General features: G+C 65.0%; 47 protein-coding genes and 1 pseudogene. 41 read left to right on the plus strand and 7 right to left on the minus strand.

Features of this window, described 5'->3' with window-relative positions:
* Nucleotides 1-49: 49 nt before the first annotated feature.
* The 6 genes from serC (at nucleotide 50) to rpsA (ending at nucleotide 8176) form a co-directional block, all read left to right on the plus strand.
* Entirely contained in the window at nucleotides 50-1135 is a 1086-nt protein-coding gene (gene serC / locus BVH06_RS16990) for a 3-phosphoserine/phosphohydroxythreonine transaminase (protein WP_075934863.1), read from the plus strand.
* Nucleotides 1135-2244 carry a prephenate dehydratase gene (gene pheA / locus BVH06_RS16995; RefSeq protein WP_075930561.1) on the plus strand — a complete coding sequence of 370 codons (1110 nt, stop codon included), beginning with the start codon at nucleotides 1135-1137 and terminating at the stop codon, nucleotides 2242-2244. Before serC ends, pheA begins: the two co-directional genes overlap by 1 nt.
* 81 nt (nucleotides 2245-2325) lie before the next feature.
* Nucleotides 2326-3435 carry a histidinol-phosphate transaminase gene (gene hisC / locus BVH06_RS17000; RefSeq protein WP_075934864.1) on the plus strand — a complete coding sequence of 370 codons (1110 nt, stop codon included), beginning with the start codon at nucleotides 2326-2328 and terminating at the stop codon, nucleotides 3433-3435.
* Nucleotides 3432-5672, plus strand: coding sequence for a bifunctional prephenate dehydrogenase/3-phosphoshikimate 1-carboxyvinyltransferase (locus tag BVH06_RS17005; RefSeq protein WP_075934865.1), 2241 nt, complete (start codon nucleotides 3432-3434; stop codon nucleotides 5670-5672). The genes hisC and BVH06_RS17005 overlap by 4 nt, the downstream gene beginning before the upstream one ends.
* On the plus strand, nucleotides 5669-6358 hold the full coding sequence (cmk, locus tag BVH06_RS17010; RefSeq protein WP_027905158.1) for a (d)CMP kinase: 690 nt from the start codon (nucleotides 5669-5671) through the stop codon (nucleotides 6356-6358). Before BVH06_RS17005 ends, cmk begins: the two co-directional genes overlap by 4 nt.
* A gap of 138 nt (nucleotides 6359-6496) precedes the next feature.
* Nucleotides 6497-8176, plus strand: a complete 1680-nt coding sequence (rpsA, locus tag BVH06_RS17015) for a 30S ribosomal protein S1 (RefSeq protein ID WP_013791124.1) — start codon at nucleotides 6497-6499, stop codon at nucleotides 8174-8176.
* Nucleotides 8177-8492: 316 nt separating this feature from the next.
* On the opposite strand, the gene BVH06_RS17020 is transcribed toward rpsA, so the two are convergent.
* Complete coding sequence (locus tag BVH06_RS17020) at nucleotides 8493-9368, minus strand: LysR family transcriptional regulator (RefSeq protein WP_075934866.1); 876 nt, start codon at nucleotides 9366-9368, stop codon at nucleotides 8493-8495.
* Between the two features lie 224 nt (nucleotides 9369-9592).
* Between BVH06_RS17020 and BVH06_RS17025 the strand changes: the two genes are divergently transcribed.
* The 11 genes from BVH06_RS17025 to pcaC all read left to right on the plus strand — a co-directional run bounded on the left by BVH06_RS17025 (nucleotide 9593) and on the right by pcaC (nucleotide 20708).
* Nucleotides 9593-10714, plus strand: a complete 1122-nt coding sequence (locus BVH06_RS17025) for a muconate cycloisomerase family protein (protein ID WP_075934867.1) — start codon at nucleotides 9593-9595, stop codon at nucleotides 10712-10714.
* A gap of 23 nt (nucleotides 10715-10737) precedes the next feature.
* Complete coding sequence (gene catC / locus BVH06_RS17030; protein ID WP_075930555.1) at nucleotides 10738-11028, plus strand: muconolactone Delta-isomerase; 291 nt, start codon at nucleotides 10738-10740, stop codon at nucleotides 11026-11028.
* 58 nt (nucleotides 11029-11086) lie between these two features.
* The gene (gene catA, locus BVH06_RS17035) at nucleotides 11087-12016 is read left to right on the plus strand and encodes a catechol 1,2-dioxygenase (RefSeq protein ID WP_075934868.1); all 930 of its coding nucleotides are present in this window, start codon (nucleotides 11087-11089) and stop codon (nucleotides 12014-12016) included.
* Nucleotides 12017-12262: 246 nt separating this feature from the next.
* Nucleotides 12263-13219, plus strand: a complete 957-nt coding sequence (locus BVH06_RS17040) for an AraC family transcriptional regulator (RefSeq protein ID WP_075934979.1) — start codon at nucleotides 12263-12265, stop codon at nucleotides 13217-13219.
* A gap of 295 nt (nucleotides 13220-13514) precedes the next feature.
* The gene (locus tag BVH06_RS17045) at nucleotides 13515-14366 is read left to right on the plus strand and encodes a CoA transferase subunit A (RefSeq protein WP_075934869.1); all 852 of its coding nucleotides are present in this window, start codon (nucleotides 13515-13517) and stop codon (nucleotides 14364-14366) included.
* On the plus strand, nucleotides 14366-15148 hold the full coding sequence (locus BVH06_RS17050) for a CoA-transferase subunit beta (protein ID WP_075930552.1): 783 nt from the start codon (nucleotides 14366-14368) through the stop codon (nucleotides 15146-15148). The genes BVH06_RS17045 and BVH06_RS17050 overlap by 1 nt, the downstream gene beginning before the upstream one ends.
* Complete coding sequence (pcaF, locus tag BVH06_RS17055) at nucleotides 15145-16350, plus strand: 3-oxoadipyl-CoA thiolase (RefSeq protein ID WP_075934870.1); 1206 nt, start codon at nucleotides 15145-15147, stop codon at nucleotides 16348-16350. Before BVH06_RS17050 ends, pcaF begins: the two co-directional genes overlap by 4 nt.
* Before the next feature lie 387 nt (nucleotides 16351-16737).
* On the plus strand, nucleotides 16738-18051 hold the full coding sequence (locus BVH06_RS17060; protein WP_075934980.1) for an MFS family transporter: 1314 nt from the start codon (nucleotides 16738-16740) through the stop codon (nucleotides 18049-18051).
* An 18-nt stretch (nucleotides 18052-18069) separates the two neighbouring features.
* Nucleotides 18070-19434, plus strand: a complete 1365-nt coding sequence (locus tag BVH06_RS17065) for a 3-carboxy-cis,cis-muconate cycloisomerase (RefSeq protein WP_075934871.1) — start codon at nucleotides 18070-18072, stop codon at nucleotides 19432-19434.
* Nucleotides 19435-19459: 25 nt separating this feature from the next.
* Nucleotides 19460-20251 carry a 3-oxoadipate enol-lactonase gene (gene pcaD / locus BVH06_RS17070; RefSeq protein ID WP_075934872.1) on the plus strand — a complete coding sequence of 264 codons (792 nt, stop codon included), beginning with the start codon at nucleotides 19460-19462 and terminating at the stop codon, nucleotides 20249-20251.
* Between the two features lie 58 nt (nucleotides 20252-20309).
* Nucleotides 20310-20708, plus strand: a complete 399-nt coding sequence (pcaC, locus tag BVH06_RS17075; RefSeq protein WP_027910639.1) for a 4-carboxymuconolactone decarboxylase — start codon at nucleotides 20310-20312, stop codon at nucleotides 20706-20708.
* Nucleotides 20709-20762: 54 nt separating this feature from the next.
* Here the strand turns inward: pcaC and BVH06_RS17080 are convergent, their stop codons facing one another.
* Nucleotides 20763-22484, minus strand: a complete 1722-nt coding sequence (locus BVH06_RS17080) for an FAD-dependent oxidoreductase (protein ID WP_075934873.1) — start codon at nucleotides 22482-22484, stop codon at nucleotides 20763-20765.
* 158 nt (nucleotides 22485-22642) lie between these two features.
* On the opposite strand from BVH06_RS17080, the gene BVH06_RS17085 reads away from it, so the two are divergent.
* Nucleotides 22643-24409, plus strand: a complete 1767-nt coding sequence (locus BVH06_RS17085; RefSeq protein ID WP_075934874.1) for an ABC transporter transmembrane domain-containing protein — start codon at nucleotides 22643-22645, stop codon at nucleotides 24407-24409.
* A 274-nt stretch (nucleotides 24410-24683) separates the two neighbouring features.
* Here BVH06_RS17085 and folE read toward each other — a convergent pair whose 3' ends face one another.
* The gene (gene folE, locus BVH06_RS17090) at nucleotides 24684-25247 is read right to left on the minus strand and encodes a GTP cyclohydrolase I FolE (RefSeq protein ID WP_075930546.1); all 564 of its coding nucleotides are present in this window, start codon (nucleotides 25245-25247) and stop codon (nucleotides 24684-24686) included.
* Between the two features lie 334 nt (nucleotides 25248-25581).
* Nucleotides 25582-26583 (minus strand): type I glyceraldehyde-3-phosphate dehydrogenase, encoded by a 1002-nt coding sequence (gene gap, locus BVH06_RS17095; RefSeq protein ID WP_075934875.1) that lies wholly within the window; start codon nucleotides 26581-26583, stop codon nucleotides 25582-25584.
* A 131-nt stretch (nucleotides 26584-26714) separates the two neighbouring features.
* Here gap and edd point away from each other — a divergent pair, with 131 nt between their 5' ends.
* From edd to BVH06_RS17145, 10 genes are all read left to right on the plus strand, one after another.
* Entirely contained in the window at nucleotides 26715-28544 is a 1830-nt protein-coding gene (edd, locus tag BVH06_RS17100; RefSeq protein WP_075934876.1) for a phosphogluconate dehydratase, read from the plus strand.
* The gene (locus BVH06_RS17105) at nucleotides 28541-29527 is read left to right on the plus strand and encodes a glucokinase (RefSeq protein ID WP_075934877.1); all 987 of its coding nucleotides are present in this window, start codon (nucleotides 28541-28543) and stop codon (nucleotides 29525-29527) included. Before edd ends, BVH06_RS17105 begins: the two co-directional genes overlap by 4 nt.
* A gap of 29 nt (nucleotides 29528-29556) precedes the next feature.
* Nucleotides 29557-30291 carry a response regulator gene (locus BVH06_RS17110; RefSeq protein ID WP_075934878.1) on the plus strand — a complete coding sequence of 245 codons (735 nt, stop codon included), beginning with the start codon at nucleotides 29557-29559 and terminating at the stop codon, nucleotides 30289-30291.
* Nucleotides 30281-31738: an ATP-binding protein gene (locus BVH06_RS17115; RefSeq protein WP_075934879.1), complete on the plus strand. Its 1458-nt coding sequence runs from the start codon at nucleotides 30281-30283 to the stop codon at nucleotides 31736-31738. Before BVH06_RS17110 ends, BVH06_RS17115 begins: the two co-directional genes overlap by 11 nt.
* Before the next feature lie 232 nt (nucleotides 31739-31970).
* Nucleotides 31971-33206 (plus strand): AGE family epimerase/isomerase, encoded by a 1236-nt coding sequence (locus tag BVH06_RS17120; RefSeq protein ID WP_075934880.1) that lies wholly within the window; start codon nucleotides 31971-31973, stop codon nucleotides 33204-33206.
* A 113-nt stretch (nucleotides 33207-33319) separates the two neighbouring features.
* Nucleotides 33320-34588, plus strand: a complete 1269-nt coding sequence (locus BVH06_RS17125) for an ABC transporter substrate-binding protein (RefSeq protein ID WP_075934881.1) — start codon at nucleotides 33320-33322, stop codon at nucleotides 34586-34588.
* Between the two features lie 116 nt (nucleotides 34589-34704).
* A complete protein-coding gene (locus tag BVH06_RS17130) occupies nucleotides 34705-35613 on the plus strand; it encodes a carbohydrate ABC transporter permease (RefSeq protein WP_075930538.1) in 909 nt (302 codons plus the stop codon).
* Nucleotides 35606-36436, plus strand: a complete 831-nt coding sequence (locus tag BVH06_RS17135) for a carbohydrate ABC transporter permease (protein WP_075930537.1) — start codon at nucleotides 35606-35608, stop codon at nucleotides 36434-36436. The genes BVH06_RS17130 and BVH06_RS17135 overlap by 8 nt, the downstream gene beginning before the upstream one ends.
* Before the next feature lie 46 nt (nucleotides 36437-36482).
* Nucleotides 36483-37631: an ABC transporter ATP-binding protein gene (locus BVH06_RS17140; protein ID WP_075930536.1), complete on the plus strand. Its 1149-nt coding sequence runs from the start codon at nucleotides 36483-36485 to the stop codon at nucleotides 37629-37631.
* Nucleotides 37632-37734: 103 nt separating this feature from the next.
* Nucleotides 37735-38937: a maltoporin gene (locus tag BVH06_RS17145; RefSeq protein ID WP_371915301.1), complete on the plus strand. Its 1203-nt coding sequence runs from the start codon at nucleotides 37735-37737 to the stop codon at nucleotides 38935-38937.
* 211 nt (nucleotides 38938-39148) lie between these two features.
* On the opposite strand, the gene BVH06_RS17150 is transcribed toward BVH06_RS17145, so the two are convergent.
* On the minus strand, nucleotides 39149-40009 hold the full coding sequence (locus tag BVH06_RS17150) for a MurR/RpiR family transcriptional regulator (RefSeq protein WP_177344614.1): 861 nt from the start codon (nucleotides 40007-40009) through the stop codon (nucleotides 39149-39151).
* A gap of 177 nt (nucleotides 40010-40186) precedes the next feature.
* Here BVH06_RS17150 and zwf point away from each other — a divergent pair, with 177 nt between their 5' ends.
* The 11 genes and pseudogenes from zwf (at nucleotide 40187) to BVH06_RS26345 (ending at nucleotide 53007) form a co-directional block, all read left to right on the plus strand.
* Complete coding sequence (gene zwf / locus BVH06_RS17155) at nucleotides 40187-41656, plus strand: glucose-6-phosphate dehydrogenase (RefSeq protein ID WP_075934883.1); 1470 nt, start codon at nucleotides 40187-40189, stop codon at nucleotides 41654-41656.
* On the plus strand, nucleotides 41643-42356 hold the full coding sequence (gene pgl / locus BVH06_RS17160) for a 6-phosphogluconolactonase (RefSeq protein ID WP_075930532.1): 714 nt from the start codon (nucleotides 41643-41645) through the stop codon (nucleotides 42354-42356). The genes zwf and pgl overlap by 14 nt, the downstream gene beginning before the upstream one ends.
* 19 nt (nucleotides 42357-42375) lie before the next feature.
* Complete coding sequence (locus tag BVH06_RS17165; RefSeq protein ID WP_075934884.1) at nucleotides 42376-43035, plus strand: bifunctional 4-hydroxy-2-oxoglutarate aldolase/2-dehydro-3-deoxy-phosphogluconate aldolase; 660 nt, start codon at nucleotides 42376-42378, stop codon at nucleotides 43033-43035.
* 94 nt (nucleotides 43036-43129) lie between these two features.
* Nucleotides 43130-43948, plus strand: a complete 819-nt coding sequence (locus tag BVH06_RS17170) for a shikimate 5-dehydrogenase (protein ID WP_075934885.1) — start codon at nucleotides 43130-43132, stop codon at nucleotides 43946-43948.
* Between the two features lie 617 nt (nucleotides 43949-44565).
* Nucleotides 44566-44724, plus strand: a complete 159-nt coding sequence (locus BVH06_RS17175; RefSeq protein ID WP_004373322.1) for a DUF3309 family protein — start codon at nucleotides 44566-44568, stop codon at nucleotides 44722-44724.
* Between the two features lie 107 nt (nucleotides 44725-44831).
* A complete protein-coding gene (locus tag BVH06_RS17180) occupies nucleotides 44832-45845 on the plus strand; it encodes a ligase-associated DNA damage response exonuclease (RefSeq protein ID WP_075934886.1) in 1014 nt (337 codons plus the stop codon).
* Complete coding sequence (locus BVH06_RS17185; RefSeq protein WP_075934887.1) at nucleotides 45842-47581, plus strand: ATP-dependent DNA ligase; 1740 nt, start codon at nucleotides 45842-45844, stop codon at nucleotides 47579-47581. Before BVH06_RS17180 ends, BVH06_RS17185 begins: the two co-directional genes overlap by 4 nt.
* The gene (locus BVH06_RS17190; RefSeq protein ID WP_075934888.1) at nucleotides 47578-50157 is read left to right on the plus strand and encodes a ligase-associated DNA damage response DEXH box helicase; all 2580 of its coding nucleotides are present in this window, start codon (nucleotides 47578-47580) and stop codon (nucleotides 50155-50157) included. Before BVH06_RS17185 ends, BVH06_RS17190 begins: the two co-directional genes overlap by 4 nt.
* Nucleotides 50154-50813 (plus strand): ligase-associated DNA damage response endonuclease PdeM, encoded by a 660-nt coding sequence (pdeM, locus tag BVH06_RS17195; protein ID WP_075934889.1) that lies wholly within the window; start codon nucleotides 50154-50156, stop codon nucleotides 50811-50813. Before BVH06_RS17190 ends, pdeM begins: the two co-directional genes overlap by 4 nt.
* A 376-nt stretch (nucleotides 50814-51189) precedes the next feature.
* Nucleotides 51190-52104, plus strand: a pseudogene (locus tag BVH06_RS26340) (methyl-accepting chemotaxis protein); the annotation flags it as partial.
* Nucleotides 52105-52302: 198 nt separating this feature from the next.
* Entirely contained in the window at nucleotides 52303-53007 is a 705-nt protein-coding gene (locus BVH06_RS26345; RefSeq protein ID WP_371257935.1) for a methyl-accepting chemotaxis protein, read from the plus strand.
* Nucleotides 53008-53311: 304 nt separating this feature from the next.
* Here BVH06_RS26345 and BVH06_RS17205 read toward each other — a convergent pair whose 3' ends face one another.
* Together BVH06_RS17205 and BVH06_RS17210 are read right to left on the minus strand one after the other, a co-directional pair.
* Nucleotides 53312-54094: a hypothetical protein gene (locus BVH06_RS17205; RefSeq protein ID WP_075934890.1), complete on the minus strand. Its 783-nt coding sequence runs from the start codon at nucleotides 54092-54094 to the stop codon at nucleotides 53312-53314.
* Between the two features lie 105 nt (nucleotides 54095-54199).
* Nucleotides 54200-55180 (minus strand): alpha/beta hydrolase, encoded by a 981-nt coding sequence (locus tag BVH06_RS17210; RefSeq protein WP_083652091.1) that lies wholly within the window; start codon nucleotides 55178-55180, stop codon nucleotides 54200-54202.
* 164 nt (nucleotides 55181-55344) lie between these two features.
* On the opposite strand from BVH06_RS17210, the gene aroC reads away from it, so the two are divergent.
* Nucleotides 55345-56436, plus strand: a complete 1092-nt coding sequence (gene aroC, locus BVH06_RS17215; protein ID WP_075930523.1) for a chorismate synthase — start codon at nucleotides 55345-55347, stop codon at nucleotides 56434-56436.
* 68 nt (nucleotides 56437-56504) lie between these two features.
* Nucleotides 56505-57650, plus strand: coding sequence for an MFS transporter (locus BVH06_RS17220; RefSeq protein ID WP_075930522.1), 1146 nt, complete (start codon nucleotides 56505-56507; stop codon nucleotides 57648-57650).
* Nucleotides 57651-57671: the final 21 nt, after the last annotated feature.

Here is a 57671-nt window from a genome sequence, read left to right on the forward strand (position 1 = left end):
GCAGCATTTCGCCAGATAGATGTAGAAGACAGTCAAGCGAGAGTGAATTGTGAGCAAGCGAGCCTTTAACTTCTGCGCCGGCCCGGCCGCGCTTCCCGAAGCCGTTCTGCAGCGTGCCCAGGCCGAGTTGCTCGACTGGCAGGGCAAGGGCCTTTCCGTCATGGAAATGAGCCATCGCAGCGACGACTACGTGGCCATCGCCGAAAAGGCCGAGCAGGATCTGCGCGACCTGCTGAGCATTCCCTCCGACTACAAGGTGCTGTTCCTGCAGGGCGGGGCGAGTCAGCAGTTCGCCGAGATTCCGCTCAACCTGCTGCCCGAAGACGGCACCGCCGACTACGTCGACACCGGCATCTGGTCGAAGAAGAGCATCGAAGAGGCGCGCCGCTACGGCAACGTCAACGTCGCCGCCAGCGCCAAGCCCTACGATTACTTCGCCATTCCGGGGCAGAACGAGTGGCAGCTGTCCAAGAACGCCGCCTACCTGCACTACGCCAGCAACGAAACCATCGGCGGCCTGCAGTTCGACTGGATCCCCGAGACCGGCGACGTACCGCTGGTGGTCGACATGTCCTCGGACATCCTGTCCCGTGAAGTGGACATCTCCAAGTTCGGCCTGATCTACGCTGGCGCGCAGAAGAACATCGGCCCCAGCGGCCTGGTGGTGGCGATCATTCGTGAAGACCTGCTCGGTCGTGCGCGTAGCAGTTGCCCAACCATGCTCAATTACAAGATCGCCGCCGATAACGGTTCGATGTACAACACCCCGGCGACCTTCAGCTGGTACCTGTCCGGCCTGGTCTTCGAGTGGCTGAAGGAGCAGGGCGGGGTTGCCGCCATGGAGCAGCGCAACAAGGCCAAGAAGGATCTGCTGTACAAGGCCATCGACGCCAGCGAGTTCTACAGCAACCCGATCGCCAAGAACGCCCGCTCGTGGATGAACGTGCCGTTCCGCCTGGCTGACGAACGCCTCGACAAGCCGTTCCTGGCTGGCGCCGATGCCCGCGGCCTGCTCAACCTCAAGGGCCACCGTTCGGTTGGCGGCATGCGCGCCTCCATCTATAACGCCGTGGGCCTGGATGCGGTCGAGGCGCTGGTCGCCTATATGGCGGAGTTCGAGAAGGAGCACGCCTGATGAGCAGCGACGCCAACACCGACCAGGCGCTGCAGGCCCTGCGCCTGCGCATCGACAGCCTGGACGAGAAGATTCTCGAGCTGATCAGCGACCGTGCGCGCTGCGCCGAAGAAGTGGCGCGGGTGAAGATGGCGACTCTGGCCGAAGGCGAGGTGCCGGTGTTCTACCGTCCCGAGCGTGAGGCGCAGGTGCTCAAGCGGGTGATGGAGCGCAACCGCGGGCCGTTGGGCAATGAGGACATGGCGCGGCTGTTCCGCGAGATCATGTCGTCCTGCCTGGCGCTGGAGAACCCCCTCAAGGTCGCCTATCTGGGCCCGGAAGGCACCTTCTCCCAGGCGGCGGCAATGAAGCATTTCGGGCACGCGGTGATCAGCCAGCCCATGGCGGCGATCGACGAAGTGTTTCGCGAGGTGGTGGCCGGCGCCGTCAACTTCGGCGTGGTGCCGGTGGAGAACTCTACTGAGGGTGCGGTCAACCACACCCTGGACAGCTTCCTCGAGCACGATCTGGTGATCTGCGGCGAAGTGGAGCTGCGCATCCACCATCACCTGCTGGTCGGTGATGCCACCAAGACCGACCGCATCACCCGTATCTATTCCCATGCCCAGTCCCTGGCCCAGTGCCGCAAGTGGCTGGACGCCCATTACCCGAACGTCGAGCGCGTGGCGGTTTCCAGCAACGCCGACGCGGCGCGCCGGGTGAAGAGCGAGTGGAACTCGGCGGCGATTGCCGGCGACATGGCGGCCAACCTGTACGACCTGACCCGCCTGGCCGAGAAGATCGAGGATCGCCCGGACAACTCCACGCGCTTTCTGATCATCGGCAACCAGGAAGTGCCGCCCACCGGCGACGACAAGACCTCGGTGATCGTCTCGATGCGCAACAAGCCCGGTGCCCTGCACGAGCTGCTGGTGCCGTTCCACCAGAACGGCATCGACCTGACCCGCATCGAAACGCGCCCGTCGCGCAGCGGCAAGTGGACCTACGCCTTCTTCATCGACTTCGTCGGCCACCACCGCGACCCGCTGATCAAGGACGTGCTGGAAAAAATCAATCAGGAAGCCGTGGCGCTCAAGGTGCTGGGTTCCTACCCCAAGGCAGTACTTTAACTGCGGCTCCAGGCCGCGGGTTGCGGGCGACAGGCAACAGGCTTGTGCTCGCTGCCCGGGCCTGCAGCCCGAGGCCTGACTATGAGTTGTGATTTCATCGCCCTGGCCCAGCCAGGCGTACAGAAACTGTCCCCCTACGTGCCAGGCAAGCCGGTCGACGAGTTGGCTCGTGAGCTGGACATGGATCCGGCCAGCATCGTCAAACTGGCCAGCAACGAAAACCCGCTGGGCCCGAGCCCCATGGCGTTGGCCGCGATCCGCGCCGAGCTGGACGAGCTGACTCGCTACCCGGACGGCAATGGCTTCGCCCTGAAGACCCTGCTGGCCGAGCGCTGCGGCGTGACCACTGCCCAGGTCACCCTGGGCAACGGCTCCAACGACATCCTCGAGCTGGTCGCCCGCGCTTACCTGGCGCCTGGCCTGAACGCCGTATTCAGCGCACACGCGTTTGCCGTCTACCCGATCGCCACCCAGGCCGTCGGCGCCCAGGCCAAGGTCGTCCCAGCCGTCAACTTCGGCCATGACCTGCCGGCCATGCTGGCGGCCATCGATGCCAATACCCGCGTGGTGTTCATCGCCAACCCCAACAACCCGACCGGCACCTGGTTCGGCAAGCAGGCACTGGGCGATTTCCTCGCCGCCGTGCCGGAAAACGTGCTGGTGGTGCTGGACGAGGCCTACATCGAATACGCCGACGGCGACGAGTTGCCGGACGGCCTGGATTACCTGGCCGATCACCCCAACCTGCTGGTATCGCGTACCTTCTCCAAGGCCTACGGCCTGGCCTCGCTGCGCGTCGGCTACGGCCTGAGCCGGCCGGACGTGGCCGACGTGCTGAACCGCGTCCGCCAGCCGTTCAACGTCAACAGTTTCGCCCTGGCGGCGGCCTGCGCGGCGTTCGACGATACCGAGTACCTGGCGCGCAGCCGCGAGATCAACACCGCCGGCATGCTGCAGTTGCAGGAAGGCTGCCGCGAACTGGGCCTGAGCTGGATTCCGTCGAAAGCCAACTTCCTGGCCATCGACTTCGGCCGTGATACCGCTGCGATCAACCAGGGCCTGCTGCGCGAAGGCGTGATCGTGCGTCCGGTCGCCGGCTACGGCATGCCCAACCACCTGCGCGTTTCCATTGGCCTGCCGGCCGAGAACGCCCGCTTCCTAGAAGCGCTGCGCAAGGTGCTGAACGCGTGATCGAACGCCATGCACCCGTGAAGCCGCTGGTCGAGCGTCTGGTCGTTGTCGGTCTCGGGTTGATCGGCGGTTCCTTCGCCAAGGGCCTGCGCGCCCGCGGCGTGTGCCGTGAAGTGGTGGGCGTCGACCTGGATGCGCAGTCGCGGCGCCTGGCCGTCGAGCTTGGCGTCGTCGACCGCTGCGAAGAGGCACTGGCCACCGCCTGTCAGGGCGCCGACGTGATCATGCTGGCCGTCCCTATCCTGGCCATGGAGCGCGTACTCGGCGAATTGGCCAAGCTGGATCTGGGCGATGCCATCCTGACCGATGCCGGCAGCGCCAAGGGCAACGTGGTGCGCGCTGCCGATGCGGTGTTCGGCGGCGTGCCGGCGCGGTTCGTACCGGGCCACCCGATCGCCGGCTCCGAGCAGAGCGGGGTAGAGGCGGCCAATGGCGAGCTGTTCAAACGCCACAAGGTGATCCTCACGCCGCTGGCGCAGACCGACGCCCTGGCCCTGCAGCGCGTCGACCAGTTGTGGCGCGAGTTGGGTGCCGATGTAGAGCACATGCAGGTCGAGCACCACGACCAGGTGCTCGCGGCCACCAGCCACTTGCCCCATCTGCTGGCCTTCGGCCTGGTCGACTCGCTGGCCAAACGCAACGAAAACCTGGAGATTTTCCGCTACGCCGCCGGCGGCTTCCGCGATTTCACGAGAATCGCCGGCAGCGACCCGGTCATGTGGCACGACATCTTTCTCGCCAACCGCGAGGCCGTGCTGCGCACCTTGGATGTATTTCGCGACGACCTCGACGCCTTGCGCGACGCGGTCGACGCAGGGGACGGGCATCATCTGCTGGGCGTATTCACCCGCGCCCGCGTGGCCCGCGAACATTTCAGCAAAATACTGGCCCGCCGGGCCTATGTGGACGCTATGCACTCGAACGATTTGATTTTCCTGGCAAATCCTGGCGGCAAGGTCGCCGGTCGCATCCGCGTACCGGGCGACAAGTCCATCTCGCACCGCTCGATCATGCTCGGCTCGCTGGCCGAGGGCACCACCGAGGTCGAAGGTTTCCTGGAGGGCGAAGACGCCCTGGCGACCCTGCAGGCCTTTCGCGACATGGGCGTGGTCATCGAAGGCCCGCACCATGGCCGCGTGACCATCCATGGCGTGGGCCTGCATGGCTTGAAGCCGCCACCCGGCCCGATCTACGTCGGTAACTCCGGCACCTCGATGCGCCTGCTCTCTGGCCTGCTGGCTGGCCAGCCGTTCGACGTGACCATGACGGGCGACGCCTCGCTGTCCAAGCGGCCGATGAACCGCGTGGCCAACCCGCTGCGGGAAATGGGCGCCGTGGTCGAGACCGGCCCGGACGGCCGTCCGCCGCTGACCATCCGTGGCGGCAGCAAGCTCAAGGCGCTGACCTACACCCTGCCGATGGCCAGCGCCCAGGTGAAATCCTGCCTGCTGTTGGCCGGCCTGTACGCCGAAGGCGTCACCACCGTGACCGAGCCGGCGCCGACCCGCGACCACACCGAGCGCATGCTGCGCGGCTTCGGCTACGCGGTTCAGTCCAACGGCCCGGTGGCCTCCCTGCAGGCCGGCGGCAAGCTGACCGCCACCCGCATCGAAGTGCCGGCGGACATTTCTTCGGCTGCTTTCTTCCTGGTCGCGGCGTCCATCGCCGAGGGTTCCGATCTGCTGCTCGAGCACGTCGGCATCAACCCGACCCGTATCGGCGTGATCGAGATCCTGCGCCTGATGGGCGGCGACATCACCCTGGAAAACCAGCGTGAAGTCGGCGGTGAGCCGGTGGCCGACCTGCGCGTGCGCGGTGCCAAGCTCAAGGGCATCGAGATCCCCGAAGAGCTGGTGCCGCTGGCCATCGACGAGTTCCCGGTGCTGTTCGTCGCCGCGGTCTGTGCCGAAGGGCGTACCGTGCTGCGCGGCGCCGAAGAATTGCGGGTCAAGGAGTCCGACCGCATTCAGGTCATGGCTGACGGCCTCACCAGCCTGGGCGTAAAAGTCGAGCCAACTGCTGATGGCATCATCATCGACGGCGGCCAAAGCATCGGCGGCGGCGAAGTGTACAGCCACGGTGATCACCGCATCGCCATGGCCTTCAGCGTCGCCTCGCTGCGCGCCACCGCGCCGATCCGCATCCACGACTGCGCCAACGTCGCCACCTCGTTCCCCAACTTCCTGGCCCTGGCCGAGCAGGTGGGTATTCGTGTCGCCGTGGAGGGCAAGCAATGAGCCTGAATGCACCGGTCATCACCATCGACGGGCCAAGCGGCTCGGGCAAGGGCACCGTTGCCGGCCTGTTGGCCAAGCAGCTGGGCTGGAACCTGCTGGACTCCGGTGCGCTGTACCGTCTGCTGGCGTTCTGCGCCGGCAACCACGGTGTCGATCTGGCCAACGAGGAGTCGCTGAAGCTTCTGGCTGCGCATCTAGATGTGCAGTTCCTCGCCGCTGGTGACGGCAAGCCGCAGCGCATCATCCTCGAAGGCGAGGAGGTGACCGATGCCATCCGCAACGAGCAGGTCGGCGCCGGGGCGTCCCAGGTCGCCGCACTGCCGGCGGTGCGTGAAGCCCTGCTGCAGCGCCAGCGTGCGTTCCGCGAGGCGCCGGGCCTGGTGGCCGATGGCCGCGACATGGGCACGGTGGTGTTCAGCGATGCGCCGCTCAAGGTTTTCCTGACCGCCAGCGCCGAGGAACGGGCCAATCGACGCTACCTGCAGTTGAAGGCCAAGGGCGATGATGTTAATCTCGCGAGTCTTCTCGATGAGATTCGGGCGCGCGATGAGCGCGATACCCAGCGCGCAGTGGCTCCGCTCAAGCCGGCAGCCGATGCGATTCAGCTGGATTCCACCGAGTTGTCCATCGAGCAGGTGCTGGAAAGAATCCTGAGCGAAGTCGCCAATCGCGACCTTGCCGGTTGAAAAGAGCCAGTTTCGGCTCGCAAGGGAGGCATACGGGAGACCAGTCCCAGTCCCGTAGGCCTCTTTTTACATGAATAAACCCGCATAGTCTGGAATGCGGAGCAGGGCGAATCCCCGCCCGACCCAACAGGAATCAACATGAGCGAAAGCTTTGCAGAACTTTTTGAAGAAAGCCTGAAGTCCCTCGACATGCAGCCGGGTGCCATCATCACCGGCATCGTGGTCGACATCGACGGCGACTGGGTTACCGTTCACGCTGGCCTGAAGTCCGAGGGCGTCATCCCTCTGGAGCAGTTCTTCAACGAACAAGGCGAGCTGACCATCAAGGTCGGTGACGAAGTACACGTAGCGCTGGACGCGGTCGAAGACGGCTTCGGTGAAACCAAGCTGTCCCGCGAAAAAGCCAAGCGCGCCGAGTGCTGGATCGTTCTGGAAGCAGCTTTCGCCGCTGAGGAAGTGGTCAAGGGCGTTATCAACGGTAAGGTTAAAGGCGGCTTCACTGTCGACGTTAACGGCATCCGTGCGTTCCTGCCAGGTTCCTTGGTCGATGTCCGTCCGGTGCGTGATACCACTCACCTGGAAGGCAAAGAGCTGGAATTCAAGGTCATCAAGCTCGACCAGAAGCGCAACAACGTTGTCGTTTCCCGTCGCAGCGTCCTGGAAGCCGAAAACAGTGCCGAGCGCGAAGCGCTGCTGGAATCGCTGCAGGAAGGCCAACAGGTCAAGGGTATCGTCAAGAACCTCACCGACTACGGCGCATTCGTGGATCTGGGTGGCGTCGACGGCCTGCTGCACATCACCGACATGGCCTGGAAGCGTATCAAGCACCCGTCCGAGATCGTCAACGTTGGCGACGAGATCGACGTCAAGGTTCTGAAGTACGATCGCGAGCGTAACCGTGTTTCCCTGGGCCTGAAGCAACTGGGCGAAGACCCATGGGTTGCCATCAAGGCTCGTTACCCGGAAAGCACCCGCGTCATGGCGCGCGTGACCAACCTGACCGATTACGGCTGCTTCGCAGAGCTGGAAGAAGGCGTGGAAGGCCTGGTACACGTTTCCGAAATGGACTGGACCAACAAGAACATCCACCCGTCGAAAGTCGTTCAGGTTGGCGACGAAGTGGAAGTCATGGTTCTGGACATCGACGAAGAGCGTCGTCGTATCTCCCTGGGTATCAAGCAGTGCAAAACCAACCCGTGGGAAGACTTCTCCGGTCAGTTCAACAAGGGTGACAAGATCTCCGGCACCATCAAGTCGATCACCGATTTCGGTATCTTCATTGGTCTGGACGGCGGCATCGACGGCCTGGTTCACCTGTCCGACATCTCCTGGAACGAAGTCGGCGAAGAAGCCGTACGTCGCTTCAAGAAGGGCGACGAGCTGGAAACCGTCATTCTGTCGGTCGACCCGGAGCGTGAGCGCATCTCCCTGGGCATCAAGCAACTGGAAGAAGATCCGTTCTCCGACTACGTTGCTGTCAACGACAAAGGCACCATCGTTCGCGGTACCGTGAAGGAAGTTGACGCCAAAGGCGCCATCATCACTCTGGCCGACGGCATCGAAGCCACTCTGAAAGCCTCCGAAATCAGCCGTGACCGCGTTGAAGACGCGCGCAACGTTCTGAAAGAAGGCGAAGAAGTAGAGGCCAAGATCATCAGCGTCGATCGCAAGAGCCGCGTGATCAGCCTGTCCGTCAAGTCGAAAGACGTCGAAGACGAAAAAGAAGCCATCAAGGAAATGCGCAAGCAGGAAGTTGAAACTTCCGGTCCGACCACCATCGGTGATCTGATTCGTGCGCAAATGGAAAACCAGAACTAAGTTCGGGTGATCCACAAAAAGGGCGACTTCGGTCGCCCTTTTTCATGCCTAAAAAAATGCTGTTTCGGCTCTGAAGTACCCTGAAAACGGGGCTTTGCAGTATTCCGGCATCGTCGGCGCCAACCAGCGGGTCACGCCCGCGATTTTTCACGCGCATGGCGCGCTCCCACACGGATCGTGGATGGCCGTTGTTCATTTGGCTCATCCTACGGACTCACTTGAGAACAGCATCCGTGGGAGCGGGCGGGGACGCCCAGTCCATGCCCGCGATGCTTTTCGTGTCAATGGACTTGGTCGCTCGGCCTGCCAGTCGCGCTTACTCGCTATCCAGATTCTTCACCAGCTTCAAACACCGCTTGAGCAGCGGCGAATCGTCGTCCTTGCGATAACTGATCACGATCGGCGAGGTGGCCGTTGCGTCGAGCAGGGGCGTGTAACCGATATCGTCGCGGTGCAGGCGTTGCACCGAGGCGGGTACCAGGCTGATGCCGATGCCGGCGGATACCAGGCCGATGGCGGTCTGCAATTCGTTGGTCATCTGCGCCACGCGAATCTTCAGGCCGTTACGGGCGAAGAGGGCCAGCACGTGGTCGGCATAGCTGGGCCTTGGCGAGGCGGGGTAGAGCACGAAGGGTTCGCGGGCCAGCTCCTCCAGCGAAGCCGGAGCAGCCAGCAATCGGTGGCCGGCGGGCAGGGCGGCGACCAGGGGATCTTCGCGGATCACTTCCTGCACGATGGCCGGATCCTCGATATGGATGCGCCCGAAGCCGATATCGATGCGGCCGCGCTTGAGCGCTTCCACCTGGGGCAAGGTGGTCAGCTCGGACAAACCCAGTTCGATGGCCGCTTCGCCACGTAGCTGGCGAATCAGTTCCGGCAGCGCGCCATACAGTGTGGAAGGCGCGAAGCCGATGCCGAACCAGCGTCGCTGGCCTTCGGCGATCCGCCGGGTATCGTCGCTGACGCGGCCCAGTTGCTCGAGCAACTGCACGGAATGTTCGTAGAAGAAGCGCCCGGCTTCGGTCAGGCGCAGCGGCCTGCCGCGTTCGATCAATGCCACGCCTAATTCGTCTTCCAGTTGCTGAATCTGCCGGCTCAGCGGTGGCTGAGCGATATGCAGGCGCTCGGCCGCACGGGTGAAATTGAGCGTTTCCGCCAGCACGCGGAAGTAGCGCAGATGGCGCAGCTCCATGATACCTCCAGGGTATGAAACCAGACCGATTCAATATTGGACTGCCTGATTTGCTGAGGTCAATCTGTGCCCAGACAAAAATAAAACCTGAAGGATATGCCCGTGCTTCCTCGCATCCCTTGCTCTTCTCGCCCGCTGCTGGCCGACCTCGTGAAGGGAGCGCCGCAGTGCGCCACTTCGCAGGCGACGGCTCGTGGCATTGCCGCGCATACGGATCAACGCCCATGAGCCTCCCGCTGATCGAAAGCCTCGACACCCTCATCGTCGACTTGCCCACCATTCGCCCGCACAAGCTGGCCATGCATACCATGCAGCAGCAGACCCTGGTCATCCTGCGCTTGCGCTGTAGCGACGGTATCGAAGGTGTCGGCGAAGCGACCACCATCGGCGGTCTGGCCTATGCCGGAGAAAGCCCGGAAAGCATCAAGACCAACATCGATACCTATTTCGCACCGCTGCTGATCGGCCAGCCGGCCGGCAACATCAATGCCGCCATGCTGCGCATCGACCGCAGCGTGCGCGCCAACACCTTTGCCCGTTCGGCGGTGGAAACCGCGCTGCTCGATGCCCAGGGCAAGCGCCTCGGGCTGCCGGTCGCCGAATTGCTCGGTGGCCGTGTGCGCGACGGCCTCGAAGTGGCTTGGACGCTGGCCAGCGGCGATACCGCCAAAGACATCGACGAGGCCGAGCGCATGCTCGACCTGCGTCGCCACCGGGTTTTCAAACTGAAGATCGGCAGCCGCGAGGCGGCGCTGGACATCGCCCACGTCGCCGCGATCAAGCGCGCCCTGGGCGACCGTGCCAGTGTACGGGTGGACGTCAACCAGGCGTGGAGCGAGGCGGTGGCCATTCGCGCCTGCCAGGCCCTCGGTGATGCCGGCGTCGACTTGATCGAGCAACCGATACCGCGCCAGGACGTGCTCGCCCAGGCCCGCGTTAGCGCCCGCAGCCCGGCGCCGATCATGGCCGACGAAGCCATCGAGAGCGTCGAGGACAGCTTCAATCTGGCCCGCGGCGGCGCCGCGCCGGTGTTCGCCCTGAAGATCGCCAAGAACGGCGGCCCGCGCGCCGTGCTGCGCAGTGCCTACATCGCCGAAGCGGCGGGCATCGGCCTGTACGGCGGCACCATGCTCGAAGGCAGCGTCGGCACCCTGGCCTCGGCCCATGCCTTCGCCACCCTGAGCAAGCTGGAATGGCACACCGAACTGTTCGGCCCGCTGCTGCTGACCGAGGACATCCTCGTCGAGGTGCCGGTGTACCGCGATTTCGAACTGAAGATCCCGACCACGCCGGGCCTCGGCGTGACGCTGGACGAAGAACGCCTGCAGCGCTTCAGCCGCCGCTGAGACGAACCTACAAGGAGCTAGCCATGCTGTTTCACGTGCGCATGACCGTCAAACTGCCCACCGACATGCCGGCCGAGCAGGCCGCGCGCCTCAAGGCCGACGAAAAGGAGCTGGCCCAGCGCCTGCAGCGCGAAGGCACCTGGCGTCACCTGTGGCGCATCGCCGGGCTTTACGCCAATGTCAGCATTTTCGACGTGGTCGACGCCCAGGCCCTGCACGACACGCTGATGCAATTGCCGCTGTACCCGTACATGGACATCGAGGTCATGGCGCTGTGTCGCCATCCGTCCTCGATCCACGCTGACGATCGCTGATCGGCGCCGCTCGCTCGCCAGATCGGATCCACACAACAACAAGATGAGGAAACACGCCATGACCGTTCGTATCGCCCAGACCGCCGAAGTGCAAAAGTTCTTCGAAGACGCCGCCGGTTTCACCAATGACGGCGGCGATGCCCGCATGAAAACGCTGATCCACCGTGTGCTCAACGACACGGCGAAGATCATCGAAGACCTGCAGATCACCCCGGAAGAGTTCTGGAAGGCGGTGAACTACCTCAACGAGCTCGGCGCCCGCCAGGAAGCCGGGCTGGTGGTCGCCGGCCTCGGCATCGAGCACTACCTCGACATGCTGATGGACGCCGAAGACGAGGAAGCGGGCCGCACCGGCGGTACGCCGCGTACCATCGAAGGGCCGCTGTACGTGGCCGGTGCGCCGCTGAGCAAAGGCGAAGCCCGTCTCGATGACGGCACCGATGCCGGCACGCCGCTGTTCATGCAGGGCCGGGTGTTCGATACCAGTGGCAAGCCGCTGGCTGGTGCCATTGTCGACGTATGGCACGCCAACACCGGCGGCACCTACTCGTACTTCGACCCGGCGCAATCGGAGTTCAACCTGCGCCGGCGCATCGAGACCGACGCCGAAGGCCGTTATCGTTTCCGCAGCATCGTGCCGTCCGGTTACGGTTGCCCGCCGGATGGCCCGACCCAGCAGTTACTCGACCAGCTCGGCCGTCATGGCCAGCGCCCGGCTCATGTGCACTTCTTCATTTCGGCGCCTGGCCATCGCCACCTGACCACCCAGATCAACCTGGATGGTGACAAGTACCTGCACGACGACTTCGCTTACGCCACCCGTGACGAGTTGATCGCCAGGATCGACTTCTCTGACGATGCAGCGCTTGCCAAGGCCCATGGCATAGAAGGGCGCTTCGCCGAAATCGAGTTCGACTTCACCCTGCAGTCCACCGCCGAGCCCAAGGCGCAGAAGCGCCATGAGCGGGTTCGTGCGTTGGAGGTGTAAGCGTCAACCGACCTGCAGGCCGTCCGCCGCGCTGTTTCTCGCTTGCCATGACTGGGCTGGCGAGAGCCGCGCGGCGTCTTGCGTTGAGCGCTGGCGAATGGCGAGCGGCTGATGCTCGAACAGAGATGTAACCCTTTGTCACGCCACCGTATCGCGTTAGCAGGGGATGGCTAGAATCGCCAGAAGATTAGCGGATTGCCGGGCACTGGCGATTCAGCCCTATAAGAAAAACAACGAGGTCTGATGATGAGCAATGTCTTGCTGGGCGCGCGCAGCCGTGTGTTCGAGCGTGCCGATCCCTACGCGGTGTCCGACTACGTCAATCAGCACGTCGGTGCTCACTGCATTCGCCTGCCGACCACGGGCTTTCCCGAAGCGAGCCTCAATCACCGCAAGTTCGCCAGCCTCGACCTGTGCCGCATCAGCTACGGCGGTAGCGTGCGTGTCACCTCGCCGGCGCTGGAAACCATCTATCACCTGCAGGTATTGCTCAAGGGCCATTGCCGCTCGCAATGCCGCGGCCAGGAACACTTCTACGTACCTGGCGAACTGCTGCTGATCAACCCCGATGATCCGGTGGATCTGACCTATTCGGCCGACTGCGAGAAATTCATCGTCAAGCTGCCGGTCAGCCTGTTCGAGAACACCTGCCTGGAGAACCGCTGGATGTTGCCGCAGAGCGGTATCCGCTTCACCGCGGCGCGTCACGACATGCGCGAGCTGGAGGGCTTCTCCAACCTGCTGATGCTGATCTGCGAGGAAGCCGAAGCAGCCTCCAGCATGCCTCAAGTGCAGGAACACTACGTGCGCATCATCGCCAGTAAGCTGCTCGGTCTGCTGGGCAACAACGTGCAGCGCCAGCAGCCGCAGACCCAGGTCAGCTCGTTCGAGCAGGTGGTCGACTACATCGAGCAGAACCTCACCCAGGACATCGGCATCGAACAATTGCTGGCCGTGGCCCGGGTCAGCGAGCGTTCGCTGTATGCACTGTTCGAGCGCCATGCCGGCATCAGCCCCAGGGATTACGTACGCCAGCGCAAGCTCGATAGCATCCACGCCCAGTTGCTAGACCCGAGCAGCGTGATGCGCAGCGTCACCGAAATCGCCCTGGATTACGGCTTCCTGCACCTGGGACGTTTTGCTGACGTCTATCGCCGGCGTTTCGGGGAGTTGCCGTCCGATACCTACAAGCGCAACCGTTGAGAACCTATTCACGATCTGCTGCGCGTCGGCCCTACTGCGTTAAAACCAGGTTCGGAATGCTCATTTACAGCTCGTAAACTCCGCTTCCTCGCCTGTTTTTGTGGGGCCGCCTAGGCCTTGTAAGGCTCTAGCTCGCTAGATCGTGAGCAGGTTCTGAAAGCAGCCATGAAAGTCTCGTTCGATTATCGAACGGATAGTCGATTATCGGATTGTTAGCAGGCTATTGGGTGAGTACCTTGTGACCATACGGCCTAGCTGCCGGCCCAGCATCCAGAGCAACAAGACGAGAACGACCATGGCTGAGATTCTCTCCCTGCGCGAAGCGGTCGAACGCTTCGTTCACGATGGCGACACCGTTGCCCTCGAAGGCTTCACCCACCTGATCCCGACCGCTGCATCCCACGAGCTGATCCGTCAGAATAAGAAAGATCTGACCCTTGTGCGCATGACGCCCGACCTGGTCTATGACCTGCTGATCGGTGCTGGTTGCGCGAAGAAGCTGATCTTCTCCTGGGGCGGTAACCCTGGTGTCGGCTCGCTGCACCGCCTGCGCGACGCGGTCGAGAAACACTGGCCACACAAGCTGGAAATCAGCGAGCACAGCCACGCGGCCATGGCCAATGCCTATGTCTCGGGCGCCTCCAACCTGCCATTCGCGGTGCTGCGCGGCTATCAGGGCTCGGACCTGGTCAAGGTCAACCCGGACATCAAGTTCATCGAGTGCCCGTTCACCGGCGAGAAGCTGGCCGCGGTTCCCAGCGTGCGTCCGGACGTCACCGTGATCCACGCCCAGAAGGCCGACCGCAAGGGCAACGTGCTGATCCAGGGCATCCTTGGCGTGCAGAAGGAAGCAGCCCTGGCGGCCAAGCGCTGCATCGTCACCGTCGAGGAAATCGTCGACGACCTGCAGGCGCCGATGAACGCCTGCGTGCTACCGACCTGGGCACTCACCGCGGTCTGCGTGGTGCCTGGCGGTGCCCATCCGTCCTACGCCCATGGCTACTACGAGCGCGACAACCGCTTCTACCAGGCCTGGGACCCGATTGCCCGCGACCGTGAAACCTTCACCGCCTGGATCGACGAGTACATCCGTGGCACCGAGGATTTTGCGCAATACCAGGCGAAGGTTAATGGGGAGGCCAAGTGATGAGCGATTTCAACACCAATGAAATGATGACCGTGGCCGCCGCACGCCGCCTCGGCAATGGCAGCGTCTGCTTCGTCGGCATCGGCCTGCCGTCCAAGGCCGCCAACCTGGCGCGTCTGACCCATGCCCCGGAAGTGGTGCTGATCTATGAGTCCGGCCCGATCGGTGCCAAGCCGAGCGTGCTGCCGCTGTCCATCGGTGACGGCGAGCTGGCGGAAACCGCCGATACCGTGGTGCCGACCGGCGAAATCTTCCGCTACTGGCTGCAGGGCGGGCGCATCGACGTCGGCTTCCTCGGCGCCGCCCAGGTCGACAAGTTCGGCAACATCAACACCACCGTGATCGGCGACTATCACGCGCCGAAAGTTCGTCTGCCGGGCGCCGGTGGCGCACCGGAGATTGCTGGCAGTGCCAAGAAAGTGCTGATCATCCTCAAACAGGGTCACCGCACTTTCGTCGACAAGCTGGCGTTCATCACCTCGGTTGGCCACGGCGAGGGCGGTGATCATCGCAAGCGTCTCGGCCTGCCGGGTGACGGCCCGGTGGCGATCATCACCGACCTGTGCATCATGGAGCCGGAAGCCGGCAGCAACGAATTCATCGTCACTTCGCTGCACCCAGGCGTGACCCGTGAGCAGGTGATCGAGAACACCGGCTGGCAGATCCGTTTCGCCGACAGCGTGACCACCACCGAGGCGCCGAAAGCCGAGGAACTGGCTGCGCTGCGTGACCTGGAAGCCCGTACTGCCGAGGCCCACGGCCAGAAAGGAGGTGACGAATGAGCCGCGAGGTATTCATCTGCGACGCCATCCGCACGCCGATTGGCCGCCTGAACGGCGCGCTGTCCGCGGTACGTGCCGACGACCTGGCGGCGATTCCGCTCAAGGCCTTGGTCGAGCGTAACCCGCAGGTCGACTGGTCGGCGCTCGATGAGGTTTTCATGGGCTGCGCCAACCAGTCCGGCGAAGACAACCGCAACGTTGCGCGAATGGCCCTGCTGCTCGCCGGCCTGCCGGAAACCGTGCCGGGCGTGACCCTCAATCGCCTGTGCGCCTCGGGCATGGAGGCGGTCGGTGCTGCGTTCCGCGCCATCGCCTCGGGCGAAATGGAACTGGCCATTGCTGCCGGCGTCGAGTCGATGACCCGCGCACCCTACGTGATGGGTAAGGCCGACAGCGCTTTTGGCCGCGGCCAGAAGCTGGAAGACACCACCCTGGGCTGGCGCTTCGTCAACCCGGCGATGAAAGAACAGTATGGCGTCGACCCGATGCCGGTTACCGGTGACAACGTTGCCGAGGACTATGGCGTCAGCCGTGCCGACCAGGACGCCTTCGGCCTGCGTAGCCAGCAGCGTGCAGCGGCGGCCCAGGAAGCCGGTTACTACGCCGAGGAGATCGTCCCGGTGGTGATCAAGACCAAGAAGGGCGAGATCGTCGTCGACCGTGACGAGCACCCGCGTGCCGACACCACCGCCGAAGGCCTGGCCAAGCTCAAGCCGGTCAACGGCCCGGATAAGACCGTCACCGCTGGCAACGCCTCGGGCCTCAACGATGGCGCCTCGGCGATGATCCTGGCCTCGGCCGAAGCCGTTGAACAGTACGGCCTCAAACCCCGTGCCAAGGTATTGGGCATGGCTAGCGGCGGCGTCGCGCCACGCATCATGGGCGTTGGCCCGGTGCCGGCGGTGCGCAAGCTGCTGACGCGCCTGAATCTGGACATCGATGCCTTCGACGTGATCGAGCTGAACGAAGCCTTCGCGGCCCAGGGCCTGGCAGTGACCCGCGACCTCGGTCTGCCGGACGACAGCCCCAAGGTCAACCCGAACGGCGGCGCCATCGCCCTCGGCCATCCCTTGGGCATGAGCGGCAACCGCCTGGTGCTGACCGCCGTGCATCATCTGGAGAAAACCGGCGGCAAGCTCGGCCTGGTGACCATGTGCGTTGGCGTGGGGCAGGGGCTGGCACTGGCTGTCGAGCGGGTTTGATCGCGGAATCGGCCGTTTGCCCTGGTCGGGTGCATGACGCTTTTCTCATCCACCGTGGCGCCTGCGGACGGTGGCCGGATAAAGCGCCGGCTACGCGCCCCGGTCCACCCTACGGCACTCGGCCCATCTACGGTTTGATGGCCGGCCGCGTACTTTGTGGGAGGGCGCCATGCGCCCGATTCGCGGGTATGGACTAGGCGTCCCCGCCCGCTCCCGCAGAGGCTTGTTTGAATCCAGCAACTCTCTTCAAGTTTCGTTTGTCCTCACCCGTTCACGGTCCACGACACCGTGCTCTGGTGGGGATGGGCGACCTAAAATGACGAATCATTTGGTTACATGTGGGGTCGGAGTAGGGACGGTCCCGTTTCCTACCAGTGAGTATCCATGATGAGTACTGAAGCCAGCGCGGCGTACGAAGCCCCCAACTACAGCCCGGAAGAGCGCCGCAAGCGCATCTTTGCCATCGTCGGTGCCTCGTCGGGCAATCTGGTCGAGTGGTTCGACTTCTACGTTTACGCCTTCTGCGCGATCTACTTCGCGCCGGCCTTCTTTCCTTCCGACGACCCCACCGTGCAACTGCTCAACACTGCAGGCGTATTCGCTGCGGGTTTTCTGATGCGGCCGATCGGCGGCTGGGTGTTTGGCCGTGTTGCGGACAAATACGGCCGCAAAGTCTCGATGATGATCTCGGTGCTGATGATGTGCCTGGGTTCGCTGGCCATCGCGTGCATGCCCACCTACAGCAGCATCGGCACCTTGGCGCCCGTGCTGCTGTTGCTGGCGCGCCTGTTCCAGGGCCTTTCGGTGGGCGGCGAGTACGGCACCACGGCCACCTACATGAGTGAGGTAGCGCTCAAGGGCCAGCGCGGTTTCTTCGCTTCGTTTCAGTACGTCACCCTGATTGGCGGACAGTTGCTGGCGGTGCTGGTGGTGGTGATTCTCCAGCAGGCGCTGAGCGAGGACGAGCTGCGTGCCTGGGGCTGGCGCATCCCCTTCGTGATCGGCGCGATGGCGGCGGTGGTGGCGTTCTATCTGCGTCGCTCGCTGGACGAAACCGCCAAGCAAGACCAGATCGGCAACAAGGAATCGGGCAGCGTCGCCTACCTGTTCAAGCACCACAAGGCCGCGTTCTTCACCGTGCTGGGCTACACCGCCGGTGGGTCGCTGATCTTCTACACCTTTACCACCTATATGCAGAAGTACCTGGTCAACTCGGCCGGCATGAGCGCCAAGACCGCCAGCGGCATCATGACCGGCGCGCTGTTCCTGTTCATGATCATGCAGCCGTTGTTCGGTGCGCTGTCCGACCGTATCGGTCGCCGCACCTCGATGCTCTGGTTCGGCGCCCTTGGTGCGATCTGCACCTGGCCGATCCTGGCCTTGCTGCATACCGTGCAGAGCCCGGTGATGGCGTTCCTGCTGATCATCGCGGCGCTGGCCATCGTCAGCCTGTACACCTCGATCAGCGGCCTGGTGAAGGCCGAGATGTTCCCGCCGGAGGTGCGTGCCCTGGGCGTCGGCCTGGCTTACGCGGTAGCCAACGCACTGTTTGGCGGCTCGGCGGAATACGTTGCCCTGGGGCTGAAATCCATCGGCATGGAACAGACCTTCTACTGGTACGTATCAGGCATGATGGTGCTGGCCTTTCTGGTCAGCCTGCGCCTGCCGCGCCAGGCCAGTTACCTGCACCACGATCATTGACCACGGAGTGTTCGCTGTATGAGTTCAAGGCCCGCTAGCCAGCTGTTCGATGCCTATTTCACGAGTGCGCCGATGCGCCAGGTGTTCAGCGATCAGGGTCGTGTGCAGGGCATGCTCGACTTCGAGGCAGCGCTGGCCCGGGCCGAAGCGGCGGCCGGGGTGATCCCGCAGGCGGTGGTCGCCGATATCGAGGCGGCTTGCCGCGCCGAACTCTACGACTTCGACGCGTTGGCGGTGGCCATCGGCAGCGCCGGCAATTCAGCGATTCCGCTGGTCAAGGCGCTGGGCAAACGCATCGCGGCGAGCAACCCCGAGGCCGAGCGCTACGTGCATCTGGGCGCCACCAGCCAGGACGCCATGGACAGCGGCCTGGTGCTGCAGCTGCGTGCGGCCATCGATCTGCTGGAAAAGGATCTGGACGCCCTGAGCAGACAGCTGGCCACGCAGGCCCAGCGTCATGCGGCAACGCCCATGGCCGGGCGCACCTGGCTGCAGCATGCCACGCCGGTGACCCTGGGCATGAAGATCGCAGGCTGGCTGGGCGCCATCGATCGTCATCGCCAGCGCCTCGACGAAATCAAACCGCGCCTGCTGTGCCTGCAGTTCGGCGGCGCCTCGGGCAGCCTGGCCGCATTGGGCGACAAGGCCTGGCCAGTGGCCGGTGCGCTGGCCGCCGAACTGGACCTGCAACTGCCCGAGCAGCCCTGGCACACCCAGCGTGATCGCCTGGTCGAGTTCGCCAGCCTGCTCGGCCTGATTGCCGGCAGCCTGGGCAAGCTGGGCCGTGACCTCAGCCTGCTGATGCAGACCGAAGCCGGCGAGCTGTTCGAGCCCTCGGCGCCGGGCAAGGGCGGCTCCTCGACCATGCCGCACAAGCGCAACCCGGTGGGCGCGGCGGTGTTGATCGGCGCCGCCACCCGCGCGCCCGGGCTGGTCGCTACCATGTTCGCGGCCATGCCCCAGGAGCACGAGCGCAGCCTGGGGTTGTGGCACGCCGAGTGGGAGACGCTGCCGGAGCTTTGCTGCCTGGTCTCCGGCGCCCTGCAGCAGGCGCTGATCCTGGTGCCGGGCCTGGAAGTGGACGCCGAGCGCATGGCCACCAACCTCGAATTGACCCGCGGCCTGGTGCTGGCCGAGGCGGTGAGCATCGCCCTGGCGCAACGCATCGGTCGTGACGCTGCCCACCATCTTGTCGAGCAATGCTGCAAGCAGGCGGTGAAGGAGGGCGCACACCTGCGCGCCGTGCTCGGCGCCAACGCCGAGGTCAGCGCCCAACTGTCCGCCGATGAGCTGGACCGCCTGCTCGACCCGGCCCATTACCTGGGCCAGGCGCAGCGCTGGGTCGATCGCGCCGTGGCCCTGCACCGCAGCGCGAACCACTGAACCGTTTTCCCGTTAGGAGATTGTCATGCCTGTCGTTTCCCTCGCCGATGGCGACCTGAACTACCTGCTAGAAGGCCCGGCCGACGCACCGGTGCTGGTGTTGTCCAATTCTCTGGGCACCAACCTGCACATGTGGGATGCGCAGATTCCGGCGTTCACCGAGCACTTCCGGGTGCTGCGTTATGACACCCGTGGCCATGGCCAGTCGCTGGTCACGCCGGGTTTCTACAGCATCGAGCAGAGCGGCCGCGACGTGCTGGCACTGCTCGATGCCCTGAACATCGACAAGGTGCACTTCTGCGGCCTGTCCATGGGCGGGCTGATCGGCCAGTGGCTGGCGATCAACGCCGCCTCGCGCCTGGATCGCCTGGTGCTGTGCAACACCGGCGCCAAGATCGGCACCGACGAGGTGTGGAACACCCGCATCGACACCGTGCTCAAGGGTGGCGAGAAGGCCATGCGCGACCTGCGTGATGCCTCCATCGAGCGCTGGTTCACCGCGCCGTTCGCCAAGGCCCAGCCGGAGAAGGTCGAGCCGATCGTCACCATGCTGGCGCAGACCTCGCCCCAGGGCTATGCCGGTAACTGTGCAGCGGTGCGCGATACCGACTACCGCGAGCAGATCGCCACGATCGACGTGCCGACCCTGATCGTATGCGGCACCGGTGATGCGGTGACCACGCCCGAACACGGTCGCTTCATGCAAGAGCGTATTCCGGGCGCCGAGCTGGTCGAGTTCGATGCTGCGCACCTGTCCAACGTGCAGGCTGGTGAACTGTTCACCAGGCGCGTGCTGAGCTTTCTGCAAACCAATTGAGCCTGCAGTGCGTGGGCGTCGTCGCACGCCCACGCCGTGAAGAAAAATGGAGCCACCGATGGACGAGAAACAACGCTACGACGCCGGCATGCAGGTGCGCCGTGCGGTGCTGGGCGATGCCCACGTCGACCGCAGCCTGGAAAAACTGACGCCGTTCAACGAAGAGTTCCAGGAGATGATCACCCGCCACGCCTGGGGCGACATCTGGACGCGCCCGGGGCTGCCGCGCCACACCCGTAGCCTGATTACCATCGCCATGTTGATCGGCATGAACCGCGAGGGTGAATTGAAGCTGCACCTCAAGGCCGCCAAGAACAACGGCGTGACCCGCGAGGAAATCAAGGAAGTGATCATGCAGAGCGCAATTTACTGCGGCATTCCGGCAGCCAACGCCACTTTCCACCTGGCCGAAGAGTTGTGGGACGAAGTCGGCGTCGAGTCGCTGAACAAGGCCTGACGTCGTAGCGATCTGCAGAGCCCCGCCCAAGCGGGGCTTTTTGTTGTCCGGCGACTACTCGTACTCACTGACGCCCGCCGCATGCCGGGCCGCGACGTAGCCGAAGGTCAGTGCCGGGCCCAGGTTGATGCCGCCTGAGGGATAGTGACCGCCGAACACGCTGGCCATGTCGCTGCCGGCAGCGTAGAGGCCGAAGATCGGCTGGCCATCGGCATCCAGCACCCGGCCGCTGCCGTCGGTCTTGAGCCCGGCGAAGGTGCCGAAGCAGCCGGGCTGCACCTTCACCGCGTAGAACGGGCCATGCTCGATAGGCGCCACGCAGGGGTTGGCGCCAGGGTGCAGCGGGTCGCCCTGTTTGCGGTTGAAGGCGGTGCTGCCGCGGCCGAACTGCGGGTCTTCGCCGTTGCGGGCATGTTGGTTGAAAGTGGCCACCGTGCTCGCCAGCCCCATCGGATCGATGCCGCAGTCGAGCGCCAGCTGCTCTATGGTCGCCGCACGTTTCAGGTAGCCGCTACGCAACATCGCCCACAGTGGTACGGGCGCCGGGCGGGCGAAACCCAGGCCGTAGCGGCGCTGGAAGCGATGATCGCAGATCAGCCAGGAACACACCGGCTGGTCCTCGGGCACCTGTTCGACCATCGCCGCCACGTAGTCGTAATAGCCGTGGGCTTCGTTGACGAAGCGCTTGCCGCTGGCCAGCACGCCGATGATGCCGGGCTTGCCGCGCTCGATGATGTGCGGGAAGTGGCCGATACTGCCGTCGCGGTGCGGCACCCGGGACACCGGCGCCCAGGCGACCGGCGATTTCAGCCGGGTATCGACCTGGGCACCCAGCGCTTCGCCCAGGCGCAGGCCATCGCCGGAGCAGGCGGTTGGCGGCAGGGCCAGGTTGTCCGCGCCGCTGACATCGCGGGGAAAAAGCTGCTGGCGCCGTCGAGGATCGTTGGGGAAACCGCCGGCCGCCAGCACCACTGCACGGGCACCGATGAAGTGCTCGCCGTCCGCACGGCGCAGCGTGGCGCCGCTGATACGGCCATCTTCCTGATGCAGGCTGATCACCGGTGCCGACTCGATCATCGTCACGCCCAGGTCGGCGGCCGAGCGGGCCAGCCGGGCGACCAGCGCGACGCCGTTGACCAGGTGCATGGCGCGGCCATAACGGGCCAGGTGATAGAGGTGCGTGGCAAAACGACGGGTCACGTGCCACAGCGCTCTCGGTGAGCGGGTCATGCTCAGGAAGGCGGCCAGGTCGGCGCCGGCCATGATCGGCATGCCCATGAACGAGGTCTCGCGCAGCGTCCTGCGCAGGCGCGGCAGCAGGTCGAGCACTTCGCGGCCGTCATAGGGCGCGGCGATCACCTGATGGCCGCCGGTGGCGGCGCCGGGCGTGTCGCCATGCATGTCGGGAATGCCGTTGCCGTCGGCGAACTGCAGGGCGGTGTGCCGTTCGAAGAACGCCACCATCTGCGGGCAGGCGTCGAGAAAGGCCCTGACACGCGTTTCGTCGAAATGCTCGCCCAGCTCGTGGCGCAGGTAGGTGAGCGGTTGCTCGATGTCTTCCTGGATGCCGGCCCGCTGCGCCAGCGGGTTGCGCGGAACCCAGGCCCAACCTCCGGACCAGGCGGTGGCGCCGCCGAACACGGCGTCCTTTTCCATCAGCACCACGCGCTGGCCATGCCACGCTGCAGTCACCGCGGCGGCCAGCCCGGCGGCGCCCGAGCCGACCACCAGCAGGTCGCAATGTTGAGGAAGTGGAGTGGTGGTGGCGGCGGGCATGGGCGCTCCTGGCGGCTAATGATTGTTTTTGGAATCGGGTTCCATATATTAAATGGAGCGCTGATCGCCGCCAAGCGCAGGGCCCCCGCTTGATGTTTGCGCCGATAGACCCCATCTGATGGGCTGTAACCCTCTCGCCATCAGCCTTCGAGCCCGCCATGAAATCGCTTTTGTCCGGTCGCCAGCGCGGTGCCCTGCGCACATCCTGGGCGTTTATCGCCCCTTATCGCGGTCGCGTGGTCGGTGCGCTGCTGGCGCTGCTGTTCACTGCCGCCATTACCTTGTCCATGGGGCAGGGCATCAAGCTGCTGGTCGATCAGGGCTTGGCCACTCAGTCGCCGGAAGCGTTGCGCCATTCGATACTGCTGTTCTTCGTGCTGGTGCTGGCGCTGGCGGTGGGTACCTACACGCGCTTCTACCTGGTTTCCTGGCTGGGCGAGCGGGTGGTGGCAGACATCCGCAAGCGCGTCTTCGATCACCTGGTCGGCCTGCACCCCGGCTTTTACGCCCACAACCGCGCCTCTGAGATCCAGTCGCGGTTGACCGCCGATACCACCTTGCTGCAGTCGGTCATCGGCTCGTCGCTGTCGATGGCGCTGCGCAACCTGATCATGCTGGTCGGCGGCATGATCCTGCTGGTGGCCACCAACCCCAAGCTCAGCGCCATCGTGCTCGCGGCACTGCCGCTGGTCGTCGCACCGATCCTGCTGTTTGGCCGCCGTGTGCGTGAGTTGTCGCGGCAGAGCCAGGATCGCATCGCCGATGTCGGCAGCTACGTCAGCGAAGTGCTCGGGCAGATCAAGACAGTGCAGGCCTACAACCATCAGGCCGAAGACCGCCGGCGCTTCGGCCAGTCCGCCGAGGCGGCGTTCGACACTGCCCGCAAGCGCGTCGCCCAACGCGCCTGGCTGATCACCGTGGTGATCGTGCTGGTGCTCGGCGCCGTGGGCGTGATGCTCTGGGTCGGCGGCATGGATGTGATCGCCGGGCGCATCAGCGGCGGTGAGCTGGCGGCATTCGTGTTCTACAGCCTGATCGTCGGCTCGTCGTTCGGCACCCTCAGCGAGGTGATCGGCGAGCTGCAACGCGCCGCTGGCGCCGCCGAGCGCATCAGCGAACTGCTCAGTGCGCGCAACGAGATTCATGCGCCACTCGGCGGCGCGCTGGTTCCGGTCCGGCCTGCGGAGGGCCGTATCGAAGTGCAGGATTTGTCCTTCGCCTACCCGACGCGCCCCGACAGCCTGGCGCTGCAAGACATCACGCTGGCGGTGGAGCCGGGCGAAACCCTGGCCATCGTCGGCCCGTCCGGAGCCGGCAAGTCGACGTTGTTCGACCTGCTGCTGCGCTTTTACGACCCGCTACAGGGGCGCATCCTTATCGACGGCCTGCCCATCGAGCGCCTCGACCCGCACGCCCTGCGCGAGAACTTCGCGCTGGTTTCCCAGCACCCGGCGCTGTTCTTCGGCAGCGTGGCCGACAACATCCGCTACGGGCACCCGGAGGCCAGCGATGCGGACGTGGAAGCCGCCGCCCGCGCGGCCCATGCCCATGAATTTATCGAGCGCTTGCCCCAGGGTTATCAGACCCATCTGGGCGATGCGGGCCTGGGGCTTTCCGGCGGCCAGCGGCAGCGCCTGGCGATTGCCCGCGCCTTGCTGGTGGATGCACCGATCCTGCTGCTCGATGAAGCCACCAGCGCCCTGGACGCCGAGAGCGAGCACCTGATCCAGCAGGCGCTGCCCGAACTGATGCGTGGCCGCACCACCCTGGTGATCGCCCACCGCCTGGCCACGGTGAAGAGCGCCGACCGCATCGCGGTCTTCGATCAGGGACGGTTGGTGGCACTGGGTAAACACGCCGAACTGGTCGCCAGCAACACGCTTTATGCTCGGTTGGCCGAGTTGCAGTTCGTCGAAAAGAGTTAAGGGGTAGGGTGCTAGTATTGGCGTTGGCTGTGAGGTGGGTCGGTGAAGCGTGACCCACCCTACGGGCTGCCAATGGTGCGGGCGAAGCCGATATCGCGGCGATGCCACCATTGGTTCGTGCCGAGGGCGACGCTCCCGCGCGGGTGGCGGGTTGCGAGGTCAATGGGGCCGGGTGGGAGCCCCGACCCGGGGCGAATGGTGGGCGCAGCGCAGAGAGAGCGGCGGCCCGACGATTTCATCGCGCCGAGGGCGGACGCTCCCACAGTCTCAAGCCTCAACCGTTGACCAGGCTCAGAAACTCGCTGCGGGTCGCGGCGTTCTCGCGAAACTCGCCGAGCATCACCGAGGTGACCATGGAGGAGTTCTGCTTCTCCACGCCGCGCATCATCATGCACATGTGCTTGGCTTCGATGACCACTGCCACGCCCAGGGCACCAGTGACCTGCTGGACGGCCTCGGCGATCTGCCGGCTCAGGCTTTCCTGGATCTGCAGGCGTCGGGCATACATGTCGACGATGCGCGCGACCTTGGACAGGCCCAGCACCTTGCCGCTGGGAATGTAGGCGACGTGGGCCTTGCCGATGAAGGGCAGCAGGTGGTGCTCGCACAGCGAATACAGCTCGATATCCTTGACCACCACCATCTCGCTGGCGTCGGAGCTGAACAGCGCACCGTTGGTGACTTCTTCCAGGGTCTTCTGGTAGCCATTGCACAGGTACTGCATGGCCTTGGCGGCGCGCTTGGGCGTGTCGAGCAGGCCTTCGCGGGAAACGTCTTCGCCGAGCTGGCCGAGGATGGCGGTGTAGTGCTGTTCGAGGGTGTTGCGGCTAGAGTCCATGCGGCTTCCAGTGGTTTGCGGATATCGATTAGCGGCTGCCTGGCGCCAACGCCAGCACGTTTGGCGCGGGGTCAAGCTTGGCCTAGTGGGCGAGGCGGGCAGCAATTGTAATCCGCTCGCAGCGATTTACCGAGCCTTTATGCCGCTCGGTGCATCGCTGCGTCTGTCAGAACCTGTTCAAAGCCTCGCGAGCTAGAGCAATGCAAGGCCTGGGCGGCCCCGCAAAAACAGGCGAGGACGCGGAGTTTACGAGCTGTAAATGAGCAGTCCGAGCCTGTTTTTAACGCCGCAGTGCCGACGCGCAGCAGGCTTTGAACAGGTTCTCAGCGCAGGTTCATTTGGCGGCGTTAGCTGCCAGGCAGGTGTCGAGCATGCGGTTGGAGAAGCCCCATTCGTTGTCGTACCAGGCCAGCACTTTCACCAGGCGGCCATTCACCTTGGTGTGGTTAGCGTCGAAGATCGACGACAGCGGATTGTGGTTGAAGTCGCAGGACACAAGCGGCAGGGTGTTGTAACCCAGTACAGGGGATTTCTCGGCAGCCGCCTTCATAAGTGCGTTGATTTCCTCGACGCTGGTGTCGCGCTGCACCTGAATAGTGAGGTCGACCAGCGACACGTTGATCACCGGCACGCGCACCGCCATGCCGGTCAGGCGCCCGGCCAGTTCCGGGAGCACCAAGCCCACCGCTTCGGCAGCGCCGGTCTTGGTGGGGATCATCGACTGGGTGGCCGAGCGCGCCCGGAACAGGTCGCTGTGATACACGTCGGAGAGGTTCTGGTCGTTGGTGTAGGCGTGGATGGTGGTCATCAGCCCACTTTCGATGCCCAGCTCGCGCTGCAGCACCTGAGCGACCGGTGCCAGGCAGTTGGTGGTGCAAGAGGCATTGGAGATGATCGGCTGGTCGGCGCGCAGGCTGCCTTCGTTGACGCCGTAGACGATGGTCGCATCGGCGCCCTTGGCTGGCGCGGAGATGATCACCTTGCGGGCGCCGGCGCTCAGGTGGGCGGCTGCCTTGTCGCGATCGGTGAAAAGGCCGGTGCATTCGAACACCACGTCGACGTCCAGATCCTTCCAGGGCAGCTCGGCAGGATTACGGATCGCGCTGACGGCGATGCGGTCACCATTGACGAGCAGGTTTTGTCCATCGACTTCGACGGACGCGTCGAAAATGCCGTGTACGCTGTCGTACTTGAGCAGATGAGCGTTGATGGCGCTGTCGCCCAGGTCATTGATGGCGACGACTTGCAGCTTTTCGCGATAGTTCTGGGTATAGAGTGCCCGGAGCACGTTACGGCCGATACGACCGAAACCATTGATGGCAATTCGCAATGTCATGAGCGTCGATCCTTATATGTTGTTTTAAAAACAAGATTATTCTCATGAAAGTAGAAATCAAGCGTTTTAGCTGTCAATATTTTGATAAAAATACAATTCGAAGTGCTACCCGCTAGCCTGGAGTCGACACCATGCACCCCCGCATTCTCGAGGTAACCGACCGCCTTATTGCCCGCAGCCGCGCCACCCGCGAGCGTTACCTGGCGCAGATGGCCGCTGCCGACAGCCAGGGCCCGCACCGCGGCGCGCTGCAATGCGCCAACTTCGCCCATGGCGTGGCCGGTTGCGGCTCGGCCGAAGACAAGCAGCGCCTGCGGCTGATGAACGAGGCCAACGTCGGCATCGTCACCGCCTATAACGACATGCTGTCCGCCCACCAGCCCTACGAACACTATCCGGAACTGATCAAACAGGCCCTGCGCCAGGTCGGCTCGGTGGGCCAGGTGGCCGGCGGCGTACCGGCGATGTGCGACGGCGTGACCCAGGGTGAACCGGGCATGGAACTGAGCCTCGCCAGCCGCGAGGTGATCGCCATGTCTACCGCCGTGGCGCTGTCGCACAACATGTTCGATGCGGCGATGCTGCTGGGCATCTGCGACAAGATCGTCCCGGGGCTGATGATCGGCGCCCTGCGTTTCGGCCACCTGCCGATGATCTTCGTGCCGGGCGGGCCGATGCCTTCGGGCATTCCCAACAAGGAAAAGGCCGAGGTTCGCCAGCTTTATGCCGAAGGTAAGGCGACCCGCGAGCAACTGCTCGAATCGGAGATGAAGTCCTACCACAGCCCCGGTACCTGCACCTTCTACGGCACCGCCAACACCAATCAGGTGGTGATGGAAATCATGGGCCTGCATCTGCCGGGCTCGTCGTTCGTCAACCCGTACACACCGCTGCGTGACGCGCTGACCGCCGAGGCCGCCCACCAGGTGGTGCGCCTCACGCGGCAAGGCGGCGAATACACGCCGCTGTGCCGGATCATCGACGAGAAAGCCATCGTCAACTCGGTGGTGGCGCTCAACGCCACCGGCGGTTCGACCAATCACACGCTGCACATCCCGGCCTTCGCCCGCGCCGCCGGCATCCAGCTGACCTGGCAGGACATGGCCGACCTGTCCGCCGTCACCCCGACGCTGGCCAAGGTCTACCCCAATGGCCAGGCTGACGTGAACCACTTCCATGCCTGCGGCGGCGTGCCCTTCATGGTGCGCACGCTGCTCGAAGCCGGCCTGCTGCACGAGGATGTCTATACCGTCGCCGGCCAGGGTCTGTCGCGCTATACCCAGGAGCCGTTCCTGGATGGCGAGCGCCTGGTCTGGCGCCAGGGCCCGGAGCAGAGCCTGGATCGCAACATCCTGCGCAGCGTGCCGGAAGCCTTCTCCCCCGAGGGCGGGTTGCGGGTGCTGACCGGCAACCTCGGCAACGGCGTGGCCAAGGTGTCGGCCGTGGCGCCGGAGCATCAGGTGGTCGAAGCGCCGGCCCGCGTGTTCGAAACCCAGGTCGAACTGGCCGAAGCCTTCAAGGCCGGTGAGCTGGAGCGCGATTTCGTCGCCGTGGTGCGCTTCCAGGGGCCGAAGGCCAACGGCATGCCCGAGCTGCACAAACTCACGCCGTACCTGGGCATTCTCCAGGATCGCGGCTTCAAGGTGGCGCTGGTTACCGATGGGCGGATGTCCGGCGCGTCGGGCAAGGTGCCGGCGGCCATTCACGTCAGCCCCGAGGCCTGGGATGGAGGCCCGCTGGCGCGGGTGCGCGACGGCGATCTGATTCGCGTCGATGGCGTGACCGGGCACCTGCAGGTGCTGGTCGACGACATCGCCTGGAACGCCCGCAAGATCGCGCCGCGCCCGCAAGGCACCGGCGTCGGTTGTGGCCGCGAGCTGTTCGCCTTCATGCGCGCCGCATTCAGCCCCGCGGAAGAGGGCGCCAGCGCCTTCACCGCCGAACTGGATTCGCTGCGATGAGCCTGGCGCTGGTTGGCGACATCGGCGGCACCAATGCGCGTTTCGCCCTGTGGCGTGATGGCGGCCTGCACGGGGTGCGGGTATCGGCGACTGCCGATCACGCCACCGTCGAACAGGCCATCGTCGCTTACCTGGCCGCCGAAGGTCTGGCGCTCGGCGAAGTGCAAACCATTTGCCTGGCCTGCGCCGGGCCGGTGGAAATCGATCCGTTCCGCTTCACCAACAACGCCTGGCGCATCGACCGCCAGGCGTTCTGCGCCGAACTGCAGGTGCGCGAGCTGCTGCTGCTCAACGATTTTTCCGCCATGGCCTTGGGCATGACCTGCCTGCAGGACGACGAGTACATTACCGTCTGCCCCGGCGTGGCGCAGCCTGGCCGCCCGGCGGTGGTGATCGGTGCCGGCACCGGCCTGGGCGTAGGCACCTTGCTGAGCTTGCCCGATGGCAGCTGGCACGCGTTGCCGGGCGAGGGCGGCCACGTCGACCTGCCGGTGGGCAGCAACCGCGAGGCGCTGATCTGGCAGGCGCTGCATCGCCAGCTCGGCCATGTCAGCGCCGAGGCTGGCGCTCTCAGCGGCAACGGGCTACTCGCCTTGTACCGCGCGACCTGCGCGGTGGACGGTCAGTCGGCCCCCCTGCAGAGCGCGGCCCAGGTTACCCGGGCCGCGCTGGAAGGGGAGCCGTTGGCGGTCAACGTGCTGGAGCTGTTCTGCTGCCTGCTCGGCCGTGTGGCGGGTAACAACGTGCTGACCGTGGGCGGCCGAGGCGGCGTGTTCATCGCCGGCGGCATGGTGCCGCGCTTCGCCGACTTCTTCATGGCCAGCGGGTTCTCGCGCAGCCTGCGCGACAAGGGCTGCATGAGCGACTACTTTGATGGCCTGCCGGTATGGCTGGTCACCGCGCCTTACCCGGGCCTGGTCGGCGCGGGAGTGGCGGTGGAGCAGCACCTGCAGAGGAACCAGCACCCCGAACACTCTGTCTAGCATCGCCGATAACAACAAGGATCATCGATGTGAGCCCAACTGGAAAATCCATCCTGCTGGTCGACGACGACCAGGATATTCGGGAACTGCTGCAAACCTACCTCGGGCGTGCCGGCCTGCAGGTGCGCACCGTGGCCGATGGCGCCGGGTTTCGCGAGGCGCTCTGCGAAGGCGGCGCCGACCTGGTGATTCTCGACGTGATGCTACCCGACGAGGACGGCTTCAGCCTGTGCCGCTGGATCCGCGAGCACCAGCGTTTCGCCCAGGTCCCGATCATCATGCTGACCGCCAGCTCCGACGAGGCCGACCGGGTCGTCGGCCTCGAGCTGGGTGCCGACGACTACCTCGGCAAGCCGTTCAGCCCCCGCGAGTTGCTGGCGCGTATCAAGGCGCTGCTGCGCCGGGTCAATTTCGCCCAGGAGCGTAGCGCCGACGTGCTGGTGTTCGACGAGTGGCGCCTGGACATGGTCAGTCATCGGCTGTTTCACCTCGACGGCGAGGAAGTGCTGTTGTCCGGCGCCGACTTTGCGCTGCTCAAGCTGTTTCTCGATCACCCGCAACAGATTCTCGACCGCGACACCATTGGCAACGCCACTCGCGGCCGCGAGATGATGCCGCTCGAACGCATCGTCGACATGGCCGTGAGCCGCCTGCGCCAGCGCCTGCGTGACACCGGCAAACCGCCGCGGCTGATCCGCACCGTACGTGGCAGCGGCTACCAGCTGGCCGCCGCCGTCAGTGCGCAGGCCGGCAATGCGCGCTGACTGGCGTCGGCTGGTGCCGATTCCACGTTCACTGCTGGGCCGCATGCTGCTCCTGACCTTGCTCTCGGTGCTGGCGGCGCAGACGTTGTCCAGCGCCATCTGGCTGTCGCAATTGCGCGCCACTCAGCTCGAAGGCCTGGTCACCACGGCGCGCAGCCTGGCCCATTCGATGTCGGCCAGCGTGCGTTATTTCCGTTCGCTGCCGGTGGCCTACCGACCGATGGTGCTCGACCAGTTGCGCAGCATGGGCGGCACCCGCTTCGTGGTCAGCCTCAACGACCGGCCCTTGACCATGCACCTGCTGCCCGAAACGCCGCGCAAGCTGGCGGTGACCGAGGCGGTCAGCGAGGTGCTGCGCGCTTCGTTGGGCAACAAGGCGGACATTTCCGTGACCTTCGTCAGCCCGGATGATCTGCGCATTTTCAATGGTGGCCTGAAACTCGACGAGTTGCCGCGCTCCTGGGCCCATTACGCCCTTACCCTGGAGCCGGTCAACCCGCCGGTACTGGTCACCCAGATCCAGCTGGCGCCCGGCGAGTGGCTGTATATCGCCTCGCTCTTGCCAGAGCCCTACACCAGCCTGGAGGAGCCGGTACTGCCGGCCCAGCAGTTGTGGTTCATCCTGCTCAGCAGCGGCTTTCTGCTGTTGTTCATCGGCATTCTGGTGCGCTGGCAGAGCCGGCCGCTCAAGCGCCTGGCGCGCGCTGCGCGGCACTTGTCGCTGGGCGCCGACATCGAGCCGGTGGAGGAGGCCGGCGGGCGTGAAGTGGTCGAGGTGGCGCGGGCCTTCAACGCCATGCGCGAGCGCATCAGCCGCTACCTGACCGAGCGCGCCCAACTGTTCAGCGCCATTTCCCATGACCTGCGTACGCCGATCACCCGGCTGCGGCTGCGCGTCGAACTGCTCGACGACGAAACCCTGCAGACCAAGTTCGGCCGCGATCTCGACGAGCTGGAACTGCTGGTCAAGGGCGCGCTGCAGTGCGTCAAGGACACCGACATCCACGAGAACATCGAGTCGGTGGACCTCAACCAGCTGCTGCACTGTCTGGTCGAACCCTACCTGGCGCCGACCGGCAATGGCCGAGTGACCCTGCACGGCGAGGCCGGCGCCGAATACCTAGGCAAACCCCTGGCGTTGCGGCGCTGCATCGGCAACCTGGTCGACAACGCGCTCAAGTACGGCCACCGCGCCCATCTGCATGTCGAGGACGATGACGAGGCCTACGTGCTGCACGTCGACGACGAGGGGCCGGGGGTACCCGAGCAGCGCCTCGAGCAGGTGTTCGAGCCGCACTTTCGCCTGGCCGGGCAGCAGCAGGGTTATGGCCTGGGCCTCGGCATCGCGCGCAACATCGCCCATAGCCATGGCGGCGAGGTGAGCCTGCAGAACCTGCGCGAAGGCGGGCTGCGAGTGACCCTGCGCCTGCCGCGGATGCCGGATTGAATGTCACCGCCCCGTGACAAAGCAGCCGGCCTTCGTTACTTGGCGGTAGGTAGCCGTCAGTAGACTCGTCATGAGCTTTTTGACGATTTGTATCCGCCGGTGCCTGCACAGCCTCTCTTAGCCTGGGTTAGCCAAAGGCGTAACCCAGGTTTTTGACGGACCCGGGTATCACTGCGCTCAACCCGGGCTACCGACTGATGCGGCCATTTTCCGTCTGTATGGAATAACAACAATGACGATCACACCCGTACTCCCCGCTGACAGCTGGCTGGTGAAGCCCGCCCATCAGGCCTGGCTGAATGCCGAAGGCGTGCGTCTGCTGCCGTTCGCCCGTGCGGCGAAAGTCGAGCATGGCTTCGCCGCCCTCGATGCAAGGGGCGCGTTGGCGCCTGATGCCGTCGCCGAGCTGATCCACACCACGCGCATGACCCACTGCTTCGCCCTGGCCCATCTGCAAGGCATTGCCGGCTATGGCGAGCTGGTCGATCACGGCGTCGCCGCACTGCAGGGCCGGCTGCGTGACGAGGTGGCCGGCGGCTGGTTCGCCGATGCGACCCGCGAGAGCGATAAGACCGCCTACCTGCACGCCTTCGTGGCCCTGGCCGCCAGCAGCGCCCAGGCGGCTGGCAGGCCCGGTGCCAGCGAGCTGCTGGACGAAGCGATCGGCATCCTCGAGCGGCATTTCTGGAGTGAGGAGGAGGGCGCGCTGCGGGAGAGCTTCAGCCGCGACTGGTCGCAGGAGGAAGCCTACCGCGGCGCCAACAGCAACATGCATGGCGTGGAAGCCTTTCTCGCCCTGGCCGACGTCACGGGCGACAGCGTCTGGCTGCAGCGCGCGTTACGTGTCGCCGAGCGATTGATCCACGGGCATGCCGCCTCCCGCGGGCACGTGGTGGTCGAGCATTTCGACCGCCAGTGGCAGGCGCTGCCCGACTACAACACCGATAACCGCGCCGATCCGTTTCGCCCCTATGGCAGCACGCCCGGGCACAGTTTCGAATGGGCGCGCCTGTTGCTGCATCTGGAGGCCGCCCTGATGCGCGCCGGACTGGAAGCACCCGCCTGGCTGCTGGACGACGCGCGCGGTCTGTTCACCAGTGCCTGCCGCGATGCCTGGTTGGCCGACGGCGCGCCGGGGCTGGTCTACACCCTCGACTGGCAGGCGCGGCCAGTGGTGCGTGCGCGGCTGCACTGGGTGCAGGCCGAAGCCAGCGCGGCGGCCGCGGCGCTGCTGCGGCGAACCGGCGAGCCGGATTACGAGCAGTGGTACCGGCGCTTCTGGGAATTCACCGCCAGCCATTTCATCGATCTACAAGCGGGCAGCTGGCACCATGAACTCGATACCGGCAACCGCCCGGCTGCCAGCATCTGGCCGGGAAAGCCCGACCTGTACCACGCCTACCAGGCCGTGCTGCTGCCGCGCGTGGCGCTGGCGCCGAGCCTGGCCACGGCATTGGCTGCCATGTAACGGCGTGGTGACATTCACGCATCGCTTCGTTACCTGGCGGCCCGCCAACCCTGATTACACTCCCTGCAACGCAAGCGCCATGACTTGCCGCTAACAACAAGAAAGGTACTTCGATGAACGCGATCACCCGTCTCGCTACTGCCGTTTCTCTCGCTTCCCTGTTGCCCCTCACCGCGCTGGCGGCCGACTCCAAAGGTACGGTCGAAGTCGTGCATTGGTGGACGTCCGGTGGCGAAGCGGCAGCCGTGAAGGTCCTGCGTGAGCTGGTCGAGAAGGACGGCTACACCTGGAAGGACAGTGCCGTGGCCGGTGGTGCCGGCTCGGCCGCCATGACCGTGCTGAAGACCCGTGTGGTCTCCGGCAACCCGCCAGGCGCCGCACAGATTAAGGGGCCGGATCTGCAGGAGTGGGGCGCGCTGGATCTGCTCGCACCGCTGGACGACGTGGCCAAGGCCAATAACTGGGATGGCCTGCTCTCGAAAACTGTCGCCAATACCATGAAGTACGACGGCCATTACGTGGCCGTGCCGGTGAACATCCACCGCGTCAACTGGCTGTGGATCAACCCGGCAGTCTTCAAGAAGGCCGGCATCAACAAGGCGCCGACCACCCTGGACGAACTCTACGCCGCCGGCGACAAGCTCAAGGCCGCCGGTTTCACGCCACTGGCCCATGGCGGCCAGCCATGGCAGGACAGCACCGTTTTCGAAGGCCTGGTGCTTAGCATCATGGGCGCCGAGGGCTACCACAAGGCGTTCGTCGAGAACGACGAGGCGACCCTGACCAGCCCGCAGATGGCCGAAGTGTTCACCGCGCTGAAAAAGCTCTCCACCTACATGGACGACAACCGTGCCGGGCGTGACTGGAACCTGGCCACCGCCGAAGTCATCGACGGCAAGGCCGGCATGCAGATCATGGGCGACTGGGCCAAAAGCGAATGGACCGCCGCCGGCAAGGTCGCCGGCAAGGACTACCAGTGCGTACCGATGCCGGGCACCGCGGGCAGCTACACCTACAACATCGACTCCATGGCCATGTTCAGGCTGAAGAAAGAGGGCGACATCGCCGCCCAGCATGCCCTGGCGCGCATCGCCCTGGAGCCCGAGTTCCAGTACGTGTTCAACGAGAACAAGGGCTCCATCCCGGTTCGCTCGGACCTGGACATGAGCAAGTTCGACAGTTGCGCTCAGGCCTCCATGAAGGATTTCCAGGAGGCCGATAAGGCCGGCAAGCTGGAACCGAGCATGGCCCACAGCATGGCCACCAACCTGGCGGTGCAGGGGGCGATCTTCGATGTGGTCACCAACTTCATGGCCGACAAGAACGCCGACCCGAGCAAGGCCGGTGCGCAGATGGCTGCGGCGATCAAGTCCGCGCAGTAGCGTGAAGCGGGCCGCTGCCCTGCGGCCCGCCTGATTTCACCATCCGTTCGTGCGACAGGCACCGCGCCTGTCGCTGGCGGAGTTCGTCCCGAATTTCTCTACACACGGTAGGCCCGATGAGTGTCACGACGGTAATCGGCAAGGCTTCACCCTTCGATGCGCTGCAGCGCTGGCTGCCCAAGCTGGTACTGGCGCCCACCATGCTGGTGGTGCTGGTGGGGTTCTACGGCTACATCCTGTGGACGGCGGTGCTGTCGTTCACCAATTCCAGCTTCATGCCCAGCTACAAGTGGGTGGGCCTGCAGCAATACCTGCGGTTGATGGACAACGACCGCTGGTGGGTCGCCAGCAAGAACCTGATGGTCTTCGGCGGCCTGTTCATCGCCATCAGCCTGGTCATCGGCGTGCTGCTGGCGGTGCTGCTGGATCAGCGCATTCGTCGCGAAGGCGTCATCCGCACCATCTACCTGTACCCCATGGCGCTGTCGATGATCGTCACCGGCACCGCCTGGAAGTGGCTGCTCAACCCCGGCTTGGGCCTGGACAAACTGCTGCGCGACTGGGGCTGGGAAGGCTTTCGTCTGGACTGGCTGGTGGACCCCGAGCGGGTCGTCTACTGCCTGGTGATCGCGGCCGTGTGGCAGGCCTCGGGCTTCGTCATGGCGTTGTTCCTGGCCGGGCTGCGCGGCGTCGATCAGTCGATCATCCGCGCCGCCCAGGTCGATGGTGCGAATCTTCCGACCATCTACCTGCGCATCGTGCTGCCGAGCCTGCGCCCGGTGTTCTTCAGTGCGGTGATGATCCTCGCCCACATCGCCATCAAGAGTTTCGACCTGGTCGCGGCGATGACCGCGGGCGGGCCCGGCTACGCCTCCGATCTGCCAGCGATGTTCATGTACAACTTCACCTTCAGTCGCGGGCAGATGGGCATCGGCTCGGCCAGCGCCATGCTGATGCTCGGCGCGATCCTGGCGATCCTGGTGCCGTACCTCTACTCGGAATTGCGAGGCAAGCGCCATGACTAAGGCCTTCAGTCCAAGCCGCCTGGCGATTCACGCCACCCTGTTGTTCGCCGCCGCGCTGTACCTGGTGCCGCTGGTGGTGATGCTGCTGACCAGCTTCAAGACCCCCGAGGACGTGCGCGCCGGCAACCTGCTGTCGCTGCCCGACGCCTTCACCCTGATCGGCTGGGTCAAGGCCTGGGACGTGGTCGGCGGGCACTTCTGGAATTCGGCGAAGATGGCCATTCCGGCGGTGCTGATCTCCACTGCCATCGGCGCGCTCAACGGTTACGTGCTGTCGATGTGGCGCTTTCGCGGCTCGCAGCTGTTCTTCGGCCTGCTGCTGTTCGGCTGCTTCCTGCCGTTCCAGACCATTTTGCTGCCGGCCTCGTTCACCCTCGGCAAATTCGGCCTGGCCAATACCACCACCGGCCTGGTGCTGGTGCACGTGGTCTACGGCATCGCTTTCACCACGCTGTTCTTCCGCAACTTCTACGTCAGCGTTCCGGATGCTCTGGTCAAGGCCGCGCGCCTGGATGGCGCGGGGTTCTTCACCATCTTCGGGCGCATCCTTTTGCCCATGTCGGTGCCGATCATCATGGTCTGCCTGATCTGGCAGTTCACCCAGATCTGGAACGATTTCCTGTTCGGTGTGGTGTTCGCCAGTGGCGATGCCCAGCCGATCACCGTGGCCCTCAACAACCTGGTGAACACCAGCACCGGGGCCAAGGAATACAACGTGGACATGGCCGCGGCGATGATCGCCGGGCTGCCGACCCTGCTGGTTTACATCCTGGCGGGCAAGTATTTCCTGCGCGGCCTCACGGCTGGCGCGGTAAAGGGTTGAAAGCTGCTGCGCTCGCTCGCGGCACTTTCGAAGTGGAGAGAAGTAAATGGCAACGCTCGAACTGCGCAACGTCAACAAATCCTACGGCAGTGGCCTGACGGACACGCTGAAAAGCATCGACCTGAAGATCGACGATGGCGAATTCCTGATCCTTGTCGGCCCGTCGGGCTGCGGCAAATCCACCCTGATGAACTGCATCGCCGGGCTGGAGAGCATCAGCAACGGCGCCATCCTGGTCGACGATGCAGACATCAGCGGCATGAGCCCCAAGGATCGTGACATCGCCATGGTGTTTCAGTCCTACGCGCTGTACCCGACCATGAACGTGCGCGACAACATCGCCTTCGGCCTGAAGATGCGCAAGCTGGCCCCGGCGGCCATCGACGAGGAAGTGGCGCGCGTCGCCAAGCTGCTGCAGATCGAACACCTGCTGGGGCGCAAGCCCGGCCAGCTCTCCGGCGGCCAGCAACAGCGCGTGGCCATGGGCCGGGCCCTGGCGCGACGCCCGAAGATCTACCTGTTCGACGAGCCGCTCTCCAACCTCGACGCCAAGCTGCGGGTGGAGATGCGTACCGAAATCAAGCTGATGCACCAGCGTTTGAAGACCACCACGGTCTACGTCACCCACGACCAGATCGAGGCCATGACCCTGGGCGACAAGGTGGCGGTGATGAAGGACGGCGTGATTCAGCAATTCGGCACCCCACAGCAGATCTACAACGATCCTTCCAACCTGTTCGTGGCGAGCTTCATCGGCTCGCCACCGATGAATTTCATTCCCGTGCAGGTGCAGCGTCGCGACGGGCAGGCCTGGGCCGTGCTGGCGTCTGCCGAGGGGCGTTGCGAGCTGCCTCTGGGCGAGCTGCCCGAGGGCGCGGAGCAGGGCGAATTGCTGCTCGGCGTGCGCCCCGAGCAGGTGCAACTGGCGAGCGGCCTGGCGCAGGCCCATACGCTGGCCGCACAGGTAGAAGTCACCGAGCCTACCGGGCCGGACACCCTGGTGTTCGTCACCGTCAATGACAGCAAGCTGTGCTGCCGCCTGGCGCCCGATCAGGCGCCGCCGGTGGGCCAGCGCCTGGAACTGCACATCGATGCGGCGCGGGCACTGCTGTTCGATGCCAAGAGCGGCGAGCGCGTACGGCCCCTGGCCCGTACGGCGCAACCAGGCAACGTCACCTCGTTAACGAATCGTTGAAAAGGAGTCGGCCTCGTAGTCCTGATGCCGGCATTGCAAAGCGGTAACAACAATAAAAACAGCAGGAGAGGATATGAAACGATCAACGGGTTTCGGCCTGGTCATGGCGCTGGGCTCCCTGACTCTGCCGGTCACGGGTATGGCGCTGGAGTTCAGCGGCTACGTGCGCAGTGGTGCCGGCACGGCCGATGGCAATGGCCGACAGTCGTGCTTCCAACTGCCGGGCGCACGCTCCAAGTACCGTTTGGGTAACGAGTGCGAGCAGTACGCCGAGCTGGATCTGCGTCAGGATCTGTTCACGCTCGACGACGGCTCGGTGCTGAGCATCGAAGGCATGGCGCAGCTGTTCAACGAGTACGGGCACACGCCGAAATTCACCGGTGACCACGGTACCGCGCGGATGAACCAGATGTACGCCGAGTGGAGCAACATGCCGGCGCTGGGCGGCGGCTCGCTGTGGGCCGGGCGGCGGTTCTACAAGCGTAACGACATTCACATCTCCGACTTCTACTACTGGAACCAGAGCGCCACCGGTTTCGGTATCGACGAGATGAAGATCGGTGATTACAAGTACAGCTACGTGTTCTCGCGCAAGGACAGCTACGACCAGAAGGAATACATCAACCGCCACGACTTCAACGTCGGCGGCTTCGTGACCAACCCGGGCGGCGAGATCGAGGTGGGCGTCAGCTACGTCGACAAGCCATCCTCCGTGGACGACTCGCACAGTGGCTGGGCGGTGACCGGGCAGCACGTGCAGAAGAACTTCCTCGGCCTGGGCGGCGACAACAAGTTTGCCCTGCAGTACGGCGAGGGACCGGGGACCGGCCTGGGCTACACCGGCGACCCGACCCTGGATCGCAGCGCCAAGAGCTGGCGCGTGGTCGAGTTCTTCGACTTCCAGATGACCCCGCGCCTGGGCGGTCAGGTACAGGCCGTGTACCAGAAGGACAAGCGTGAAGACGGCGGCGACCAGGATTGGTGGTCGGTGGGCGGGCGCACCAGCTACGCCTTCACCCAGCAGTTCAAGCTGGTCGGCGAGATCGGCCATGACCAGGTGGACGCCTCTGGCGGCACCCGCAAGCTGAGCAAGTTCACCATCGCGCCGACCTGGTCGCCGAATGGCCCCGGCTTCTTCGAGCGACCGGAAATTCGCCTGTATTACACCTACGCCACCTGGAACAAGGCGGCGCAGGAAGCGGCGAACCTGCTGGCCGAAGGCTCGGCGCTGTCCGACACCGGTGCCTTTGGCAGTGCGCGCAATGGCTCCAACTTCGGTGTGCAGGTGGAGTACTGGTGGAAGTAGGGCGCTAGGCTGAACGGCTCCCCGGAGGCCGGAGCAACGGTGTTTTGCAGCACTTCACTTACCCTGCGTACTTCCCATCGCGCAGGGTGAGTGGGGCTCTGTCTTTGCCTGGCGGTCGGTCTGCTTTACGGAGCACGCAGCTTACGACGGCACGGTTTTCCGCTTGGGCGACCCGCGATGCCAGGGCTTCGAATCCTGATGCCGTTCGGGTTCAGTCTTGCTCTTCGCTGGCTGGATAACGGCTGGCGTTGAGGCTTTCCTTGATCTTGCGCAGGTGCGGCTGGAAGTCCGCGCCGCGGCGCAGGGTCATGCCGGTCGCCAGTACGTCCAGCACCGTCAATTGAATGATGCGCGAGGTCATCGGCATGTAAATGTCGGTGTCCTCGGGCAGCGGGATGTGCACGCTGAGGCTGCAGGCCTGGTCGAGCGGGGAGCCGGCGGCGGTCAGGCCGAGCACCGAGGCGCCATTTTCCCGGGCCAGGCGGGCCACCTCGACCAGTTCCCGGGTGCGCCCGGTGTAGGAGATGATCACGAACAGATCGCCGGTATGCGCCACCGAGGCGAGCATGCGCTGCATCAGCACGTCGGCGTGGGCGGACACCGCCAGGTTGAAGCGAAAGAATTTGTGCTGGGCATCCAGAGCCACCGGCGCCGAGGCGCCTAGGCCGAAGAAGTGGATCTGCCGGGCCTGGATCAACAGGTCGACGGCGCGGCTGACCAGGTTGGCGTCCAGGCTCTGCCAGGCGCTGTCCAGCGAGGCGATGGCGCTGCCGAAGATCTTGCGCGTATAAGCCTCGGGGCCGTCGTCGGCTTCCACCGCACGGCTCACGTACGCCGCGCCACTGGCCAGGCTCTGTGCCAGTTGCATTTTCAATTCCGGGTAGCCGTTGACGCCGAACGAGCGGCAGAAACGGTTGACCGTCGGCTCGCTGACCTGGGCGGCCTGGGCGAGGGCAGCGATGCTCAGGCGGGTGGCCTGCTGCGGATTGAGCAGTATCACTTCGGCGACCTTGCGTTCGGCCTTGTTGAGGCTCTCGAGGCGGCCCTGGATCTGTTCGAGAAGATTGCGCACGCGATCCATTGTTGTCCTTGTCCGATAAAATGCCGGGTTAATCCTAAGCCGGGGCTGGTCAACTGGCTACCGGTACCGTGCACTCTACGAATATGTTGTGTTTATTACTACATTTTTGGTTGCGCGATGCCGGGTTACCCGCTATCAATAGGGCAACTTGATAGAAGAACAAAGATCATGTCGATGATTCCCGTTGAGCCTTGTACACTCGCTCTGTTCGGCGCCCTGGGCGACCTGGCGTTGCGCAAGCTGTTTCCCGCCCTCTACCAGCTCGACCGCGCCGGTTTGCTGCACGAGGATACTCAGCTGCTCGCGCTGGCGCGCGATGGCGGCGACCCTGACAAGCACCTGAGCACCATCGATGCGCACCTGCGTCGCTACCTGCCGGCCACCGAGCTGGACGAGGCAGCGATGCAGCGCTTCCAGGCGCGCCTGCGCTACCTGAGTATGGAATTCCTGCCGCCGGACAACTACCCGCAATTGGCTGAAATGGTCGGTAGCGGTCGCCAGCTGATCGGCTATTTCGCCACACCGGCCTCGGTGTACGGTGGCATCTGCGCCAACCTGGCAGCGGTCGGCCTGGCCGAGAACACCCGGGTGGTGCTGGAGAAACCCATCGGCCATGACCTCGACTCTTCGCGTGCGGTCAACGATGCAGTGGCGGCCTATTTCCCGGAAAGCCAGGTCTATCGGATCGACCATTATCTGGGCAAGGAAACGGTGCAGAACCTGATTGCCCTGCGCTTCGCCAACAGCTTGTTCGAGACCCAGTGGAACCAGAACCACATCACCCACGTGGAAATCACCGTGGCGGAAAAGGTCGGTATCGAAGGCCGCTGGGGCTACTTCGACAAGGCCGGCCAACTGCGCGACATGATCCAGAACCATTTGCTGCAGTTGCTCTGCCTGATCGCCATGGATCCGCCGGGCGACCTGTCCGCCGATGCCATCCGTGACGAGAAGGTCAAGGTGCTCAAGGCCCTCGAGCCGATGACCGCCGAGCAGCTTTCGCGCCACGTTGTGCGCGGCCAGTACGTGGCCGGCACCAGCGATGGCAAGGCCGTTCCCGGCTACCTGGAAGAAGAAAATTCCAACGCCCAGAGCGACACCGAAACCTTCGTCGCCCTGCGCGCCGACATCCGCAACTGGCGCTGGGCCGGCGTGCCGTTCTACCTGCGCACCGGCAAGCGCATGGCGCAGAAGCTGTCGCAGATCGTCATCCACTTCAAGGAGCCGCCGCACTACATCTTCGCGCCGGAGCAACGCCAGCTGATCGGCAACAAGCTGATCATCCGCCTGCAGCCAGACGAGAGCATTTCCTTGCAGGTGATGACCAAGGATCAGGGGCTGGACAAGGGCATGCAGCTACGCAGCGGCCCGCTCCAACTGAATTTTTCCACCGCTTACAAGAGTGCGCGGATTCCCGATGCCTACGAACGTTTGCTGCTGGAAGTGATGCGCGGCAACCAGAACCTGTTCGTGCGCAAGGACGAGATCGAGCACGCCTGGCAGTGGTGCGATCAGCTGATCGCCGGCTGGAAAAAACTCGGCGACCCGCCCAAGCCATACGTCGCCGGCACCTGGGGGCCGATGAGTTCCATCGCCCTGATCACTCGCGATGGGAGGGCCTGGTATGGCGATCTCTGACCTCGAATTTCCCGTGGGCGTGGTCGCCCGCAGTCACAGCGACGCGCAGCACCTGGCGAGCGCGCTGGCCGAGAACGTGGCTGGCGCGCTGCGCGCTGCCATAGACAGCCACGGCCAGGCGACCTTGGTTGTATCCGGTGGGCGCAGCCCGATCGCTTTCTTCAAGGCGCTCGCGCAACAGCCGTTGCCCTGGGCCAAGGTGCTGGTGAGCCTGGCAGACGAGCGCTGGGTGCCAACCAGCCACGAGGACAGCAACGAGGCGCTGGTGCGTCGTCACCTGCTGCAGGGGCCGGCTGCCGAGGCCCGGGTGCTGGGGCTGTATCACAGTGCAGGCAGCCTCGAGGAGGCGGCCGAACTCACCGAACAGGCGCTGCGTGACTTGCCAGTCATCGACGTGCTGGTACTGGGCATGGGTACCGACGGGCATACTGCCTCGCTGTTTCCAGGCAGCCCGAACCTGGAGCAGGCGCTCAGCGACGAATGCCCGCGTCGTTGCTTGCCGATGTTGGCGCCGAGCGTGCCGCACCAGCGCCTGACCCTGACCCTGCCGCTGCTCAGGGCGGCCCGCCTGCCGCTGCTGGCGATCGAGGGGGCGGGCAAGCTCGCGGTGCTCGAGCAGGCTTTGCAGCAAGACAATCATAAGAACATGCCGATCAGCGCGTTTCTGCGCGCGCCGCTCGAAATCTACTGGTGCCCTTAGGCCCGAAAGGAACACGACCATGACACAAGCCATCAGCCGTCCAGCCCCGACCATGGCGGAAAAGATCGAAAGCATCGACGCGCTCTGCGCCCGTGCGCGGATCATGCCGGTGATCACCATTGCCCGTGAGGAAGATATTCTGCCGCTGGCCGACGCCCTGGATGCCGGCGGCCTGCAGGTGCTGGAAATCACTCTGCGCTCGCCCCATGGCCTGACCGCCATTCGCCGCCTGCGTGAAGAGCGCCCGCACCTGTGCGTGGGTGCCGGCACGGTGCTCGATCGCCATATGCTCGAAGCGGTGGAGGAGGCCGGCGCCCAGTTCATCGTCAGCCCCGGCTCCACCGACGAACTGCTGCGTGCTGCGCTGCAGAGCCAGGTGCCGATGCTCCCAGGCGTGGCCAGTGCCTCGGAGATCATGGTCGGTTATGCCCTGGGCTATCGCCGCTTCAAGCTGTTCCCGGCCGAAGTCTGTGGCGGTACCGCCGCGCTCAAGGCGCTGGGCGGCCCGTTTGGTGACATTCGCTTCTGCCCGACTGGCGGTGTCGGCCCAGCCAACGTGCGAAATTACATGGCGCTGCCGAACGTGATGTGCGTGGGCGGCAGCTGGATGCTCGACAGCAGCAAAGGCTGGGACGCCGTACGCCAGGCCAGTGCCGACGCCCTGGCACTGCTGGGCTGAATCACGGCCCGCCACGTGCGGGCGTGCTTGAACGTTTCCGTCGCCGGCTCGATGCCTCTGTCGCGCCGGCGTCTCTATTTTCCGAGGTTCGCGAATGACCCTGCGCATCAGCAAAGACACTCGCCTGTGCATGTCGCTGTCCGGGCGGCCCGGTAACTTCGGCACGCGTTTCCAGAACTACCTGTACCGCGAGCTGGAGCTGGATTACCTGTACAAGGCCTTCACCACCACCGATCTGCCGGCGGCCATTGGCGGCATCCGCGCTCTCGGCGTGCGCGGCTGTGCGGTGTCGATGCCGTTCAAGGAGGCCTGCATCGAGCACCTCGATGGCTTGCACGACTCGGCGGCGACGCTGCAGTCGGTCAACACCATCGTTGCCGACGAAGGCCGCCTAACGGGTTACAACACCGACTACAGCGCCGTGGTGAAGCTGCTCCAGAAACACGGCGTGCCGGCGGCCAGCCGCTATGCCTTGCGTGGCAGCGGCGGCATGGCCAAGGCCGTGGCCTGCGCGTTGCGCGACAGCGGCTTCACCGACGGTTGCATCGTCGCCCGTAACGAAGCGGCGGGCAGGGCACTGGCCGAGCAGTGCGGCGTGCAATGGCGTGAGGCATTGGACGACGGGCCAGCGCAGCTGCTGGTCAACGTCACGCCGCTTGGCATGCGTGGCGCCGAGGCCGACCAGTTGGCCTTCAGCGAGCGGGCGGTGGCGGCGGCGCAGTGGGTTTTCGATGTGGTCGCCGTGCCAGTGGAAACCCCGCTGATTCGCCTGGCCCGTTCCCTGGGCAAGCCAGTGATCACCGGCGGCGAAGTGATCGTGCTGCAGGCCGTCGAGCAGTTCGTGCTGTACACCGGCGTGCGCCCCGATGACGAGCTGATCGAACGCGCGGCGCGCTTCGCCCTGGCCGAGTAAGACGCTCAGGTCGCCGTCTCGCCCCGCGCGAATTCGACGGTGGCCGTGCCGTAAAACCGGCGGCGCAAGCACCTTTCGCCGCGGGTCGCGGCTCGCACACGGCGATCGCGACATCACGCGAATCGGGTGGGAGCGTCGTCCTCGGCGCGAACGATCATAGCCTTACCGCAAGAGCGATGTCGTACACACGATTCGCCGCGGGTCGCGGCTCTTACGCGGTAGCGGGTGCACAACCAATCATGTAGGAGCGTCGCCCTCGGCGCGAACGATCTTAGCCTTACCGAAAGAGCGATGTCGTACACACGATTCGCCGCGGGTCGCGGCTCCTACGTGGCCGCGGATGCACCGCCAATCGCCCCGGCGCGAACCCTCTGCGCGCTGGTGAGCCAAGATGCCCGTACCGGCACTTTGCAAAACGGTGTCATTAAAGTTTGCACTTTCCGTTTCCCCGCCAAGTCGTAAAAGGTGTAGGGCATGGCGCTGCGTCGAGCGCTCTGCCAGACGCTGGCTTCGCCGTAGCGCCATGCCCTGCATCCGAACGGAACGCCTTATCCAGGCTTCCGAAGCCAGGTGCGTCGCTAACCGGCGGCCGCCGACAGACGAGCAAGGAGATAGCCATGGGCTTGGGAACCATACTGCTGATCATTCTGATCCTGATGCTGATTGGTGCCATCCCGGCATGGCCGCACAGCCGCAGCTGGGGCTACGGGCCTACCGGCGGCCTCGGGCTGGTGCTGGTCATCGTGCTGGTACTGCTGCTACTGGGCTACATATGAGCCAGCGCCTGCATCGTTGATGCAGGCGTCGCCGTCGGCGGTTCCCGCCGCTGACGGTGGCCCAGCCCCGCAACATCCCCTCATTTTCCACTCCGGAGGTCGCCTGCTTGGATCTGGTGATTGCGCGGCCCGAAGGCCTGTACTGTCCTCCCGGAGATTTCTATATCGACCCCTGGCGCCCCGTCGAGCGCGCCGTTATTACCCACGGCCATGGCGACCATGCGCGCACCGGCAGCGCTCATTACCTGGCCGCAGCGCCGGGTGAGGGCATCCTGCGCACGCGCCTTGGGCGTGATATCAACCTGCAGACCCTGGCCTACGGCGAAACCATCGACCACCACGGCGTCACCCTGAGCTTCCATCCCGCCGGGCACGTGCTGGGATCGGCCCAGGTGCGCCTGGAGTACCGGGGCGAAGTCTGGGTCGCCTCGGGCGACTACAAGGTCGAGCCGGACGGCACCTGCGACCCATTCGAGCCGGTGCGTTGCCATACCTTCATCACCGAATCGACTTTCGGTCTGCCGATCTACCGCTGGCAGCCCCAGGCGCAGATCTTCGCCGGCATCAATGACTGGTGGCGACAGAACCAGCAGGCCGGGCGCGCCAGCGTGCTGTTCTGCTACGCCTTCGGCAAGGCGCAGCGCATCCTTCATGGCATCGACGAAAGCATCGGGCCGATCCTTGGTCATGGCTCCATGGAACCGCTGCATCAGGTATATCGCGATGCTGGCGTTTACCTGCCCGAAACGCGCTACGCCGGTGATGTGCCCAAGGGCGACCCGCTGCTGCGCCAGGCGCTGGTGCTGGCACCGCCGTCGGCTGGCGGCAGCACCTGGATACGCCGTTTCGGCGACTACAGCGATGCCTTCGCCAGTGGCTGGATGCTGCTGCGCGGCACGCGTCGGCGCCGCGGCGTGGATCGGGGTTTCGTGCTGTCCGACCATGCCGACTGGCCGGGCCTGCTGTGGGCCATCGAGCAGACCGGTGCCGAGCGGGTGATGGTCACCCACGGTTCGGTGAACATCCTCGTTCGCCATCTGCGTGAGCAGGGCCTGGATGCCCAGGCGTTCGCCACCGAATACGGCGAGGAAGACGACGCCGCTGCGGAGCCGAGTTCATGATCGCCTTCGCGCAGCTGTATACGCGCCTCGACGCCACCACCTCGAGCAACGCCAAGCTCGCTGCCCTGCAGGATTACCTGCGCGATGCCGAACCGGCCGATGCGGCCTGGGCCGTCTACTTTCTGGCCGGCGGCCGGCCTCGGCAACTGGTGCCTTCGCGGCAACTGCGCGAACTGGCGATGCAGCGTGCTGGCCTGTCCGACTGGTTGTTCGAGGAAAGTTATTCGGCGGTGGGCGACCTGGCGGAAACCATCGCACTGTTGTTGCCCGAGGCCACCTCGACCTCCGGAGACGGCCTGGCGGTGTGGGTCGAGCAGAAACTGCTGCCGTTGCGCGGCCTGCCGCCCGATGAACTGGCGATGCGTCTGGACGCCTTGTGGGCACAGCTCGACCGGCAATCGCTGATGGTCAGCATCAAGCTGATCACCGGCGCGTTCCGGGTCGGGGTTTCCAAGCTCTTGGTCACCCGCGCCCTGGCAGCCATCGCCGAGGTCGACGCCAAGCGCGTCGCCCAGCGCCTGGTCGGCTATACCGACCTGTCGAACCGGCCCACGGCGGCGTCTTACGAACGGCTCATCGCCGCTGAATCCGAAGACGAGCACGCCCAGCGCGGCGGCCAGCCCTATCCATTCTTTCTCGCCCATCCGCTACAGCGCCCGCTCGAGGAATTCGACGCCAGCCTGGGCTCGCCCGGCGACTGGCTGATCGAGTGGAAGTGGGATGGCATTCGCGCGCAACTGGTCAAGCGCGACGGCCAGCTGTGGGTCTGGTCGCGGGGCGAGGAATTGATCAGCGAGCGCTTTCCCGAACTGCAGGAATTGGCGCCGCTGCTGCCCGACGGCACGGTGATCGATGGCGAGCTGGTGGTCTGGCGGCACGCGCCGGAAGCCACCGCCAGGCAGGGCGAATTGATGGCCGCGGCGGCGGACGAGCCTGCCGAGCGCCTCAACGATCAGGTCGAGGAGCAGCTCGAACGATTCGGCATTCAGCCGTTCGCCTTGCTGCAGCAGCGCATCGGCCGCAAGACCCTCAGCCGCAAGCTGCTCGAGGAAGTGCCGGTGGCGGTGCTCGCTTACGACCTGCTGGAGTGGCAGGGCGAGGACTGGCGCAGCCACTCGCAGCACCAGCGCCGTGCGCAGATGGAACAGGTGGTGGCCAGTTGTGCCAGCCCTCGGCTGATGCCGTCGCCGCTGCTGCACGGCGACACCTGGCAGGCGCTGGCCGAGCAGCGTGAAGCCTCACGCTCGCTGGGCGTCGAGGGCATGATGCTCAAGGCCCGTGAGTCGGCCTATGGCGTTGGGCGCAGCAAGGACGTCGGCGTGTGGTGGAAGTGGAAGATCGACCCGTTGAGCGTCGACGCCGTGCTGATCTACGCCCAGCGCGGCCATGGCCGGCGTGCCAGCTTGTACAGCGATTACACCTTTGCCGTATGGGACGGCGCACCGGGCGATCCCGAACGGCGCCTGGTGCCCTTCGCCAAGGCCTATTCGGGGCTCACCGACGAGGAGATGCGCAAGGTCGATGCCATCGTGCGCAAGACCACGGTGGAGAAATTCGGCCCAGTGCGCAGCGTCACACCCAGCCTGGTATTCGAGCTGGGCTTCGAAGGCATCGCCCGTTCGCCCCGGCACAAGAGCGGCATCGCCGTGCGCTTTCCGCGGATGCTGCGCTGGCGTCATGACAAAGGCGTGGAGGAGGCCGATACCCTGGAGCTGCTGCAGGAATTGCTGCCATGAGCCTGGCCAGCACATGGCTGCGGCGTAGCGGCTGGAAGGCTTTCGATTTCCAGAAGGAGGTCTGGCAGGCCGTCGCCGATGGGCAGAGCGGCTTGCTGCATGCCTCCACCGGCGCCGGCAAGACCTACGCGGTATGGCTGGCCGCGCTCAATCGTTTCGCCGGTAAGGCGTCGCCGGAAAAGGCTCCAGTCAGCAAACGAGCGCCGGCAGCGGCGCCGTTGACGGTACTGTGGATCACCCCGATGCGCGCCCTGGCTGCCGATACGCAGCGTGCCTTGCAGGCGCCGGTCGACGGCCTGGAACTACCCTGGACGGTGGGCATGCGCACCGGCGACACCGGCAGCGCGGAACGTCAGCGCCAGGCGCGGCGCCTGCCCACGGCGCTGGTGACCACCCCCGAAAGCCTGACCCTGCTGCTGACTGGCGCCGACGCGAAAAACCAGTTCGCCCATGTCGGCATGCTGGTCGTGGACGAGTGGCACGAGCTGCTCGGCAACAAGCGCGGTGTGCAGTTGCAGCTGGCCCTGGCGCGGCTGCGCCGGTGGAATCCGCAATTGGTCGTCTGGGGGCTGTCGGCGACGCTGGGCAATCAGCCTCACGCTCTGGAGGTCTTGCTGCCCGACGGCAACGGGCGTCTGGTGCGTGGCGAGCAGGGCGGCAAACCGCTGATCGACACCCTGTTGCCGCCGGCGGTGGAGCGCTTTCCCTGGGCCGGTCACCTGGGTTTGCGGTTGCTGCCACAGGTGGTCGAAGAACTGGATAAGAGCAGCGTCAGCCTGGTGTTTACCAACACCCGCTCGCAGTCGGAACTCTGGTACCAGGCTCTGCTCGAGGCCCGGCCGGACTGGGCCGGGTTGATCGCCCTGCATCACGGCTCGCTGGCCCGCGAAGTGCGCGATTGGGTCGAAAACGGCCTCAAGCAGGGCAAGCTCAAGGCGGTGGTGTGCACCTCCAGCCTGGACTTGGGGGTCGATTTCCTGCCGGTCGAGCGGGTGCTGCAGATCGGTTCGGCTAAGGGCGTCGCACGCCTGTTGCAGCGCGCCGGGCGCTCCGGCCATGCGCCCGGGCGCACCTCGCGCGCCACCCTGGTACCGACCCATGCCGTGGAACTGCTCGAGGCGGCGGCCCTGCAGGATGCGGTAGCGGCCGGGCGGATCGAGGCCCGTGAATCCCCCCATCAGCCGCTGGACGTGCTGGTCCAGCACCTGGTCAGCATGGCCCTCGGCGGTGGCTTCCGGCCTGACGAGCTGCTGCGCGAAATACGCAGCACCTGGGCCTATCGCGACCTCGACGAGGCGCAGTGGCGCTGGGCACTGGCCTTCGTGCGCCAGGGCGGCGAGTCCCTGAGTGCCTACCCGGATTACCAGCGTGTCGAGCCGGACGCGGAGGGCGTGTGGCGGGTGCCCAGCCCGCGCCTGGCGCGGCGCCACCGGATGAGCGTGGGCACCATCGTCAGTGATGCCAGCCTGACCGTGAAATGGTGGAGCAAGGGCGGCGGTGGCGGTTCCCTGGGCAGCGTGGAAGAGGGTTTCATCGCCCGCCTGCGGCCCGGCGACGTGTTCCTGTTCGGCGGCCGCCCATTGGAGCTGGTGCGGGTCGAGAACATGACCGCCTACGTCAAGCGCAGCGCTGCCGGTAAAGCCAGCGTACCGCGCTGGAATGGCGGGCGCATGCCGCTTTCCAACACCCTGGCCGAAGCGCTGGTGGCGCGCTTCGGCGAGGCTGCTCAAGGCCGTTTCGAGGGCCCGGAAATGCGCCTGCTGCAGCCGCTGCTCGAGGTGCAGGCCAACTGGTCGGCATTGCCGTCGCCCGGCGCGTTGCTGGCCGAAACCCTGCATTCGCGCGAAGGCTGGCACCTGTTTCTCTATCCCTTCGCCGGGCGCAACGTGCATCTTGGGCTGGCCAGCCTGCTGGCCTGGCGACTGGGCCAGCGGCGGCCGTTGAGTTTTTCCATCGCGGTTAACGACTACGGCCTGGAACTGCTGTGCGCCAGTGAAGTGGAGTGGGGGCAACTGCTCGACGGCGAGCTGTTCGACGAGCGCGATCTGTTGCATGACGTGCTCGCCAGCCTCAATGCCGGAGAGCTGGCACAGCGGCGCTTTCGCGAGATCGCGCGGATTGCCGGGCTGGTGTTCGGCGGCTATCCCGGAGCGGGCAAGAGCCTGCGCCAGGTACAGGCTTCCAGCGGCCTGTTCTTCGACGTGTTCCGCCAGTACGACCCCGGCAACCTGTTGCTCGCCCAGGCCCATGACGAAGTGCTGAGCCAGGAGCTGGACGTGCAGCTACTGCGCCACACTCTGGCCGACATGCGCGCCGCGCAGTTGAACCTGCACGCCTTGCGCCGCGCTACGCCGCTGGCGTTTCCGTTGATGGTCGAGCGCTTTCGCGAGCGGCTCAGCTCGGAAAAGCTCGCCGACCGCATCGCCCGCATGCTCGGCGAACTGGAGCGTGCCGCCGGGCCTGGCCCGCAGGTGGCGGACGCTCCTCTGGTCGAGGTCGAACCGGCAAGCCGTCGCCGCGAGCGCAAGCGCAAGGATGGACGCCCGCGAGGCAAGGCCAAGGCCGGATCTGCATGAGTGCAGCTCATCTGGCAGTGGAGCTGGCCGGGGAAACCCTCTGGCTGCTGGCCGACAAGGCGCTGTACTGGCCGGCCCGCCAGGCGCTGCTGATCGCCGATGCGCATTTCGGCAAGGCGGCCACCTACCGCGTACTTGGGCAGCCGGTACCCCAGGGCACCACGGCGCGCAACCTGGAGCGCCTCGACCGGATACTGCAGGACTATCCCACCCGGCAACTGATCTTTCTCGGCGACTTCCTGCATGCCAGGCCGGCGCGCGGTGGCAGCACCCTGGCCGCTTTGCAGGCCTGGCGAGCCCGTAATCCCGCTCTGCAGATCCTGCTGATACGTGGCAACCATGATCGCAGTGCCGGTGATCCCCCGGCCGAGCTGGGTATCGAGGTGGTGGGCGAGCCTTGGCCGATGGGGCCGTTTGCCCTGTGTCACGAGCTGACGAGCTGCCCGGGCCGCCACGTGCTCGCCGGGCACCTGCATCCGGTGTTCGTGCTGCGTGGGCGAGGGCGGGATCGGTTGCGCATGCCGTGCTTCTGCATCGAGCCGGCGGCGACCCTGCTACCGGCGTTCGGTGAGTTCACTGGCGGCTTGGCCATCGAGGCTACCATCCAGCGGGCCATTTATGGGGCGCTGGATGGTTCGGTGTGGCGCTTGGCCTGATTTTTCGTGCGACAGATCGTCACGTCTCGAGTAGTCGGAATACTGGCGATTTGCCGTTTGTCGGCGATACATCGTTGAACAATCGTGATTTATCTCCCACTACGAGCGTCAACTTTTCGCCCGCATCTTCACCCGTCAGATGAAACGATTCACCTGCCTCTAGTTATTTATCGGCCTGCCGATAGAATGCGTGCCGCTCAAAAAATCAGCCTGGTCCAACAATAACTCTCCAGCTGCTCTAACTCGGTTTTAAAAGTCGGAGAACTATTGAATGAACAGCTGGTTTTCGAACATCAGCGTTACCTTGAAACTTGCCTTGGGCTTCGGCCTCGTGCTCGCACTCACCTGCATACTCGCACTGACCGGCTGGACCAGCATGGGCAGCCTCATCCAGCGCAGTGACTGGACGGCCGACATCGCGCGCCTGAACGACACGCTGACCGACCTGCGCATCACTCGCCTGCAATACATGCTGGCCAACGGCGACGAGCAAATCGCCGAAACCGTGCAGAAGTCCCTCGATGGCTTCAAGGCTCAACACGGCCAGGTTCTTTCCAGCTTCAAGAGCCCGGAAAACGTGCGCCTGCTGCAGGCCCAGGGGGCGCAGATCGACGCGTACCAGCTGTCGCTGAACAAGATGCGTAGTGGCTACCGTGCCAGTAACGACGCCCGCCAGGAAATGACCCGCAATGCGGTGACCGCTGGCGAGGCGATCGACGAGATCAACACCGCGGTAATGAACCTGCCGCCCTACGATGACAGTCGCGCTGCGCAGTTCCAGGCCATTACCAAGGCCAAGGAAGACTGGCAGCTGGTGCGTTATCAGGTGCGTGGCTACACCGGCACTCCAAACGCCGATGCCGAGCGCGCAGCCATCGCCCAGATCGATGCCACCATCAAGGATATGGAGTTCTTCCGCCAGGCATTCGCTGCCGAGCACCCTCAGCGCGTCAGCCAGGTCACCAGTGCGTTGGATAACTATCGCAACGCCGTCATGGCCTTCAAGAACGCCACCGAAACCATCGCCGTGGCGCGCAAGGAACTGACCGACGAAGGCTACGAGATCGTGCGCATCAGCAAGGAGCTGACCGCCATCCAACTGGAGCGCCGCAATAGCGAAACGGCCTCGGCCCGCACCCTGCAACTGAGCACCACGCTGATCGCCTTGCTGGTCGGCATCCTGGCTGCGTGGCTGATCACTCGCCAGATCACCCGCCCGCTGCAGGAAACCCTGGTCGCCGTGGAGCGCATCGCCGGTGGCGACCTGAGCCAGACCCTGCAGGTGACCCGTCGCGACGAAATGGGCGTGCTGCAGCAGGGCATCCAGCGTATGGGCAGCACCCTGCGGGACCTGATTGGCGGCATCCGCGATGGCGTCACCCAGATCGCCAGCGCTGCTGAGGAGCTGTCGGCCGTGACCGAGCAGACCAGCGCTGGGGTCAACAGCCAGAAGGTGGAAACCGATCAGGTGGCCACCGCCATGCACGAGATGTCCGCCACCGTACAGGAAGTCGCGCGCAACGCCGCCGACGCTTCGCGCGCCGCCTCCGATGCCGACCGCGAAGCCAACCAGGGCGACCGCGTGGTCGGCGAGGCCATCGCGCAGATCGAACGCCTGGCTGCCGAAGTGACGCGCTCCACCGAAGCGATGAGCCACCTGCAGCAGGAAAGCAACAAGATCGGCAGCGTGATGGACGTGATCAAGGCCGTGGCCGAGCAGACCAACCTGTTGGCCCTCAACGCCGCCATCGAAGCCGCCCGTGCCGGCGAAGCAGGCCGTGGCTTTGCCGTGGTCGCCGACGAAGTGCGTGGCCTGGCCCAGCGCACGCAGAAATCCACCGAGGAGATCGAGGAGCTGGTCGCCGGCCTGCAGCATGGCACCCAGCAGGTCGCCAACATCATGCACAGCAGCCGCGAGCTGACCGACAGCACCGTGGAGCTGACCCGCAAGGCCGGTGGTTCGTTGGAAAGCATCACCCGCACGGTGTCCAACATCCAGTCGATGAACCAGCAGATCGCTGCCGCTGCCGAGCAGCAAAGCGCGGTCGCCGAGGAGATCAGCCGCAGCGTGATCAATGTGCGCGACATCTCCGAGCAGACCGCGGCCGCCAGCGAGGAAACCGCCGCCTCCAGCGTCGAACTGGCCCGCCTGGGCAGCCAGCTGCAGCAGATGGTCAGCCACTTCCGCGTGTGATCGGGAAGCTTCGCTGACAAATGAAAAGGCCGTAGCTCCCAAGAGCTACGGCCTTTTCCGTTTTGGCGGCGGCGATGTTGCGGTGGCTTATTACCTGTTCACGATCTTTTTAGGTGGCTGCTACAAGGCAGAAGCAGACACTCAAACCAGCCTGTGGGAGCCCCGACCTCGGGGCGAAACGATTGCAGCCTGACTGCCCATTTCGGCGGTGCCTGAACGAATCGCCGCGAGGTCGCGGCACAACGGTTCGGATAACGGCTGCTTCCGCCACTTTGCAGGCAAAACGAAGGTCGTGAAGAGGCGCTTAGTGCGTGGCAATCCAGATCAGCAATCCCGCCTGGAACAAACAGAAGGCTACCAGGCAGGCAATGGTGAAACGCAGGCCGCCGTCTTCACGCTTGAGCTGCTCCAGGCGCTCATGCTGCTTGCGTAGCTGGGCGTCCTGTTCCTGCAGGTTCTGGTCGGCCAGTTGCAACATCTGCGCGGCGTCGAGCTGTTCGATGAACCTGACCTTCTCGTTGTTCCAGTCGCTGTGCAGGGCGCTGAGCCGCGGGGCGCTGTATTGCGCCTTGAGTTGATTCTCCTGGTAGTCGACGCTGAAACCCTGTGCCTTGAGGCAGTGATCACGCCGCGCGCGAGCTTCGTCGTTGAGTGCGTCGCGGCTGGGCAGGGGGCCGCTTTCCAGGGTGTAGTGAGCACAGTGCTGTTTGGCCCAGGCTGCGGCCTGAGCCAGCAGAAAGCGGCCCAGGCCGCGGTTCTGCGGCTCCAGGCTCAGCCCGCTGTCGGGGCCGAAGCGGGCTTCCTTGGTACGGTGGTCGAGCCACAGTTCCAGCACGTTCTGTTCCTTGCGCACCTTCTGGCCGGGCAACTGCAGGCTCAGGCGCAGCAGGCTGTGCTCCTTGCTATGCCGCTCGACGCGGCCGAACTGCACGAAGCGCAGCGGGCGGGCGCCTGTGTGGCGGTCGACCGGCAGGGGCGACAGGCGCAGCAGGCGAAAATGTTCCGCGGCCAGGCCGGCCCAGGGATGGGACGGCTGGGGTTGTTCGCCCTCCGGCGTGGCGACGGCGCTGGTTTCGCTGTCGGTCATCTGGCGTTCCTCGGCAAGCCACCCTGCTCGAGGCAGGGCAGTCTGGGCGGACTCATGATTCCGAGGGGCAACCAGCGGTCGTTGCGCAGCAGGTCATGAGCGGTTCTAAGGGTTATCGGCAGCGTTGGCCGTCTCTGCAGGCTGCAGTGCTTTGATGAAGCTGGCCAGGCGCGTGGTCAGGCCGCGGGCCAGGGGCAGGTCGGGGTTGTCGTAGGAGGCCAGTTGCGCCTCCATGTCCAGCGGCACGATGCGCAGCACGTGGTTCATGCCAGTGACGATCTGCAGCTCGGCACGCGGGTTGGCAGCGTGCAGCGCCTCGGCGTCCTGCACGCTGACCTGAATGTCGTGATCGCCCTGCAGAATCAGCGCCGGCACCTTGACCCGCGCGAAGGCAGCGGCCGGGTCCTGACGGAACAGGGAAATCAGGTAGGGCTGCACGCTGGTGCGGAACAGCACGGTCAGCTCGTCCGACACATGCGGCACCTGGCGGCCCTCGTGCAGGGCTTCGAGCAGCGCCTCGGCCTCACCACGCAGGCGAGGCGGCAGGCGGTTGCGCAGTTGTTCGCGCAGCAGCTGGTCGATGGGGCGTGCGCTGCCGGCGATCGATACAAGAGCATCCGCGCCTGCCTGATTGGCCGCTAGGGTGGCGATCAGTGCGCCTTCACTGTGGCCGACCAGAATCACCTGGCTGAAGCGTTTGTCCTGGCGCAACTGATGCACCCACGCCACTACGTCGGCCACGTAGCGCTCCACGCTGAGGTCGCGCTCATGGGGCGTGGCGGCAAAGCTGGCGGCGATGCCGCGCTTGTCGTAACGCACGCTGGCGATGCCTTGCTGGGCCAGGGCCTGAGCCAGCTTGCGGTGCGCGTCGTTATGCCCGCCACCGGGGTTGTTGCCATTGCGGTCGGTTGGACCGGAGCCGGCCACCAGCAGTACCACGGGCACCGCTGCGCTGCGCTGTGGCAGCACCAGCGAGCCCGACAGCACGCCCTGGCCGGTATCCAGGCTGACCGGTTCACGCAGGATGGGGGCGGCCTGAACCAGGCCAGTGAAGAGGGAAAGGGTCAAAAGCAAGGCTCGCAGCATGATGGAAACGGGTCTTTGATGGGCTCTGTTGGACGCTGGCATTTGGCCAAAGGTTCGCGCGCGGGTGATCTCGGCGGTTGGCTGGGAGTATACTCAGCGGCTTTCTTCATGGGCCTGCCTTTTCGCCGCAGGCTGCGGATCGAACTTCTCTGGAGCCTCGCGCAATGTCCGGCAATACCTTCGGCAAGCTGTTCACCGTCACCACGGCAGGCGAGAGCCATGGCCCGGCGCTGGTCGCCATCGTCGACGGCTGCCCGCCCGGCCTGGAGATTTCCCTGGACGACCTGCAGCGCGACCTGGATCGGCGCAAGCCCGGTACCAGCCGACATACCACTCAGCGCCAGGAAGCCGACGAGGTGGAAATCCTCTCCGGGGTGTTCGAAGGCAAGACCACCGGCTGCGCCATCGGCCTGCTGATCCGCAACACCGATCAGAAGTCCAAGGACTACTCGGCGATCAAGGACCTGTTCCGCCCGGCCCACGCCGACTACACCTACCACCACAAGTACGGCATCCGCGATTACCGTGGCGGCGGCCGCAGCTCGGCCCGTGAAACCGCCATGCGCGTGGCGGCGGGCGCCATCGCCAAGAAGTACCTGGCCAGCCAGGGCATCGTCATTCGCGGCTACATGAGCCAGCTCGGGCCTATCGAAATCCCGTTCAAGACCTGGGATTCGGTGGAAGAGAACGCCTTCTTCAGCCCTGATCCTGCCAAGGTGCCGGAGCTGGAGGCCTACATGGACCAGCTGCGCCGTGACCAGGATTCGGTGGGTGCGAAGATCACCGTGGTGGCCGAAGGCGTGATGCCGGGCCTCGGCGAGCCGATCTTCGACCGCCTGGACGCCGAGCTGGCCCATGCCCTGATGAGCATCAACGCGGTCAAAGGCGTGGAAATCGGTGACGGTTTCGCGGCCGTTGCCCAGCGCGGCACCGAGCACCGCGACGAGCTGACCCCGGCGGGCTTCGTGTCCAACCACGCCGGCGGAATTCTTGGCGGCATCTCCAGCGGCCAGCCGATCGTGGCTCACCTGGCGCTCAAGCCGACCTCCAGCATCACCACGCCGGGCCGCTCCATCGATGTGAATGGCAACCCGGCGGACGTGATCACCAAGGGTCGCCACGACCCCTGCGTCGGCATTCGCGCCACGCCCATCGCCGAAGCGATGATGGCCATGGTGCTGATGGATCACCTGTTGCGTCACCGTGGGCAGAACGCCGACGTGCGCGTGAATACGCCGGTGCTGCCGCAGCTGTGAGCATACCGGTGCGCGCCGGTAGCAGGGCCGGCGCTCTGTTCGCGCCGGCAGCCTGAGGCTTGCCGCCCATGGCTACACTGCCGTACTGGCGCCTGTCCGGCTTCTACCTCTTCTACTTCGCGTTGCTCGGCGCCACGGCGCCGTTTCTCGGCCTGTATTTCGCGCACCTTGGCTTCTCGCCGGCGCGTATCGGCGAGCTGGTGGCCATTCCCATGCTGATGCGCTGCATCGCGCCGAACCTGTGGGGCTGGCTGGGGGATTACAGCGGGCGGCGCCTGCTCATCGTGCGGTTGGGCGCCCTGTGCACCTTGCTCAGCCTGAGTCTGATCTTCGTCAGCCAGAGTTACGCCTGGCTGGCACTGGTGATGGCCCTGCATGCGTTCTTCTGGCATGCGGTGCTGCCGCAGTTCGAGGTCATCACCCTGGCGCATCTGCGCGAACAATCGGCGCGCTATGCGCAAATCCGCCTGTGGGGCTCGATCGGTTTCATTCTCAGCGTGGTCGGCCTGGGCAAGGCCTTCGACCTGTTGAGCCTGGACGTCTATCCCTGGGCGTTGCTGCTGATCATCACCGGCATCGCCCTGAGCAGCTTCTGGGTGCCGGATGCGCAGCCGTTGGCGTCCTCGCAGGCGGCGGGTCAGGGTGGTTTGCTGAGGCAGCTCAGGCAGCCTGGGGTGCTGGCCTTCTACCTGTGCGTCGCGCTGATGCAGCTGTCCCACGGGCCGTATTACACCTTTCTGAGCATCCACCTGGAACAGCTCGGTTACAGCCGTGGGCTGATCGGTATGCTGTGGGCGCTGGGGGTGGTCGCCGAGGTGCTGGTGTTCATGGCCATGGCGCGCCTGCTGCAACGCTTCAGCCTACGCCAGGTGCTGATCGCCAGCTTTGCCATCGCGGCGCTGCGTTGGGTGCTGATGGGCTTTCTGGCCGAGCACCTGAGCGTGCTGCTGTTCGCCCAGGTGCTGCATGCCGCCACTTTCGGCAGTTTCCACGCTGCATCCATCGCCTTCGTGCAGCGCAGTTTCGGCGCACGCCAGCAAGGCCAGGGGCAGGCGCTGTACGCTTCGCTGGCCGGCATCGGCGGCGCGCTGGGTGCCTTGTACGCCGGCTATAGCTGGAACGGCCTTGGCCCGCAGTGGACATTCGCCCTGGCGGGGCTGGCCGCGTTGGTCGCAGCCGTTATCATGGCCCGACGCACGGCCGAGCCGACATGACCCATCAGGCCGCCGCAAGGT

Origin of the sequence: Pseudomonas sp. PA27(2017) (genome assembly GCF_001945445.1) — a bacterium.
Taxonomy (GTDB): domain Bacteria; phylum Pseudomonadota; class Gammaproteobacteria; order Pseudomonadales; family Pseudomonadaceae; genus Aquipseudomonas.

What these genes read in the sequence shown, in the direction of transcription:
- pheA (WP_075930561.1), top strand. Translation starts at nt 1,135, where the DNA reads ATGAGCAGCGACGCCAACACCGACCAGGCGCTGCAGGCCCTGCGCCTG.
- hisC (WP_075934864.1), top strand. Translation starts at nt 2,326, where the DNA reads ATGAGTTGTGATTTCATCGCCCTGGCCCAGCCAGGCGTACAGAAACTG.
- cmk (WP_027905158.1), top strand. Translation starts at nt 5,669, where the DNA reads ATGAGCCTGAATGCACCGGTCATCACCATCGACGGGCCAAGCGGCTCG.
- rpsA (WP_013791124.1), top strand. Translation starts at nt 6,497, where the DNA reads ATGAGCGAAAGCTTTGCAGAACTTTTTGAAGAAAGCCTGAAGTCCCTC.
- BVH06_RS17020 (WP_075934866.1), bottom strand. Translation starts at nt 9,368, where the DNA reads ATGGAGCTGCGCCATCTGCGCTACTTCCGCGTGCTGGCGGAAACGCTC.
- BVH06_RS17025 (WP_075934867.1), top strand. Translation starts at nt 9,593, where the DNA reads ATGAGCCTCCCGCTGATCGAAAGCCTCGACACCCTCATCGTCGACTTG.
- catC (WP_075930555.1), top strand. Translation starts at nt 10,738, where the DNA reads ATGCTGTTTCACGTGCGCATGACCGTCAAACTGCCCACCGACATGCCG.
- catA (WP_075934868.1), top strand. Translation starts at nt 11,087, where the DNA reads ATGACCGTTCGTATCGCCCAGACCGCCGAAGTGCAAAAGTTCTTCGAA.
- BVH06_RS17040 (WP_075934979.1), top strand. Translation starts at nt 12,263, where the DNA reads ATGAGCAATGTCTTGCTGGGCGCGCGCAGCCGTGTGTTCGAGCGTGCC.
- BVH06_RS17045 (WP_075934869.1), top strand. Translation starts at nt 13,515, where the DNA reads ATGGCTGAGATTCTCTCCCTGCGCGAAGCGGTCGAACGCTTCGTTCAC.
- BVH06_RS17050 (WP_075930552.1), top strand. Translation starts at nt 14,366, where the DNA reads ATGAGCGATTTCAACACCAATGAAATGATGACCGTGGCCGCCGCACGC.
- pcaF (WP_075934870.1), top strand. Translation starts at nt 15,145, where the DNA reads ATGAGCCGCGAGGTATTCATCTGCGACGCCATCCGCACGCCGATTGGC.
- BVH06_RS17060 (WP_075934980.1), top strand. Translation starts at nt 16,738, where the DNA reads ATGAGTACTGAAGCCAGCGCGGCGTACGAAGCCCCCAACTACAGCCCG.
- BVH06_RS17065 (WP_075934871.1), top strand. Translation starts at nt 18,070, where the DNA reads ATGAGTTCAAGGCCCGCTAGCCAGCTGTTCGATGCCTATTTCACGAGT.
- pcaD (WP_075934872.1), top strand. Translation starts at nt 19,460, where the DNA reads ATGCCTGTCGTTTCCCTCGCCGATGGCGACCTGAACTACCTGCTAGAA.
- pcaC (WP_027910639.1), top strand. Translation starts at nt 20,310, where the DNA reads ATGGACGAGAAACAACGCTACGACGCCGGCATGCAGGTGCGCCGTGCG.
- BVH06_RS17080 (WP_075934873.1), bottom strand. Translation starts at nt 22,484, where the DNA reads ATGCCCGCCGCCACCACCACTCCACTTCCTCAACATTGCGACCTGCTG.
- BVH06_RS17085 (WP_075934874.1), top strand. Translation starts at nt 22,643, where the DNA reads ATGAAATCGCTTTTGTCCGGTCGCCAGCGCGGTGCCCTGCGCACATCC.
- folE (WP_075930546.1), bottom strand. Translation starts at nt 25,247, where the DNA reads ATGGACTCTAGCCGCAACACCCTCGAACAGCACTACACCGCCATCCTC.
- gap (WP_075934875.1), bottom strand. Translation starts at nt 26,583, where the DNA reads ATGACATTGCGAATTGCCATCAATGGTTTCGGTCGTATCGGCCGTAAC.
- edd (WP_075934876.1), top strand. Translation starts at nt 26,715, where the DNA reads ATGCACCCCCGCATTCTCGAGGTAACCGACCGCCTTATTGCCCGCAGC.
- BVH06_RS17105 (WP_075934877.1), top strand. Translation starts at nt 28,541, where the DNA reads ATGAGCCTGGCGCTGGTTGGCGACATCGGCGGCACCAATGCGCGTTTC.
- BVH06_RS17115 (WP_075934879.1), top strand. Translation starts at nt 30,281, where the DNA reads ATGCGCGCTGACTGGCGTCGGCTGGTGCCGATTCCACGTTCACTGCTG.
- BVH06_RS17120 (WP_075934880.1), top strand. Translation starts at nt 31,971, where the DNA reads ATGACGATCACACCCGTACTCCCCGCTGACAGCTGGCTGGTGAAGCCC.
- BVH06_RS17125 (WP_075934881.1), top strand. Translation starts at nt 33,320, where the DNA reads ATGAACGCGATCACCCGTCTCGCTACTGCCGTTTCTCTCGCTTCCCTG.
- BVH06_RS17130 (WP_075930538.1), top strand. Translation starts at nt 34,705, where the DNA reads ATGAGTGTCACGACGGTAATCGGCAAGGCTTCACCCTTCGATGCGCTG.
- BVH06_RS17135 (WP_075930537.1), top strand. Translation starts at nt 35,606, where the DNA reads ATGACTAAGGCCTTCAGTCCAAGCCGCCTGGCGATTCACGCCACCCTG.
- BVH06_RS17140 (WP_075930536.1), top strand. Translation starts at nt 36,483, where the DNA reads ATGGCAACGCTCGAACTGCGCAACGTCAACAAATCCTACGGCAGTGGC.
- BVH06_RS17145 (WP_371915301.1), top strand. Translation starts at nt 37,735, where the DNA reads ATGGCGCTGGGCTCCCTGACTCTGCCGGTCACGGGTATGGCGCTGGAG.
- zwf (WP_075934883.1), top strand. Translation starts at nt 40,187, where the DNA reads ATGTCGATGATTCCCGTTGAGCCTTGTACACTCGCTCTGTTCGGCGCC.
- pgl (WP_075930532.1), top strand. Translation starts at nt 41,643, where the DNA reads ATGGCGATCTCTGACCTCGAATTTCCCGTGGGCGTGGTCGCCCGCAGT.
- BVH06_RS17165 (WP_075934884.1), top strand. Translation starts at nt 42,376, where the DNA reads ATGACACAAGCCATCAGCCGTCCAGCCCCGACCATGGCGGAAAAGATC.
- BVH06_RS17170 (WP_075934885.1), top strand. Translation starts at nt 43,130, where the DNA reads ATGACCCTGCGCATCAGCAAAGACACTCGCCTGTGCATGTCGCTGTCC.
- BVH06_RS17175 (WP_004373322.1), top strand. Translation starts at nt 44,566, where the DNA reads ATGGGCTTGGGAACCATACTGCTGATCATTCTGATCCTGATGCTGATT.
- BVH06_RS17185 (WP_075934887.1), top strand. Translation starts at nt 45,842, where the DNA reads ATGATCGCCTTCGCGCAGCTGTATACGCGCCTCGACGCCACCACCTCG.
- BVH06_RS17190 (WP_075934888.1), top strand. Translation starts at nt 47,578, where the DNA reads ATGAGCCTGGCCAGCACATGGCTGCGGCGTAGCGGCTGGAAGGCTTTC.
- pdeM (WP_075934889.1), top strand. Translation starts at nt 50,154, where the DNA reads ATGAGTGCAGCTCATCTGGCAGTGGAGCTGGCCGGGGAAACCCTCTGG.
- BVH06_RS26345 (WP_371257935.1), top strand. Translation starts at nt 52,303, where the DNA reads ATGTCCGCCACCGTACAGGAAGTCGCGCGCAACGCCGCCGACGCTTCG.
- BVH06_RS17205 (WP_075934890.1), bottom strand. Translation starts at nt 54,094, where the DNA reads ATGACCGACAGCGAAACCAGCGCCGTCGCCACGCCGGAGGGCGAACAA.
- BVH06_RS17210 (WP_083652091.1), bottom strand. Translation starts at nt 55,180, where the DNA reads ATGCTGCGAGCCTTGCTTTTGACCCTTTCCCTCTTCACTGGCCTGGTT.
- aroC (WP_075930523.1), top strand. Translation starts at nt 55,345, where the DNA reads ATGTCCGGCAATACCTTCGGCAAGCTGTTCACCGTCACCACGGCAGGC.
- BVH06_RS17220 (WP_075930522.1), top strand. Translation starts at nt 56,505, where the DNA reads ATGGCTACACTGCCGTACTGGCGCCTGTCCGGCTTCTACCTCTTCTAC.